The 51176-nt window shown below is 69.7% G+C and carries 51 protein-coding genes, 1 tRNA gene and 2 riboswitches; of the genes, 15 read left to right on the top strand and 37 right to left on the bottom strand.

What is annotated here, in order from left to right:
* Nucleotides 1-885, bottom strand: an 885-nt coding sequence (gene rpsB, locus Pth03_RS36585; RefSeq protein WP_203949067.1) for a 30S ribosomal protein S2, incomplete at its 3' end; no start/stop codon positions are given.
* A 175-nt stretch (nucleotides 886-1060) separates the two neighbouring features.
* Nucleotides 1061-1711 carry a winged helix-turn-helix domain-containing protein gene (locus tag Pth03_RS36580; protein ID WP_203949066.1) on the bottom strand — a complete coding sequence of 217 codons (651 nt, stop codon included), beginning with the start codon at nucleotides 1709-1711 and terminating at the stop codon, nucleotides 1061-1063.
* 70 nt (nucleotides 1712-1781) lie between these two features.
* On the opposite strand from Pth03_RS36580, the gene Pth03_RS36575 reads away from it, so the two are divergent.
* A complete protein-coding gene (locus Pth03_RS36575) occupies nucleotides 1782-3071 on the top strand; it encodes an MFS transporter (RefSeq protein ID WP_239119644.1) in 1290 nt (429 codons plus the stop codon).
* Here the strand turns inward: Pth03_RS36575 and Pth03_RS36570 are convergent.
* Complete coding sequence (locus Pth03_RS36570; protein WP_203949065.1) at nucleotides 2956-4344, bottom strand: CoA transferase; 1389 nt, start codon at nucleotides 4342-4344, stop codon at nucleotides 2956-2958. The genes Pth03_RS36575 and Pth03_RS36570 overlap by 116 nt on opposite strands.
* Before the next feature lie 65 nt (nucleotides 4345-4409).
* Nucleotides 4410-5186 carry an alpha/beta fold hydrolase gene (locus Pth03_RS36565; RefSeq protein WP_203949064.1) on the bottom strand — a complete coding sequence of 259 codons (777 nt, stop codon included), beginning with the start codon at nucleotides 5184-5186 and terminating at the stop codon, nucleotides 4410-4412.
* Between the two features lie 147 nt (nucleotides 5187-5333).
* On the opposite strand from Pth03_RS36565, the gene Pth03_RS36560 reads away from it, so the two are divergent.
* The 4 genes from Pth03_RS36560 (at nucleotide 5334) to Pth03_RS36545 (ending at nucleotide 9632) form a co-directional block, all read left to right on the top strand.
* Nucleotides 5334-5687 (top strand): YraN family protein, encoded by a 354-nt coding sequence (locus tag Pth03_RS36560; protein ID WP_203949063.1) that lies wholly within the window; start codon nucleotides 5334-5336, stop codon nucleotides 5685-5687.
* Between the two features lies 1 nt (nucleotide 5688).
* A complete protein-coding gene (locus tag Pth03_RS36555; RefSeq protein ID WP_203949062.1) occupies nucleotides 5689-7251 on the top strand; it encodes a YifB family Mg chelatase-like AAA ATPase in 1563 nt (520 codons plus the stop codon).
* A gap of 8 nt (nucleotides 7252-7259) precedes the next feature.
* A complete protein-coding gene (gene dprA, locus Pth03_RS36550; protein ID WP_239119643.1) occupies nucleotides 7260-8468 on the top strand; it encodes a DNA-processing protein DprA in 1209 nt (402 codons plus the stop codon).
* 249 nt (nucleotides 8469-8717) lie between these two features.
* Nucleotides 8718-9632 carry a tyrosine recombinase XerC gene (locus Pth03_RS36545; RefSeq protein ID WP_203949075.1) on the top strand — a complete coding sequence of 305 codons (915 nt, stop codon included), beginning with the start codon at nucleotides 8718-8720 and terminating at the stop codon, nucleotides 9630-9632.
* A gap of 3 nt (nucleotides 9633-9635) precedes the next feature.
* Here Pth03_RS36545 and Pth03_RS36540 read toward each other — a convergent pair whose 3' ends face one another.
* The 27 genes from Pth03_RS36540 to Pth03_RS36410 all read right to left on the bottom strand — a co-directional run bounded on the left by Pth03_RS36540 (nucleotide 9636) and on the right by Pth03_RS36410 (nucleotide 37653).
* Nucleotides 9636-10151, bottom strand: coding sequence for a murein hydrolase activator EnvC family protein (locus tag Pth03_RS36540; protein WP_203949061.1), 516 nt, complete (start codon nucleotides 10149-10151; stop codon nucleotides 9636-9638).
* Between the two features lie 69 nt (nucleotides 10152-10220).
* Entirely contained in the window at nucleotides 10221-10544 is a 324-nt protein-coding gene (locus tag Pth03_RS36535; protein ID WP_012888569.1) for a DUF2469 domain-containing protein, read from the bottom strand.
* Between the two features lie 39 nt (nucleotides 10545-10583).
* Nucleotides 10584-11309: a ribonuclease HII gene (locus Pth03_RS36530; RefSeq protein ID WP_203949060.1), complete on the bottom strand. Its 726-nt coding sequence runs from the start codon at nucleotides 11307-11309 to the stop codon at nucleotides 10584-10586.
* Nucleotides 11310-11382: 73 nt separating this feature from the next.
* The gene (gene lepB / locus Pth03_RS36525) at nucleotides 11383-12207 is read right to left on the bottom strand and encodes a signal peptidase I (RefSeq protein ID WP_373318659.1); all 825 of its coding nucleotides are present in this window, start codon (nucleotides 12205-12207) and stop codon (nucleotides 11383-11385) included.
* Between the two features lie 164 nt (nucleotides 12208-12371).
* Nucleotides 12372-12734 (bottom strand): 50S ribosomal protein L19, encoded by a 363-nt coding sequence (gene rplS / locus Pth03_RS36520; protein ID WP_203949059.1) that lies wholly within the window; start codon nucleotides 12732-12734, stop codon nucleotides 12372-12374.
* A 159-nt stretch (nucleotides 12735-12893) separates the two neighbouring features.
* Entirely contained in the window at nucleotides 12894-13730 is an 837-nt protein-coding gene (gene trmD, locus Pth03_RS36515; RefSeq protein WP_203949058.1) for a tRNA (guanosine(37)-N1)-methyltransferase TrmD, read from the bottom strand.
* 10 nt (nucleotides 13731-13740) lie between these two features.
* Nucleotides 13741-14259 (bottom strand): ribosome maturation factor RimM, encoded by a 519-nt coding sequence (rimM, locus tag Pth03_RS36510; RefSeq protein WP_203949057.1) that lies wholly within the window; start codon nucleotides 14257-14259, stop codon nucleotides 13741-13743.
* Between the two features lie 77 nt (nucleotides 14260-14336).
* A complete protein-coding gene (locus Pth03_RS36505) occupies nucleotides 14337-14579 on the bottom strand; it encodes an RNA-binding protein (protein WP_203949056.1) in 243 nt (80 codons plus the stop codon).
* 1 nt (nucleotide 14580) lies between these two features.
* Complete coding sequence (rpsP, locus tag Pth03_RS36500; RefSeq protein ID WP_203949055.1) at nucleotides 14581-15027, bottom strand: 30S ribosomal protein S16; 447 nt, start codon at nucleotides 15025-15027, stop codon at nucleotides 14581-14583.
* Between the two features lie 218 nt (nucleotides 15028-15245).
* Nucleotides 15246-16775 carry a signal recognition particle protein gene (gene ffh / locus Pth03_RS36495; RefSeq protein WP_203949054.1) on the bottom strand — a complete coding sequence of 510 codons (1530 nt, stop codon included), beginning with the start codon at nucleotides 16773-16775 and terminating at the stop codon, nucleotides 15246-15248.
* Between the two features lie 153 nt (nucleotides 16776-16928).
* The gene (locus Pth03_RS36490; protein WP_203949073.1) at nucleotides 16929-17492 is read right to left on the bottom strand and encodes a GTP-binding protein; all 564 of its coding nucleotides are present in this window, start codon (nucleotides 17490-17492) and stop codon (nucleotides 16929-16931) included.
* Nucleotides 17493-17499: 7 nt separating this feature from the next.
* Entirely contained in the window at nucleotides 17500-17910 is a 411-nt protein-coding gene (locus tag Pth03_RS36485; RefSeq protein WP_203949053.1) for a DUF742 domain-containing protein, read from the bottom strand.
* Between the two features lie 147 nt (nucleotides 17911-18057).
* Nucleotides 18058-18480: a roadblock/LC7 domain-containing protein gene (locus tag Pth03_RS36480; RefSeq protein ID WP_275413274.1), complete on the bottom strand. Its 423-nt coding sequence runs from the start codon at nucleotides 18478-18480 to the stop codon at nucleotides 18058-18060.
* On the bottom strand, nucleotides 18477-21518 hold the full coding sequence (locus Pth03_RS36475) for a sensor histidine kinase (RefSeq protein WP_239119641.1): 3042 nt from the start codon (nucleotides 21516-21518) through the stop codon (nucleotides 18477-18479). The genes Pth03_RS36480 and Pth03_RS36475 overlap by 4 nt, the downstream gene beginning before the upstream one ends.
* Before the next feature lie 317 nt (nucleotides 21519-21835).
* Nucleotides 21836-22417 carry a GTP-binding protein gene (locus tag Pth03_RS36470; protein ID WP_373318658.1) on the bottom strand — a complete coding sequence of 194 codons (582 nt, stop codon included), beginning with the start codon at nucleotides 22415-22417 and terminating at the stop codon, nucleotides 21836-21838.
* Nucleotides 22398-22757 carry a DUF742 domain-containing protein gene (locus tag Pth03_RS36465; protein WP_203949052.1) on the bottom strand — a complete coding sequence of 120 codons (360 nt, stop codon included), beginning with the start codon at nucleotides 22755-22757 and terminating at the stop codon, nucleotides 22398-22400. The genes Pth03_RS36470 and Pth03_RS36465 overlap by 20 nt, the downstream gene beginning before the upstream one ends.
* An 18-nt stretch (nucleotides 22758-22775) precedes the next feature.
* Nucleotides 22776-23195, bottom strand: a complete 420-nt coding sequence (locus Pth03_RS36460) for a roadblock/LC7 domain-containing protein (protein ID WP_203949051.1) — start codon at nucleotides 23193-23195, stop codon at nucleotides 22776-22778.
* Nucleotides 23192-26074, bottom strand: a complete 2883-nt coding sequence (locus Pth03_RS36455; RefSeq protein ID WP_203949050.1) for a sensor histidine kinase — start codon at nucleotides 26072-26074, stop codon at nucleotides 23192-23194. The genes Pth03_RS36460 and Pth03_RS36455 overlap by 4 nt, the downstream gene beginning before the upstream one ends.
* A 242-nt stretch (nucleotides 26075-26316) precedes the next feature.
* A complete protein-coding gene (locus tag Pth03_RS36450; RefSeq protein WP_239119640.1) occupies nucleotides 26317-28629 on the bottom strand; it encodes a [protein-PII] uridylyltransferase in 2313 nt (770 codons plus the stop codon).
* A gap of 4 nt (nucleotides 28630-28633) precedes the next feature.
* Nucleotides 28634-28972, bottom strand: coding sequence for a P-II family nitrogen regulator (locus Pth03_RS36445; RefSeq protein WP_185055126.1), 339 nt, complete (start codon nucleotides 28970-28972; stop codon nucleotides 28634-28636).
* Nucleotides 28969-30279 carry an ammonium transporter gene (locus Pth03_RS36440; RefSeq protein WP_203949049.1) on the bottom strand — a complete coding sequence of 437 codons (1311 nt, stop codon included), beginning with the start codon at nucleotides 30277-30279 and terminating at the stop codon, nucleotides 28969-28971. The genes Pth03_RS36445 and Pth03_RS36440 overlap by 4 nt, the downstream gene beginning before the upstream one ends.
* Nucleotides 30280-30626: 347 nt before the next feature.
* Nucleotides 30627-31562 (bottom strand): sigma-70 family RNA polymerase sigma factor, encoded by a 936-nt coding sequence (locus Pth03_RS36435; RefSeq protein ID WP_203949048.1) that lies wholly within the window; start codon nucleotides 31560-31562, stop codon nucleotides 30627-30629.
* Nucleotides 31563-31790: 228 nt separating this feature from the next.
* Nucleotides 31791-32999, bottom strand: coding sequence for an imidazolonepropionase (hutI, locus tag Pth03_RS36430; protein ID WP_203949068.1), 1209 nt, complete (start codon nucleotides 32997-32999; stop codon nucleotides 31791-31793).
* A gap of 56 nt (nucleotides 33000-33055) precedes the next feature.
* Nucleotides 33056-34399 (bottom strand): formimidoylglutamate deiminase, encoded by a 1344-nt coding sequence (locus tag Pth03_RS36425; protein WP_203949047.1) that lies wholly within the window; start codon nucleotides 34397-34399, stop codon nucleotides 33056-33058.
* Nucleotides 34400-34751: 352 nt separating this feature from the next.
* On the bottom strand, nucleotides 34752-36533 hold the full coding sequence (locus Pth03_RS36420) for an ABC transporter ATP-binding protein (protein ID WP_203949046.1): 1782 nt from the start codon (nucleotides 36531-36533) through the stop codon (nucleotides 34752-34754).
* A gap of 90 nt (nucleotides 36534-36623) precedes the next feature.
* Nucleotides 36624-36818, bottom strand: a complete 195-nt coding sequence (locus Pth03_RS36415; RefSeq protein ID WP_203949045.1) for a hypothetical protein — start codon at nucleotides 36816-36818, stop codon at nucleotides 36624-36626.
* A gap of 103 nt (nucleotides 36819-36921) precedes the next feature.
* Nucleotides 36922-37653 carry a FadR/GntR family transcriptional regulator gene (locus Pth03_RS36410; protein ID WP_203949044.1) on the bottom strand — a complete coding sequence of 244 codons (732 nt, stop codon included), beginning with the start codon at nucleotides 37651-37653 and terminating at the stop codon, nucleotides 36922-36924.
* Between the two features lie 141 nt (nucleotides 37654-37794).
* On the opposite strand from Pth03_RS36410, the gene Pth03_RS36405 reads away from it, so the two are divergent.
* The 4 genes from Pth03_RS36405 to Pth03_RS36390 are packed head-to-tail and all read left to right on the top strand — an operon-like array spanning nucleotide 37795 to nucleotide 42017.
* A complete protein-coding gene (locus Pth03_RS36405) occupies nucleotides 37795-39132 on the top strand; it encodes a glutamine synthetase family protein (protein WP_275413276.1) in 1338 nt (445 codons plus the stop codon).
* Between the two features lie 44 nt (nucleotides 39133-39176).
* The gene (locus tag Pth03_RS36400; protein WP_239119645.1) at nucleotides 39177-40523 is read left to right on the top strand and encodes an aldehyde dehydrogenase family protein; all 1347 of its coding nucleotides are present in this window, start codon (nucleotides 39177-39179) and stop codon (nucleotides 40521-40523) included.
* A gap of 4 nt (nucleotides 40524-40527) precedes the next feature.
* A complete protein-coding gene (locus Pth03_RS36395; protein ID WP_203949041.1) occupies nucleotides 40528-41292 on the top strand; it encodes a 3-oxoacyl-ACP reductase in 765 nt (254 codons plus the stop codon).
* A gap of 29 nt (nucleotides 41293-41321) precedes the next feature.
* Entirely contained in the window at nucleotides 41322-42017 is a 696-nt protein-coding gene (locus Pth03_RS36390) for a gamma-glutamyl-gamma-aminobutyrate hydrolase family protein (protein ID WP_203949040.1), read from the top strand.
* Between the two features lie 69 nt (nucleotides 42018-42086).
* On the opposite strand, the gene Pth03_RS36385 is transcribed toward Pth03_RS36390, so the two are convergent.
* From Pth03_RS36385 to Pth03_RS36375, 3 genes are all read right to left on the bottom strand, one after another.
* On the bottom strand, nucleotides 42087-42413 hold the full coding sequence (locus tag Pth03_RS36385) for a hypothetical protein (protein ID WP_203949039.1): 327 nt from the start codon (nucleotides 42411-42413) through the stop codon (nucleotides 42087-42089).
* A gap of 106 nt (nucleotides 42414-42519) precedes the next feature.
* Nucleotides 42520-43434, bottom strand: a complete 915-nt coding sequence (locus tag Pth03_RS36380; RefSeq protein WP_203949038.1) for a hypothetical protein — start codon at nucleotides 43432-43434, stop codon at nucleotides 42520-42522.
* Between the two features lie 105 nt (nucleotides 43435-43539).
* Nucleotides 43540-44169: a DNA topoisomerase IV subunit B family protein gene (locus Pth03_RS36375; protein WP_203949037.1), complete on the bottom strand. Its 630-nt coding sequence runs from the start codon at nucleotides 44167-44169 to the stop codon at nucleotides 43540-43542.
* A gap of 128 nt (nucleotides 44170-44297) precedes the next feature.
* Nucleotides 44298-44395: riboswitch (glycine riboswitch) on the top strand.
* Nucleotides 44396-44491, top strand: a riboswitch (glycine riboswitch).
* Between the two features lie 44 nt (nucleotides 44492-44535).
* Here Pth03_RS36375 and gcvT point away from each other — a divergent pair.
* The 3 genes from gcvT to Pth03_RS36360 are packed head-to-tail and all read left to right on the top strand — an operon-like array spanning nucleotide 44536 to nucleotide 47414.
* Entirely contained in the window at nucleotides 44536-45630 is a 1095-nt protein-coding gene (gene gcvT, locus Pth03_RS36370; protein WP_203949036.1) for a glycine cleavage system aminomethyltransferase GcvT, read from the top strand.
* Nucleotides 45627-46016: a glycine cleavage system protein GcvH gene (gene gcvH / locus Pth03_RS36365; RefSeq protein ID WP_203949035.1), complete on the top strand. Its 390-nt coding sequence runs from the start codon at nucleotides 45627-45629 to the stop codon at nucleotides 46014-46016. Before gcvT ends, gcvH begins: the two co-directional genes overlap by 4 nt.
* Nucleotides 46017-46043: 27 nt before the next feature.
* Nucleotides 46044-47414 carry an L-serine ammonia-lyase gene (locus Pth03_RS36360; protein ID WP_203949034.1) on the top strand — a complete coding sequence of 457 codons (1371 nt, stop codon included), beginning with the start codon at nucleotides 46044-46046 and terminating at the stop codon, nucleotides 47412-47414.
* 144 nt (nucleotides 47415-47558) lie between these two features.
* Here the strand turns inward: Pth03_RS36360 and Pth03_RS36355 are convergent, their stop codons facing one another.
* Both Pth03_RS36355 and Pth03_RS36350 read right to left on the bottom strand, forming a co-directional pair.
* Nucleotides 47559-48023, bottom strand: a complete 465-nt coding sequence (locus Pth03_RS36355; RefSeq protein WP_203949033.1) for a hypothetical protein — start codon at nucleotides 48021-48023, stop codon at nucleotides 47559-47561.
* 14 nt (nucleotides 48024-48037) lie between these two features.
* Entirely contained in the window at nucleotides 48038-48637 is a 600-nt protein-coding gene (locus Pth03_RS36350) for a DUF6286 domain-containing protein (RefSeq protein ID WP_203949032.1), read from the bottom strand.
* Nucleotides 48638-48838: 201 nt separating this feature from the next.
* On the opposite strand from Pth03_RS36350, the gene Pth03_RS36345 reads away from it, so the two are divergent.
* Nucleotides 48839-50014, top strand: coding sequence for an amino acid deaminase/aldolase (locus Pth03_RS36345; RefSeq protein WP_203949031.1), 1176 nt, complete (start codon nucleotides 48839-48841; stop codon nucleotides 50012-50014).
* A 15-nt stretch (nucleotides 50015-50029) separates the two neighbouring features.
* On the opposite strand, the gene Pth03_RS36340 is transcribed toward Pth03_RS36345, so the two are convergent.
* The gene (locus tag Pth03_RS36340) at nucleotides 50030-50338 is read right to left on the bottom strand and encodes a DUF3618 domain-containing protein (RefSeq protein ID WP_203949030.1); all 309 of its coding nucleotides are present in this window, start codon (nucleotides 50336-50338) and stop codon (nucleotides 50030-50032) included.
* Nucleotides 50339-50471: 133 nt separating this feature from the next.
* On the opposite strand from Pth03_RS36340, the gene bcp reads away from it, so the two are divergent.
* Together bcp and Pth03_RS36330 are read left to right on the top strand one after the other, a co-directional pair.
* Nucleotides 50472-50939, top strand: coding sequence for a thioredoxin-dependent thiol peroxidase (gene bcp / locus Pth03_RS36335; protein WP_203949029.1), 468 nt, complete (start codon nucleotides 50472-50474; stop codon nucleotides 50937-50939).
* A gap of 161 nt (nucleotides 50940-51100) precedes the next feature.
* Nucleotides 51101-51176 (top strand) — tRNA-Leu (locus Pth03_RS36330).

The raw sequence follows: 51176 nt of genomic DNA, 5'->3' as shown, positions 1-51176 counted from the left end.
GGCCGGAGCGGACTCCTCGGTCGCGGCCTCAGCGGCCGGAGCGGACTCCTCGGTCGCGGCCTCGGCGGCCGGAGCGGACTCCTCGGTCGCGGCTTCAGCGGCCGGGGCGCCCTCGAGCAGCTCGCGCTCCCACTCGGCCAGCGGCTCGACCTCGGTGGTGCCGCTGGGCTTCTCCTCCCCGCGGCCCGCACCCGCGCGGGTCATGAGGCCGTCGGCGACGGCGTCGGCGATGACGCGGGTGAGCAGGCTGACCGCGCGGATCGCGTCGTCGTTACCCGGGATCGGGTAGTCGACCTCGTCGGGGTCGCAGTTGGTGTCCAGGATCGCGACGACCGGGATGCCAAGCTTCTTGGCCTCGTTGATCGCGATGTGCTCCTTCTTGGTGTCCACGATCCAGATCGCGCTCGGGACGCGAGCCATGTCACGGATACCGCCGAGGGTGCGCTCGAGCTTCTCCTTCTCGCGGCGGCGCATGAGGAGTTCCTTCTTGGTGAGCCCCGACGCCGCGACGTTCTCGTAGTCGAGCTCCTCCAGCTCCTTCAGGCGCTGGAGCCTCTTGTGCACGGTGGAGAAGTTGGTGAGCATGCCGCCCAGCCAGCGCTGGTTCACGTACGGCATGCCGACGCGGGACGCCTGCTCGGAGATCGACTCCTGGGCCTGCTTCTTCGTGCCGATGAACATGATGGAGCCGCCGTGCGCGACGGTCTCCTTCACGAAGTCGTAGGCGCGGTCGATGAAGGACAGCGACTTCTGCAGGTCGATGATGTAGATGCCGTTGCGCTCGGTGAAGATGAAGCGCTTCATCTTCGGGTTCCACCGGCGGGTCTGGTGACCGAAGTGGACGCCGCTCTCGAGCAGCTGTCGCATGGTGACGACGGGGGCCATGATGCTGGTCCTCCATGGTTGCGTGCCGCAAGGGCACTGTCTCGGTTTGTCGCGCGGACCCCATGGCCCGCGCCCTGACGCCCCGGGCCGCCTCCGCCGGACATGATCCGGACCGAGAAGGCGACTCGTGAATGGGCGTGCGAATTCGGCCCGCTAGTGCAGGCCGTCGTAAAGTCTACCCGGATCCGTCCCGTCGGTTGACCGGCACCGCTGCCGTCGCACCAGGGCCGGAGCGGTTCCTGCGGGGGGCTCTGGGGAAGAGCCGCAGGTGCATCTCCGCGAGGCGTGCCCCCGTGGGCGCGTCGCCGGGGTCCCGCTCGGCCGACCGGTAGGGATGGATGATCTCCTCGATGCGTTCGGCGATGCCGCGCAACTCCTCAGCGTCGGCGAGGAGCACGGTATGGGTCAGCCAGGCGGACTGCCGCCACTCCCGCGACTCCCGGTCCGCCTGAGCGAGGTAGTCGGCCAGGCGCTGGGAGGCGGCCTCCAGCACCGTCTCGATCACCGCGTTCTGCGCCTCGAAGAGTTCGGGGTCGAACTCCCCTTCCGGCTCATGGGAGCCCCACCCGCGTTGCAGCGCCCGCCAGACCCGCTCCCTGCCGTCGCCCCGGGGCGGCGCCTCGGCCACGAGGCCGTGTTTGGCCAGGGTGCGCAGGTGATAACTGCAGGCGCTCGGCGACAACCCGGTGATCTCCGCGCATTCGGTGGCCGTCGCAGGACCCTCCGTCTGCAGGCGGGACAGCATGGCCAGTCGCGCGGGATGCGCGAGCGCGCGGAGGACGCCGGCATCGGTCAGCTGCCGGTATCCGGCGTCCGGGGTCGTCATGCCGCCACGCTACCGCCCAGCCAGATGTGAAGTATTGCTTTCATAGTTGTGAAGGGCTAGCTTCATAAATATGGTTCTCCCCCTCCGCCGCCAGCGTGACTACCGCCTCCTGTGGTCGGCGCGCGCGATCTCGGAATCGGGCACCGAGGTCGCCCGGCTGGCCGTCCCGCTCACGGCGGCCACCGCGCTGGGCGCCTCCCCCATCCAGATGGGCCTGCTCACCGGCGCCACGACCCTCCCCTACCTGCTGATCGGACTGCCTGCCGGCGCCATGGCCGACCGGGTCTCCCGCCGCAGGCCCGTGATGATCGCCGGCGAGGCGATCGCGGGCCTCGCCGCCCTTTCGGTGCCCGTGGCCTGGCTCACCGGGGTGCTGTCGGTGACCTGGCTGATCGTGGTCGCCTTCGTCATCGGCTCCTGCGCGGTGGCCTTCCGCTCGTTCAACATCCCCCACCTCGCCACGGTGGTCGACGAGTCCCAGCGCACCCAGGCTCTCGCCGGCTTCCAGTCCGTCTTCGCGGTCGCCCAGATCGGCGGTCCCGGCCTGGCCGGGCTGCTCGTCTCCCTGGTGACGGCCCCCATCGCGATCCTGGCCGACGCCGCATCCTTCCTGGTGTCGGCGTTGTGCCTGCGGGCCGTACGCGCGCCGGAGCACGGCACGCGCAGCGGCGGGAACGGCCTCGCCCGTGAGATCGCCGAGGGGATGCGCGTGCTGGCCGGCAACCCGGTGCTGCGGACGATCTGCATCACCGGTGTGATCATCAACGCGCTCGGGTCCGCCTATCTGGCGCTCTACGTGGTCTTCGCAGTGCGCGTGCTGGGCCTGCCCGGCCCGCTGGTCGGCGTGGCGGCGGCCGCCTCCGGCGTGGGCGGCCTGCTTGGAGCCGCCATCGTGCCCCGGCTCACCCGCCGATATGGGGAGAACAAGATCATGCTCGTTTCGGTGCTGTTCTTCCCGCTTGAGCTCGTCGGGACGGCGGCGGCGACAGGGCCCGTCTGGCTGATCGCCGGGCAGATCTCCGTCGCCGCGGTGATCACGGGCGTGGCCGTCGTCTGTTACAGCGTCTGCTCCGGCGCCGTGACCATGCGCGAGGCCCCTCCCGAGCTGCTGGGACGGGTCAACGCCACGTCGATCTTCGCCATTCAGGGGGTGATGGCCCCGGGCGGCGTGCTCGCCGGAGTGGCAGGTGAGACGCTCGGCCTGCGTCCCGCGCTCTGGGTCTTCGCGGCCGGGTCCCTGCTCGTCATCCTCTGGTTGTGGTCGTCACCCATTCGGCGGGATGCTCGCCCTGCCGGGGAGGAGGGCTCGCCCAGTACGGCTCCGCGCCCTGGATCCACCCCGGAGGCCGCACATACGTGAGAGTGCCGAACGAGCTGTCCATGGTCGCCTGCAGATCGTCCATGGGCGCCTGCGCCCGCTGCTCGCGATCACCCGGCCCGAGGGCGCACAACCACTGAGCCGTTCCGGCCAGCGACACCTCGGCGTGCCAGGATCCCCCCTCGGCCCTACGGCGCAGCAGCCCGGCTGTCGCCGCGAACGCCGCCAGGTATCCGCTCGCGTGGTCGAGCACCTGCGCCGGCAGCGGGTGGGGCCGGGAACCGTCACCGTTCTCATGGGCGAGACCGGTCGCCATCTGCACCAGGCTGTCGAACCCCCGCCTGGCCGCCCACGGCCCGCGGGAGCCGTACGCGGAGATGTCCACGCACACGATCCCCGGCCTCAGGCGGGCGAGGTCCTCAGGCCCGAATCCCCTGTCCCGCAACGTGCCGGGCCGGTACGCCTGAATCACCACATCGGCGTGGCGCACGAGCTCCCGGAGCACCTCCGACTCGGCACGCAGGTCGACGTGGCACGATCTCTTGCCGAACGCGGTCTCCACGACCAGCCCCGGAACCTCGGGAAGGCCGGCCGCCCCCACCCGCAGCACGTCCGCGCCGTAGGCGGCGAGCGCCCTGCCGGCGACCGGCCCCGCGATCACCCGTGTCAGGTCGAGCACCCGCACCCCGCTGAGCGGACGCGGCCCGCTCCCCCGGATTTCACCGGTACGGCCCCCGGCCCGCCCGGCGTCGATCCGGCGCAGGCCGACCAGCGGCGACCCCGCGACCGCGGCCGCCTGCGGATGCGTGAGCCATTCCTGCCGGCTGCGCATCGCCGCGGCGCACCCGCCTTCCCGCGTCACCGCCTCCTCGATCTCGCAAGCCGTACGGCGTGAGCAGGCCTCGGCGACATCCTCCCGCTGCGGGGCTTCTGCGGCGGGAGACAAGCCCAGCGCCCGGAGCGCGGCGTCGCGATGGTGGGCGAAGTTGCAGTGCAGCCTGACCCAGCCGTCCGAGGTCCGATAGTCACCGGACAGAGGAGCCCACGGATCGATCCCTGTGCCGCCGATCAGGAAATGCCGCTCGCTCTGGAATGCGATCTCCGCGTGCCGGGAGTCGACGCCGGCCTCCCCGGCGCCCGCGTAGGCCGCGACGGCGGCCGTCATCGCCCCGACGGACGCGGCGGCGGCCAGGTCGATGCGGAAAGCCGACGGCAGCACGGGCTCGGCGGCCGTCACCCGCACCGAAGGGAGGGCGACCCCCACCTCGTGCGCGATCTGGCCGATCAGCCTTTTGATCGTTTCCGGGCCGTACACAACGATCTCCTCAGGTCATCCACAGAAACCGCGGGTTGTGCACCGACTTATCCACAGGGTGTCGGTCACACGGGCTGAAGCTCATCCGGCAACGGCTCGCCCAGGACGCGGGAGCGGACCATCGCGGTGAACAACTCCGGCCTCTCGCCGTTCCATCCGTGCCCGGCGCCGGGCACGAGCCGGGCCTCTCCCGCCGGGAACGCGGTGGCGATCTCCGTCAGCGAGCGTCTGATCAGCTCGTGCTCGCCCGCCCCCGCCACGGCCAGGATCGGGCACGGCGAGGCCGCCGCCTGCTCCGGCAGCCGGAATTCCAGGGCCTCTTCGTTGACCTTGCGGAACGCCTGGCGCGTCATCGCACGAACCGCATCCCGATAACCGTCGAACTGATCAGGCGGAACGGCAAGAGTCCGGGCGTTCGCCCTGACCACAGGGCCCCACGCGATGACGGGTTCCATCATCCGGCCGATGATCCGCATCCTGCGCGGGTGCGGGAACGGCAGGACGTTCACGCCGCTCACGACGGCGCCGTGCAGATGCCCGGGCATGGTCGCGGCCAGATGCGCGGCGATGTAACCGCCCAGGGACAGCCCGACCACGTGCGCCTTCCCGTCCGGGGCACGCGAAGAAACGATCTCCGCCACCAGGCGGGCCGTGTCGGCGATCGACACCCACGGATGCGTGTTGCTCCGGCCATGACCAGGCAGATCCGGCGTCAGCACGCGGAAATCGGCGGCGAGGGCCGGGATCTGCTTCGACCACATCCAGCCGCTGGTGCCGGCGCCGTGGAGGAGGACCACCACGGGGGCGTCCGGGTGGCCGGCCTCCTCAACGAAGATCGCCATACGCCACATGGTCGCATGGCCGCCCTCCGGCGACGGGGGCGGGTGGACGTCGCGGGCCTGTGGACAACCGGCGCTTTCCACAGAACGCCGTTCTGACGGACGAAGGCTCGGCCGATCCTGGAGGGTCGGGGACCGGAGGTGGTCCTCTTGGCCGCAAAAGATCGATTGGGCAGGCACGGCGAACAGCTCGCCGCAGACTTCCTGCACGCCCGGGGCATGCGCATCCTGGCCCGCAACTGGCGCTGCCCCGAAGGCGAGATCGACATCATCGCCCGCGACGGCGACACGATCGTGATCGTCGAGGTGAAGACGCGTTCCGGCCGCAGCCACGGCACGGCCTTCGAGGCGGTGACCGAAGCCAAGCTCGCGCGGCTGCGATCCCTGGGACGCCGATGGCTGGAGTCGCAGCCCGAGTGGTTCGACACGCTCCGGATCGACGTCGTCGCCCTGGAACGCTTCGCCGGCGACTTCTCCGTACGGCACGAGCGGGGGGTGGTCTGACATGGCCGTGGCACGCACGCGGTGTGTGGCCCTGGTCGGCGTGGCCGGCCACATCGTCGAGGTCGAGGCCGACGTAGGGCCGGGAACCGTCAGCACTCACTTCATCGGGCTGCTCGACACCGCGATCAGCGAGGCTCGTGGACGGGTGCGGTCCGCGCTGATCAACAGCCGCTTCGAGTGGCCCGACGCACGGGTGACGGTCAGCCTGTTCCCCGCAAGCCTGCCCAAACGCGGATCGATCTTCGATCTGCCCATCGCGGTGGCCGTGCTCGCCGCGGCCGGCGCCGTGCCGGCCCACCGCGTGGCCGAGCCGGTCTTCCTGGGCGAACTGGGGCTGGACGGGCGGGTGCGGCCGGTGCGGGGGGTGCTGCCCGCCGCGCTCTCGGCGGCCGAGGCCGGCGCACACACCATCGTGGTGCCCTCGCTCAACGCGACGGAGGCGGCCCTCGTGCCCGGCTTGACGGTGGTGCCGGTCGCCACCCTCGCCGAACTCGTCGGGTGGCTGCGCGACGGCGATCTGCGCCGCCTGCCCGTCGTCGCCGAGGCCGCGTCCCTCCGCCACGACGACTCCGGCGGCTCGGGTGGTTCGGGGATCGGCGGCCCGGAGCCCGACATGCGCGACGTCGCCGGCCAGCCCATGGGGCGCAGGGCCGTCGAGGTGTGCGCCGCAGGCGGCCACAATCTGTGGATGCTCGGCCCGGCCGGCACCGGGAAGACCATGCTCGCCGAGCGGCTGCCGACCCTGCTGCCCTCACTCGACGTGGATCAGGCGCTTGAGGTCAGCGCCATCCACTCGGTCGCGGGCACCCTGCCGCCCGGCCGCCCGCTGCTCACCCGGCCCCCTTTCACCGCGCCCCATCACACGGCGACGGTCGCCTCCGTCGTGGGAGGAGGAGCAGGCGGCCTTGTGCGGCCCGGGGCCGTGTCGTTGTCCCATCGCGGAGTGCTGTTCCTCGACGAAAGCCCCGAATTCGGCAGCGGCGTGCTGGACTCTCTCCGCCAGCCGCTCGAGTCCGGCACGGTCACGATCGCCCGGGCGGCCGGCACGGTCACCTTCCCTGCCCGGTTCATGCTCGTGCTGGCCGCCAACCCCTGCCCGTGCGGTCAGTACGGCATGCCGGGCTCCCCTTGCTCGTGCACGTCGGCCATGCGGCGGCGGTACATCGGCCGGCTGTCCGGCCCGCTGCTCGACCGCGTCGACGTGAAGGTCACGATCAGCCGGGCGACGCGGGCCGAGTTGCTCGCCGACCGCCGGTTCGCCGAGCCGAGCACCGTCGTGGCCGACCGGGTACGGCAGGCCAGGGAACGGGCCGCCAAACGTCTGGCGAGCACCCCCTGGCAATGCAATGCGGACGTCTCGTCGGCCGCCTTGCACCACGAGTTCGCGCTGGCGGGTGACGCCCTGGCCCCGCTGCACCGGGGGCTCGACCTGGGCACACTCAGCTCGCGCGGCCTTGATCGAATTCTCCGGGTCTCGTGGACGCTCGCCGACCTCGCGGGCAAGGACAGGCCGGGCAGGCAGGAGACGTCGGCGGCGCTCGCCATGTGGCTGGGAACGGAGTGATGGAGCCGATGGAGCCGATGCACCCCGGCGACCCGAGCCCGTCGGGCACGCGCGTGCCGGAGGATCACCGCCTGGCCAGGGCCGCCCTCATGCGGATGGCCGAGGCGGGCGACCGCGTCATGGGACGCCTGATCGCCTGGTGCGGCCCCCTCCGGGCGCTCGAACAGGCCAGGCGGGGATCGCTCGATCCGGAGTTCGCCGCGGCCGAGGCCGAGCGGACCCGGCGGCGGATCGACCTCACGCAGCTCGCCGAGAGCTGGGCCGCGCGCCACGCCGACCCCGACGCCGACCCCGAAGCCGACCTGGCGGCCGGGCGAGAGCGGGGAGCCCGGCTGATCGTTCCCGGCGACGCCGAGTGGCCGACCCAGCTCGACGACCTCGACGACGCCGCACCCCTCGGGCTCTGGCTGAACGGCCGGGCCAACCTGCGCCTGTCCTGCCTGCGCTCCGTCGCGATCGTCGGTGCGCGGGCCGCCACGCCGTACGGCGTGCAGGTGGCGGCCCAGCTCGGCTCCGAGTTGAGCATCCGGGGATGGTCGGTGGTCAGCGGGGGCGCCTACGGCATCGACGCCGCGGCCCACCGCGGGGCCCTGGCCGGCGGGGCGCCGACGGTGGCGGCGCTCGCGTGTGGAGTGGACGTCTGCTATCCCCGCGCCCATGAGGATCTCTTCGGCGTGATCCGGTCACATGGTGTGATCATCAGCGAGTGGCCGCTCGGCTCCCATCCGACACGGACACGTTTTCTGGTGAGGAACCGCGTGATCGCCGCCTTGTCACGCGGCACGGTCGTCGTGCAGGCGGCGCTGCGGAGCGGGGCGCTCAACACCGCCACCCACGCGTCCGGCCTGAACCGCCATCTGATGGCGGTGCCTGGCCCGATCACGGCCGAGACCTCCGAGGGTTGCCACGCCCTGATCCGCCAGGGCAAGGCCGTCTGTGTGACCTCGGCGGACGAGGTGATCGAACTCGTCGGGTCGATCGGCGGCGACCTGGCCCCCGAGCGGAGGGGCCCGGTCCTGCCGCGTGACGGGCTGAACGACGAGACCAGGCGGGTGCTCGAAGCCGTGCCCGCACGTGGCGGCGCGGGCCCCGCCGTCATCGCCGTCTCAGCCGGGGTCGGCCTCACGACGGCGCTCGAGTGCCTCGGCGCGCTCGCGTCCGCCGGTTTCGTCGAGGCGGTGCCGCGCGGCTGGCGGCTGCGGCGGCAGCCCCCATGAGCCGTCCCATGACCCGGCCCACGAACTGGCCCACAAGCCGGCCCGCGAGCCGACACCGTGCCCCGCCCGTCCGGGGACGATTCCTCAGTGGCGGGAGAGACCGTGCAGCAGAAGGTCAACGAGACGCTGCCCGGCCCCTTGGACGTTGCGCCGGCGGTCGACGATCAGAGCGAAGCCGCCGAGCGCCATGGTGACATCGGCGATGTCGAGGTCCGCCCGCAGCTCGCCGCTGCGCTTAGCATGACGACCATGACCGGCGGCATCGAAAGCGGGGAGACGGCGGAAGCCGTCCTGTCCTTGTTCGAGCGGCATCTGCGGCTGGAACGGGACCTGTCGGCACACACCATCCGGGCTTATGTCGGGGACGTCACCGCGCTCCTGGAGCATCTCCAGGCAGCCGGGCACACAGGTCTGGACGCTCTCGACATCACCGTCCTGCGCGACTGGCTCGGAGACCAGCACCAGGCAGGGCGCTCCCGTGCCACGCTGGCGCGACGCACCGCGTGCGCCCGGGTCTTCACCGCCTTCTGCCACCGGCGCGGCTGGCTGGCCGCCGACCCCGGTCTGCTCCTGGGCACCGCCAAGTCGGGCCGGTCCCTGCCCGCCGTGCTCGACCAGTCCGAGGCCGAGGCCGTGTTGTCCCTCGACGGGCCCGGCGATCCCAAAGACCTCCGCGACCGGGCGATCATGGAGATCCTGTACGCCACGGGCATCCGGGTGGGCGAGTTGTGCGGGCTCGACGTGGACGACGTCGACCGTGAGCGCACGACGCTGCGCGTCCTCGGCAAGGGCCGCAAGGAGCGGACGGTGCCCTTTGGCCTGCCTGCGCTCCACGCCCTCGACGCCTGGTGCGTGCGCGGACGCCCGTTGTGGATCAGGGACGGCACCGGCCCGGCGCTGTTCCTGGGGGTCCGCGGCGGCCGGATCGACCAGGGCACGGTTCGCAGGGTGGTCCATGCCCGCCTGGCCCAAGCCGAGGCCCCGGACATGGGCCCGCACGGCCTGCGCCACACGGCCGCGACGCACATGCTGGAGGGCGGTGCCGATCTGCGGAGCGTCCAGGAGATGCTCGGCCACGCCTCGCTCGCCACCACGCAGGTCTACACGCACGTCTCCATCGACCGGCTCCGCAGCGCCTATCGGCAGGCGCATCCCCGCGCCTGACGCTCACTCGCGTTGGGCGGGCCACATGGGCAGCAGCCTGACCTGACCCGCTCCGAACAGGGCGAGCGGATCACGGTAGACATCTCCCCACAGCAGTCCCCAGTGCAGACACGCCTCGCGGCAATGGCCCTTCTCGCCGCCGAGGACGCCGATGGCCTGCCCGGCCGTCACCGCCTGGCCTTGCCGTACCACGGGCCGGACCGGCAGGTAGGTGGTCCGCAACCCGTCCGCGTGCAGAATCGTCACGACTCCCCGCCCGCCGATCGGGCCGGCGAACCCGACTGTGCCGGGCCCCGCCGCCCGGACCTCCGTTCCCGGGCGTGCCGCGAGATCGACGCCCCGGTGCCCGGCCAGCCAGCGCTGAGCGGGCGGGTCGAAACGCCTGACCACCTCTGGGGCGCCTGGGATCGGCCACCGCCACCCGCCCCCGTCAGCCCGTGCGGCACCAGGACCGGCGGCCACCATGGAGATCACGAAGACGAGCAGAACGGCATGAGCACAGATCGCGGTACGGCGCATGCCCACAAGGCTGGGGCAGGAACCGCAAGGAAAAGCCGCCGAACGCCGTTCTGTGGACGACGACGGCCGTCAGTTGGAGAAGCCCTCCTTGGGCATCTCCAGATCAGGCTTGGCCAATTCTTCGACGTTGACGTCCTTGAACGTCACGACACGAACGTTCTTGACGAACCGCGCCGGGCGATACATGTCCCAGACCCAGGCGTCCTGCATCTTCACGTCGAAGAAGACATCGCCGTTCTCCGCCGTACGCACGTCGAGATCCACCGAATTGGTCAGGTAGAAACGCCGCTCCGTCTCGACGACGTACGTGAACAACCCGACCACGTCGCGGTACTCCCGGTAGAGCTGCAGCTCCATCTCGGTCTCGTACTTTTCGAGATCCTCCGCGCTCATCCCGGTCCTCCTCTTCCGCTCCCCGTCGAAATCGTCCTTTCAGACGACACCGGCCCGTACCTCATTCTCGCGCATGTCCCCATCCTGCCTGGACCACGGGCTCGCATCCCGGATCCGCGCGCCACGAGTCACCCTCGCCACCGTCACGAACGAGAACCGATGATGCCGTGTCGGTCCGTGAACGCCCAAAGCCCGCCGATGGCCTGGCGTGACGTACCCCTTGTGCTCGTTGAAGCCGTACTCGGGGTGCACATCGTGCAAGGCGTGCATCATGCGATCCCTCGTCACTTTGGCCACGATCGACGCCGCCGCCACACACGCCGCGACCTGGTCGCCCTTCCACACCGCAAGCGACGGCACGGCCAGGCCCGGCACGGGAAACCCGTCGATCAGCACATAACCGGGGTCGATCTCCAGGCCGGCGACGGCGCGGCGCATGCCGGCGATGTTGCACTTGTGAAGCCCACGCGAGTCGATCTCACCGGGCGGGATCACCACGATGCTGACCGCCCTCGCCACCGCGACGATCCGCTCGTACATGCTTTCGCGTACGGCCTCAGTGAGGAGCTTGGAATCGGTCAGGCCGTCGATGTCACGGCCGAGGACGACCGCCGCCACGACAAGCGGGCCTGCGCACGCACCGCGCCCGGCCTCGTCCACCCCGGCGATCGGCGTGAACCCTCGCCGCGCGAGGGCCCGCTCGTAGCCGTAGAGTCCCGAATCCCGCCGAACGACACTGGGACGCGGGCGATACACAGCTGTCATGACGACAAGCAGATTACGCCCCATTCGGCCCTTGCGATACGGCTGGACGACCCCGATCGGCCCGGCCCGCAGGTCAGCGCCTCATCATCCGCCGCCGCAACGCTATGAGCGGAACTGCGCCCGCGAATCCCGCGACCAGCGGCACGGCTCCGGCGGCCGCATGGAGGGCGGGCTGGGCGAACGTCTGTGGAATCGGCAGAATCCCGGCCCGGCCGAACGGCCACACGATCACGAACGCGCGGCCGATCACCTTGTCGATGGGTATGGTCCCCCCGCCGGGATCTTCCTGGTGCGCCCGGGAGTCCAGCGAAACCGACCGGTGATCGCCCATCACCCAGAGCCGGCCGGGAGGCACGGTCACCTGGAAGGGTCCGGGCAGCGGAGAGCCCGGCCTGTCACCCGGATAGAGATACGACGACTCGTCGAGCGGCGTGCCGTTCACGGTGATCCGGCCGGACGCGTCGCAGCACTTGACCTTGTCGCCGGGAACGCCGATGACCCTCTTGATGTAGTCCTTCTCGCCGGGAACCACACCGAACGCGTTGCCGACCCAGCGGAAGAACCCGGCGATCGGGTTCGACGGCGCCCCCAACTGGATCTCGGGGTCCCAGGAGTCGACTCCGTTGAAGACCACGACGTCGCCGCGCTCGATGTCGCGCACGCGGTAGACGAGCTTGTTGACGAGCACCCTGTCGTTCTTGAGCAGGGTGTTCTCCATGGACTCCGACGGAATGTAGAAGGCCTGCACGACGAACGACTTGATGAGGAGAGCCAAAAGCAGGGCGGCCACGATCAGAACCGGCAGCTCCCGCCAGAACGAGCCCTTCTTCACTTCGTCGCCCCGCTGGGCCTGCTGGGTGTCTTCCGCGACCACGTCCACCCCGTCCTCGGCAGGAATGCGCACGTCCGGCCCTGCCCCTCGTCGGTCATCGGAGCCGAGCCTAGATGATGCGTCTGCCGATCACAGGCGGTGACACGGTCGGCGTCCGGGCATCCCCGGCAAAAGAAAAGGGCCCGTGCCACCGGGCACGGGCCGCTGTTCCTCGCCTTCGAGGCGGACGCCTACTTCGCGGGCACCGCTTCGCGCTTCTCGCGGATACGGGCGGCCTTGCCGCGCAGGTCGCGCATGTAGTACAGCTTCGCCCTGCGGACGTCACCGCGGGTGACCACGGTGATCTTCTCGATCACCGGGCTGTGGACCGGGAAGGTGCGCTCGACGCCGACGCCGTAGCTGACCTTGCGAACGGTGAACGTCTCACGGACGCCACCCCCCTGGCGGCGCAGGACGAATCCCTTGAACACCTGGATACGGGACCGGTTGCCCTCGACGACGCGGACGTGGACCTCCAGCGTGTCACCGGGGCGGAACGCCGGTATGTCGCTACGGAGAGCGGCCTTCTCGAGCTCCTGGATCTGCGTGTGCATGGCAGCGGTTCCTCTTGACATGGGCACGCGGAGGTCCACCCGGCCGATCCGGAGAAGGTTCGACACCGAGGGGGACACGCGCGCTTGGCTTGATACGTCTTGATTGCGAGACCGGGTCCGACCCGGTCGGCCGCCGGATGGAAAATCGGCAGCAGCGATTCAGTTTGCCATATCTTCCGGCCCTGCGCGAAACGTGTCGCCGGAAGGCTTCGCCTCTTTGCCGGCCTTCAGCTCCTCGATGACCTTGCGGTCGTAGGCGTCGAGGGTGGCGGGATCGAGCCTGGAGGCCAGCTCGGGCCTCTTCTCCAGCGTACGGCGCAGCGCCTCGTCGCGGCGCCAGCGGGCGATCTTGCCGTGGTGGCCGGACAGGAGAACCTCCGGCACCTCGTGGCCGCGCCAGACGGGGGGCTTGGTGTAGACGGGCCCTTCGAGCAGATTGGCCATCACACCTGGGGCGAAGGAGTCGTCGGTGACCGAGCGGGCGTTGCCGAGCACGCCCGGCAGGAGGCGGGCGACGGCCTCGATCATCACGAGCACGGCGGCCTCCCCTCCCGCCAGCACGTAGTCGCCGATGCCGACCTCGTCGACCCGGAGGCGGGAGCCGTACTCGGCCATGACCCGCGAGTCGATGCCCTCGTAGCGTGCGGGCGCGAACAGGAGCCACGGCTCCTCGGCGTATTCCAGCGCCACTTCCTGGGTGAACGGCCGACCGCTCGGCGTCGGCACGATCATCCTGGGCTCACCGGGCACGCCGCGTTCCGCCAGCGCGGCGGCCACGACGGCGTCGATCGCCTCGCCCCAGATCTCGGGCTTCATCACCATGCCGGGGCCGCCGCCGTACGGGGTGTCGTCGACGGTCTTGTGCACATCGTGGGTCCAGTCGCGGAGCTGGTGCAACCGGATGTCGAGGATGCCGCGTTCCCTCGCCTTGCCCATGAGGGAGACGTCGAGAGGCGCGAAATACTCCGGGAAGATCGAGATGATGTCGACGCGCATGGCCGGGCCCCTACTCCGCCTTGCCGAGGTCGAGCAGGCCGGGCGGCGCGTCGACGACGAGCACGCCCCGGCCGAGGTCGATCTCGGGCACCAGCGCCTTGACGAACGGCACGTAGATCTCGTCCTTGGACATGCTCCGGACGACCAGCAGGTCCTGACCGTGGTGGAGGACGTTGGTGACCTCCCCCACCGGCTCGCCCTCGGTCGTCACGACGCTGAGGCCGACGAGCTCGTGGTCGTGGAACTCGTCCGGGTCGTCCAGCGGCGGGATGTCGGCGGAGTCGACGACCAGCATGGTGCCGCGCAGTTCCTCGGCGGCGTCACGGTCGCCGATCCCGGCGAGGGCGAGCAGGAGGACGCCGGTGTGCCAGCGGGCACGCTCGACGACGAGCGGTCCCGCGTCCGCCGGATCGGTGGCCAGCGCCGTACCGGGGGCGAAACGCAGCTCTGGATCATCGGTGCGCACCTCGACCGTCACCTCGCCCCGCACCCCGTGCGGGCGGCCGATCCTGCCCACGACTAGCTGCACTTCTCGCCTTCCTCCCGAAAGCACGTCGGGGGACCCTCGAGCGAGGGCCCCCCGATCGTGCGACTTGACTCAGCGGCTCAGCGAGCCTCGTCCAGATCGACCAGGTCGACCCGTACATATTTGCCGTCGGCCAAAGCGGTGATCACCGTGCGAAGCGCCTTGGCCGTACGGCCATTGCGCCCGATCACCTTGCCGAGATCCTCAGGATGTACCCGGACCTCGAGGACGCGTCCGGTGCGGATGCGCCGGCCGCGGACCCGAACGTCTCCGGGATGCTCGACGATGCCCTTGACCAGGTGCTCGAGGGCTTCCTCGAGCACCTCAGGACTCGCTTTCCGGCTTCTCCTCGGCGGCGGGCGCCTCGGCGGTCTCTTCGGCCTTCGCCGGCTTCTTGGCCTTCTTCGGCGTGGTGGCGGCGGCGTCGGCGGCAAGCGACTCCTTCGCCGCGGCCTCGTAGGCGGCGTGACGGTCGGCCTTCGGCTCGGCGACCAGGAGCGGGGCCGGCGCGGCCTCGCCCTTAAACTTCTGCCAGTCGCCCGTCAGCTTGAAGAGCTTCAGCACCGGATCGGTCGGCTGCGCGCCGACGCCCAGCCAGTACTGCGCCCGCTCGGAGTCGACCTCGATGCGCGAGGGGTTCTCCTTCGGGTGGTACAGGCCGATCTCCTCGATCGCCCGGCCGTCACGCTTGGTGCGGCTGTCGGCGACGACGATGCGGTACTGCGGGTTGCGGATCATTCCGAGCCGCTTGAGCTTGATCTTGACTGCCACGGGTGTGGTCTCTCCTGCTTCAGAGCGTGGGTGAGCGGTGTCTCATCGAGTGGGGCACGATGGGAGCCCGCCCGAGGGACAGGCGCGACCGGCGGGGGTGAGAGGGCACCCGCCTTAGTCACGGTGTTCCAGCTTGACATTCTGCCAGACGACCGAAGGTGCTCGGCCAATCACCGCCGCCGGAACACCGACGTTTTCGTCACGTTCCCGGTTCTGGCCTAGTTCTGGCCCGGCAGCTTGAGCTTGGACGGGTCGAAACCCGGCGGCAGCTGGAGGTTTCCGAGCACTCCGCCGCGCGGCGGAGTCGCCTCGTCGCCGCCGCCCGCGCCCGCTCCGGCCTTGGGCAGGCCCGCCTTGCGGGGGTCGCCGCTCACCCGGCGACCCTTCTTGGCCTTCTGTGCCTTCTGCGCCTTGCCGCGGCCGCCCGGCATCCCGGGAATGCCCATGCCCTGGCTCATCCGCTTCATCATCTTCTGCGCTTCGAAGAAGCGGATCACGAGGTTGTTCACCTCGGTGACGCTCACCCCGGAGCCGCCCGCGATGCGGGCCCGCCGCGAGCCGTTGATGATCTTCGGGTCCTGCCGCTCGCCCGGCGTCATCGAGCGGATGATCGCGGCGACGCGGTCCAGGTCCCGGTCGTCGACCTGGTTGAGCTGGTCACGCATCTGCCCCATGCCGGGCATCATGCCGAGCAGGTTCTTGATGGGGCCCATCTTGCGGACCATCATCATCTGCTCGAGGAAGTCGTCGAGCGTGAAACCATCTCCGGCGACGAGCTTCTCCGCCATCTTGGCGGCCTGCTGCTCGTCGAACGTCTTCTGCGCCTGCTCGATCAGGGTGAGGATGTCACCCATGTCGAGGATCCGGCCCGCCATGCGGTCGGGGTGGAAGGCGTCGAAGTCCTCGAGCTTCTCACCGGTGGACGCGAACATGATCGGACGGCCGGTGACGTGCCGTACGGAAAGGGCGGCGCCGCCGCGGGCGTCGCCGTCGAGCTTGGTGAGGACGACGCCGTCGAAGCCGACCCCGTCCATGAACGCCTGCGCGGTGCTGACGGCGTCCTGGCCGATCATGGCGTCGACGACGAACAGGACCTCGTCCGGCGTGACCGCGTCCCTGATGTCGGCGGCCTGCCGCATCAACTCCTGGTCGATGCCCAGGCGGCCGGCGGTGTCCACGATGACGATGTCGTGCTGCTGCCGTCTGGCGTGGTCGATGGACTGGCGGGCGACCGCGACCGGGTCGCCGACGCCGTTGCCGGGCTCGGGCGCGTAGACCGCCACCCCGGCCCGCTCGGCCACGACCGACAACTGCTGGACCGCGTTGGGACGCTGAAGGTCGGCGGCGACGAGCAGGGGGGCGTGCCCCTGGTCGCGCAGCCACTTGGCCAGCTTTCCGGCGAGCGTCGTCTTACCGGAGCCCTGGAGACCGGCGAGCATCACGACGGTCGGCGGCGTCTTGGCATAGCGCAGCCGCCGGGTCTCACCGCCGAGGATCTCGATCAGCTCGTCATTGACGATCTTGACGACCTGCTGGGCGGGATTCAGCGCCCCGGAGACCTCCGCGCCGCGGGCTCGCTCCTTGACCCGGGCCACGAAGTCCTTGACGACCGGCAGCGCGACGTCGGCCTCGAGCAACGCGATGCGGATCTCGCGGCATGTCGCGTCGATGTCGGCGTCGGAAAGCCTGCCTTTGGACCGAAGGGAGGAAAAGACCGAAGTCAGCCGGTCGGAAAGCGTCTCGAACACGTGATTGGCCAGCCTCGAAGCAAATGGACGGTCGGTGGACTAAACGTCGCGCCCCCCAGCCTATCCGCCCGTACGGCCTGCGCGCCCGAGCCGCCGCGGCGACGGGGCGCGACACCGTACGCGGTGGCGGTCCCACCGCTCATGCGGAAGCGATTACTGAGCTCGCCGGTCGGGGACCGCGACCCGCATGGTCAGAGCGTGTTCCACAAGGGTGATCAGCGTGCTCTTGACCGAGTCGCGGTTACGGGCGTCGGTCCGCACGATCGGGATGTTGGGCGACAGGGTCAACGCCTCCCGCACCTCGTTCTCAGTGTGCGAGTGCTGCCCGTCGAAACCGTTCAGCCCGACGACGAACGGAAGCTGGGCCTCCTCGAAATAGTCGACCGCGGGGAAGCTGTCGGCCAGCCGCCGCGTGTCCACCAGCACGACGGCGCCGATCGCACCGCGCACGAGGTCGTCCCACATGAACCAGAACCGGTGCTGACCAGGGGTTCCGAACAAATAAAGGATCAAATCCTGGTCCAAAGACACACGGCCGAAGTCCATCGCGACGGTCGTCGTGGTCTTGTGCGGGACCAGCCCGACGTCGTCGATTCCCGCCGACGCGTCGGTCATCACCGCTTCCGTCGTCAACGGCACGATCTCCGACACCGCCCCGACGAAGGTCGTCTTGCCCACACCGAAACCACCGGCGACGACGATCTTCGTCGAAGTCAGCCCGCGGCTAGAGCCTGCGAAGTCCACTGAGCACCCTTTCCAGCAAGTTCAGATCCGGCTTGCCCGCCTCCAGCTGAGGCTGGTGGATGTGCACCAGCCCTTCCGCCGCCATGTCACCGATGACCACCCGCACCACACCCAGCGGCATCTGCAGGAGAGCAGAGATCTCCGCCACCGACCGGACCTGGCGGCACAACGAGCTGATCGCCTGGCGTTCGGGCGTGAGGGTGGACAGATCCTGGTGTATCGACGTCGCGGAGGAGACGAGTGCCTCCATGGCGAGTTGGACACGCGGTGCCGTACGCCCTCCGGTAACGGCATAGGGACGCACCAGAGAGCTGCGCTCGGCCGGAGCCGGAGCGGCAGCGGGGGGTTGCACCGGGTTCGTGCCGCCGTAGTACCGGTGGGCGTCGTCCACCGGCGGATATGGCTCATTGCTCCAGCCGCCGCCTGCCACAACGTCCTCCTGACCTGCTCGTGCTCGCTCGGGAACTCACTGACCCCCTGGACGTCTCGCTTCCGGGACGGCTGGACCGCCCCCAGCTCGACCGCTCCGGACCGCTTGTCACCTCGGGTGCGACGCCTGAAGTTCGGCGCGCACCGCAGGCGTCAGCACCTGACCCGCACGCTCCACCAGCAACGTCATCTGATACGCCACCAGACCCATGTCCGAGTCGGCCGCGGCGAGTACGGCCAGGCAGGACCCGTCGCTGATCGACATGATCAGGAGCAGGCCCCGCTGCATCTCGACCACGGTCTGCGTCACAGGGCCACCCTCGAAGACCCGGGACGCTCCCTGCGTGAGGCTGATCAGGCCGGCCGCGACCGCCGCCAGCTGGTCGGCCCGGTCCTTGGGGAAGCCGTCAGAGTACGCCAGCGGCAGACCGTCGGCCGACACCACCACCGTGTGCGCAACTCCGGGTACGTTGTTGACGAAATCGGTGATCAACCAGTTGATGCCGCGTGCGGCCTGGCTCATTTCCCTCATCTGTCCTCCTTAGTGTCCTGGGCACCGGTTTCGCCCAGTGGCACCGCCCCGGGGTAGCCCATTTCCTCGTTGGCATCGCCTCTGGCGACCGCCCGCCCCTGTCGTACTCCCTGCTGGAAGCTGGAGAGTCTGCTGCGCACCCGGTCGGGAGAGACCACGGGCGGCGGGGCGGTCACGGGCGCCGCGGCCGACTCGCTCGGCGCGGCTGCGGCGGTCGCCGAGCCGGGCACGAGGTTGGCCTTGGGCACCCGCTTCGGCAGGCCGGACGAGGTCACTCCACCGAGGGCCGGCTCGCTGGCCGCCTGGGCCTTCTTCCAGCCGGCGTCGATCGGGGAGGACCACGCCTTCGTCTCCGGCTCACCGTCGGAATCTGTCTTGTCCGCGGGCGTGTCGACCTTTTTGAACCAGTCGGACTCCACCGCCGCGAAGATCGGCAAGAACTCCTCCTCGGCCTCCATGGGCGAGGTCCGCACGACGGGAAGCGGACCGGTGTTGTCGACGTCCGAGTCGAACAGCCCACGGCCCGGCCGCGCCGGCCAGCCTCCGCTGTTCTCCTGGCGGGAGTTCGGCCACGACGTGCTGCCCGGCGGGGGCAGTTGCCCCGGCCACGGCGTGTCGACGGGGGCCTCCCCCGGCCTGGCCTGCCCAAAAGTGTTCGGCTCGAAGGCGCTCCTGTCGAAGGCTCCGGAGTCGAACGGGTTACGTGCGAACGGATCGAGATCCGGCCCGCGCTCGAACGGCGAGGGATCGAACGGGTCCCGCGCGAACGGGTCCGACCCGATCTCGGCGGACGTCGAGTCGAAGGGGTTGCGGAAGGTCTCGAACGGGCCCCGCTCGAACGTGCTGCCGGCGCGGGCGGCCACTCCGGGCTCGTCGGCGCCGAAGACCGGTGTGCGGGGCATCGCCTCGAAAGGCGTGGGGCTGGCCAGCGCGGGAGCGCCCACCGACTGGCTGCCGAACGAGGAGGCGCCGATCTGCCCGGTTCCCACCGTGGGCATGGGGCTGGTCATCTCAGGCTGCGGCACGCCCGGGAACGCGGCGCCCGCGTTGGCGAGCAGCGATTCGGGCAGCAGGACCATGGCCGTCAGGCCACCCGGCTCCTGCTTGCGCATCTGCACCCGGATGCCGTGGCGCAGCGCGAGCCGGCCGACCACGAACAGGCCCATGCGGCGCGACACCGACACGTCCACGACCGGCGGGTTGGCGAGGCGGTAGTTGGTCTGGGCGAGCTCCTCGGCCGACATTCCGATGCCCTGGTCGGTGACCGAGATGATCAGGCCGCCGCCGTCCATGCGGCTGCTGGAGACAGTGACCTTGGTCTCGCCCGAGGAGAACGCGATGGCGTTCTCGACCAGCTCGGCGACCAGGTGGACCACGTCGTTGACGGCCTGTCCGACGACCGACTGCCCGCCCTGCACCTGGATGTCGACTCGCTCGTAGTTCTCGACCTCGGAGAGGGAGGCGCGCACGACGTCGACGACCGGCACCGGCTGGCCCCACCGGCGTGCGGGCTCCTGCCCGGCGAGAACCAGGAGGTTCTCACTGTTGCGGCGCATGCGGGTGGCCAAGTGGTCGAGCTTGAAGAGGTTGCCGAGCCGCTGCTCGTCCTGCTCACCCTGCTCCAGGCCGTCGATCAGCGAGAGCTGCCGCTCCACGAGCGTCTGCGTGCGGCGGGAGAGGTTGACGAACATCGAGTTGACGTTGCTGCGCAGCCGGGCCTCGTCGCCGGCCAGCCGGATGGCCTCCCGGTGGACCTCGTCGAAGGCCCGGGCGACTTCACCGATCTCGTCGCGGGCGACGACGCCGATCGGGGCGATTTCGGGAACCTCGGCGGCCTCACCGGCCTCCCGCAGCCTCTGCACCGTGTCCGGCAGCCGGTGCCCGGCGATCTCCAGGGCCTCCCGGCGCAGCCGGCGCAGCGGGCGGACCAGCGAACGGGCGACGCCGGTGGTGAAGAGCAGGACCGCGATCAGCAGGACGCCGACGGCGATTCCGACGATGATCGCGCGCTGTTGCTCGTCGTCCTTCAGCGATGCGCTGCGGTTCACGATCTCAGAGGTCAGCGTGGTCTCGACCTGTCGCATCCGGTCGATCGGCTGCGACACCGCGTCGAACCATTCGCGCGTCTCGTCGCGCGTGGTGTGGTCGAGTTCCTGGAGCGGCTGGCCGGCGTTGGCCCGGTCGAGCACAAGGGTGCGCAGGAACTCGGCCTGGTCGACCTTGTTTCCTGTGACGGTCGAGTCGTAGATCGCCCGTTCCGCGGTCGTCGCGTTCTTCCGGAAGGTGGCCAGATCGCTGTTCTCCGCGGACACGGCACCGAGGAAGTCCTGGAGCTGGCTCTGGTCGAAGCGGCCGACGGGCAGGACGGTGGCGAGCAGGCCGCGCTGGACGGACAGGTTCTCCTTGGCCTTGGCGAGCGCGGAGAGGGTCACCGCCATCGAGGCGAGCTGGTCGTCCTGGGTGCCCTTGGCGAGCTCGTCCTGCAGGGTGATGAGGTCCTCGATGACGAGGGAGTACTGCGTGATGATCGCGCCCGGCAGGAGGTTCTCCTTGACGGCCTGCTGCCGGAGCGGTTCGAGGCTGTCGAGCTTGCCGATGATGTGGTCGATCTCGTCACCGGCCCGGCCGCTGATCCTCGGCCGGAGGTCCGTCGCCAGCTGCCTGACCGACGCGGCGGCCTTGTCGGCCTTCGCGATCTGAGTGGTGACGGTCGCCGTGGACCTCTCCGTACGGCCGATGCTGGCGCTCCACGCAGCGCGGTCGCGCTCGGCCTGGAGCTCCTGGGTGAGCCCGCCGACGCCGGCCACGAGGGTGGCGAGATCGTTGATCTGCTGGTAATCGGCGGCCGTGTTGACCGAGGTGAGCACCCGCAACCCGCCGAGCAGCAAAGCCGCCAGCGTCGGGACGAGGATCAGGGCGACCAGCCGGGACCGCACACGCCAGTTCCGCAACCGGAAGCGACTGCCGTCCCCGGGCTCGCGCTCAGCCGTGACACCGGTCCTGGGGCCCTGGTCACTCCGGGGGTCTTTGGTCCTCACAGGCTTTCGAACCTCTCGCCGTATGTGCGCGCGGTGGGAAGTCTCCACGAGTGTGACAGACGAGACACCAGAGACTTCCCGCGGGCGAGGGTAATTGCAGCACACCGACACCAGCGAGGCCAACCGAACACCCGTGCCGAAATAGCCTAAAGGGGGAGCTGTATGGCGTTAATTGGTCAAATATCAGGCTGTCTTTATTAGCAAATTGTGCCCCGCCGGTGAGCCCCTCACTCCTCCCAAAGCAAAAGAGGGGCGGCACCCGGAACAGGTGCCGCCCCTCTCATGCCTCCGCCGCGCGGAGTTCGCCCATAGGCCGCTCAGGCCCTCCCATATGCAGCACGAACTGTGAGAACGTACTCCACCAAACTGATGAGTGTTGTTTTCACGGCATCACGCGAACGCGCGTCGGTGCGCACAACGGGAACGTGAGGCGCCAGGGAAAGCGCCTCGCGCACTTCGTCCTCCGTGTGGAGGAAACTGCCGTCCCAGCCGTTCATCGCCACCAAGAAGGGAAGCTGTGCCTCTTCGAAGTAGTCGATCGCCGGGAAGCAGTCGGCCAGCCGGCGGCTGTCGACCAGCACCACGGCCCCGATGGCGCCTCGGACGAGGTCGTCCCACATGAACCAGAACCGGTGCTGACCCGGCGTGCCGAACAGGTAGAGGATCAGGTCCTGGTCCAACGAGAGGCGGCCGAAGTCCATGGCGACGGTCGTCGTCGTCTTGTTCGGCGTGAGGCCGAGGTCCTCGATGCCCGCGCTCGCGTCGGTCATCACGGCTTCGGTCGTCAGGGGAAGGATCTCCGAGACGGCCCCGACGAAAGTCGTCTTCCCCACGCCGAAACCGCCCGCCACGACGATCTTCGTCGAGGTCAGACCACGACTAGAGCCTGCGTAGTCCACTGAGCACCCTTTCGAGCAGGTTGAGGTCTGGCTGTCCTTGGCTGAGCTGCGGCATGTGCAGCCGGACCAGACCCTCGTCGGCCATGTCGGCGATGAGCACACGGGCCACGCCGAGCGGGACCCGCAGCAACGCCGAGATCTCCGCGACCGATCGTATGGAACGACACAACATCATGATCGACTCTTGCTCGGGAGTGAGCAGAGAGTATTCATCGCTCATCAAGGTCACCGATGATACGAGCGTTTCCATCGCCATGTGGTAACGCGGCTCAGAACGCCCACCGGTGACGGCGTAGGGACGGAACAGAGGCTCATCCTCTGTCCCGTCACCGCCGCGCATGCCTCTCTCCTGACGTGCTCATCGGCGCGACACCTGAAGCTCGGCGCGCAGCGCCGGGGTGAGCACCTGACCCGCCCGCTCCACGAGCAGGGTCATCTGGTAGGCGACCAGCCCCATGTCACAGTCAGGGGCGGCCAGCACGGTCAGGCACGAGCCGTCGCTGATCGCCATGACCAGCAGCAGCCCACGCTGCATCTCCACGACCGTCTGCGTCACCGGCCCGCCTTCGAACACCCGGGAGGCGCCCGTTGTGAGGCTGAGCAGACCGGCGGCCACCGCCGCCAGCTGGTCGGCACGGTCCGGCGGGAAGCCCTCCGATTGGGCCAGACGCAGACCGTCCGCCGACACCACCACCGCGTGCGCGACTCCCGGGGTGGAGCCCACGAACTCAGTGATCAGCCAGTCGAATCTGCGTGCTTCCACGCTGAGCTCAGTCACGAGCCCTCCTCCTCATTACGCGACCCTTCGGCGCTTCCGCCGGCCAAATCGGCACGGCCGCGCCGTACACCCTTTTGCAAACTGGAAAGACGGTTGCGTACCTCATCCGCCGACACGGGGGGTCGTGGCGCGACGGACGGGGTTTCCGCGCCCACCGAACCAGGCACCAGGTTGGCCTTGGGAGTCCGCTTCGGCAGGCCGGCCGAGGTGACCCCACCCTGCGACGGGTCCTTGGCGATGCCGGCCGCCTTCTCGAAACCGCTGTCCGCGCGCGACCACCACGTGCCCTGGGGCGGAGTCGCCTCCGTACGGCCCGCGGGAGCGGGCGTGCCGAGCGGTCCCGTGCCCGTGCCCGGAACCGCGGCCGCCGCGTCCTGCTCAGGACGGCTCGGGGGCGGCGGGGTGCCGGTCGTGGGACGGCGGAACCAGGCGGACTCCACGGAAGCGAAGATAGGCAGGTACTCGTCGCCGCGCTCCAGCGGGGCGTCCTCCACAGCCGGCAGGGGACCCGTCGCCGCGCCCGGCTCCGCGATGGGGAAGGCGCCGGAGTGCTCGGTGAAGGTCGGCCTGCCCGTCGGCGGCGCCGCGGGCGGGAGGCCGCCGGGGACGTCCCTGATCGGCGGGAAGCTCGCCGTCGTCTCCCCCGGAGAGACCGGAGATGCCGGAGCCGCCGGAGGACTCGGAGGCATCGACGGCGCGGAGGGCGCGCCGAACGGGGAGAAGACTCCCGTTCCCGCGTCGGACAGCGCTCCAGCGCTCGCGCCCACGGTCGGCGCGGTCGCACCGCCGTCCCGGCTCAGCGCCGACCGGCGGGTGGGCAGCCCGTTGGGAGGAGGCGGCGTCGTGGGCGGCTCCCAGGGAGAGAACGACCCCGGGCCCTCGTTCGCCGTCGGCGCTCCCCAGGGCTGGAAACCTCCCGTGGCCGTCGCACCGCCGCGCGACGGCTGGTCCCCGAAGGTGCCCGAGCCGATGCCGACGCCGACGGGGTCGGGGCGGGCCGTGGCGACCTGGTCCGCGTTCGAGATCATCTCGGCGGGGAAGAGCACCATCGCGATCATGCCGCTCTGGTCGCCCTTACGCAGTTGCACGCGGATGCCGTGGCGCAGCGCGAGGCGGCCGACCACGAACAGGCCCATGCGCCGCGACACCGACACGTCGACGGTCGGCGGCTCGGCCAGGCGCTGGTTGATGTCCACCAGCTCCTCGGGCGTCATGCCGATGCCGGCGTCACTGACGCCCAGCATGACCGCCCCGCCCTCGACCGGGCTGCTCGACACGATGACGCGGGTGTTGCGCGGCGAGAACGCGATGGCGTTCTCGACCAGCTCGGCGACCAGGTGGACCACGTCGTTGGCGGCGTGGCCGGCGATCGCGATGCTGCGGTGCACCTTGACGCTGACGCGCTCGTAGTCCTCGATCTCCGACAGGGACGCGCGGACGACGTCGACCAGGCGGGCCGGCTGGCTCCGCTTGCGCGCGGGCTCGTGGCCGGCGAGAACCAGGAGGTTCTCACTGTTACGGCGCATGCGGGTGGCCAGGTGGTCGAGCTTGAAGAGGTCGGACAGGCGCTGGCCGTCCTCCTCACCGCGCTCCAGACCGTCGATCAGGGCGATCTGCCGTTCCACCAGCGTCTGCGTGCGGCGAGACAGGTTGACGAACATCGAGTTGACGTTCGCCCGCAGTCGCGACTCCTCGGCGGCGAGCCTGACGGCCTGACGGTGGACCTCGTCGAAGGCCTGAGCCACTTCACCGATCTCGTCCTGCGTGCCGACGGCGATCGGCCGGACCTGCGGCTCCTTGCCGACCTCGTCCGACTCGCGCATCCTGCGGACCATGTCGGGCAGCCGCAGACCCGCGATCTCCAGTGCCTCGGCCCGGAGCCGCCGCAGGGGGCGCACCATCGACCGCGCGATCAGCACGGTGGTGGCGAGGACGAGGAGGAGAAGGGCCAGGATGAGGCCACCCGTGATCAGCACGTTGCGCTGTTCCGTCGACTGCAGCTGCCGCGCCCGGTCGAGCACGGACGCCGACACCTCGTGCTCCACGATGACCATCTGGTTGATGGCCTTCGTGCTGTGCTGGAACCAGCGCGTCAGGATCTGCCCGCGGCCGCGATAACCGTTCAGCGTCGAGTTCTGCGTCGCGAGCGTGATCGCCCATCCCTTGGTCAGCTCGGCGTCGACGACGTCCTGGTCGGCCAGCAGCGTCCCCAGCTTCTTGCCTTCTGCGGGGTCGACTTCCGTGATGAAGTCGTCGACGTCGGCCTGCTGCCTCGACTGTGAGGCGATGAAGTCCTTCACCTCGAAGGACAGGAAGGTCTGGTTGCGCTCTCGCAGCTCCTGGGTGAGCATCTCGCGCTGCTGCGACGCCTCCTCCTTGGCGTGCGCGAGCGCGCTCAGCGCCCGGGCGTCGCCGACGACCTCGGGGTCGTCGCTGTTTTGCCCGAGCTCGTCGTGCAGCCGCAGGAGGGTGGCGATCAGGTTGTCGTAGGAGTCGACCGAAGCCTGGGACCGAATGTCGGCAAGGCCCTCGAGGCTGGTCAGCGCCTGCTTCGCGTCCTGCGACGCACGTACTCCGAAACTGGAGTCGATCTCTTTGAGGTCCGCGGTGACTCCGCCGACCAGACCATCGACGGCCGCCCGCTGCTGTGCGCGGGTCAGCTGATGCTTGCCGTCGATGTTGATTTTGCTCTTGGGGGATCCCCATGCGGTGATGTCGCGCTCAAGGCCCAGCTGCTGGGTGAGGTCGCGCAGCCGTACGGAGTACTCCGCGGACTGCCTCACCTGCTGGTACCCGCTGAGGCTGTCGATCGAGCCCACAACGCGGATGCCGGCAAGTAGCACGGCCACCAGTGTGGGGGCGACGATAAGGGCCGTCACCCGCGTGGGCACCCGCCAGCTTCGCGGCGCGAAACGACTAGACCGCGCGTGTTTCTCGGTTTTGGACTGCTCCGTGCTCACCGGCCCCGCCATCTTTCGGCATGTCTTCATGCGTCTGAACAGCATGAAGTTACATAGCTATACAGGCGGGGACAATTCGACCACAAGCTCACTGGCCAAGATGGCCGTACGCAGGCTGGCTCACCCAATTGTTACCAACAGGAAAGCCGACCGACGCCGACTCATCTCAGTGCGGCCAGAACCTGCTCCCTCACCTGAGCCCGTTGGTGTTCGTCCATGATCGGGCGACCTGTCCGGTCTGCCACATAGAACACATCTACGGCCTCTGCGCCCAGAGTCTCCACACGTGCCGCCATGACGTCAAGCCCGCACTCGCCGAACGCCCGGCCGATCTTCCACAGCAGTCCCGGCCTGTCGTGCGCGCGCACCTCGACGACGGTCGCCGTATTGGACGCGTCGTCCACCAGCGTGACCCTTGGCGGCGCCACCGGCACGCGCGGCGGCCGCATCGATCTCGTCCGTCTGGCCAGCCTGGCCTCGATGTCCAGCCGCCCCGCGAGCACGAGGCGCAGATCCGCCTCAAGCGTCGCCGGATCGGGTGGCGAGCCGTATTCGGGGACCACGACGAACTCGATCACCGCGGTGGAGCCGGCTGAGGCGGCCGAGGCCGACCGCACGACCATCCGATGCGCCGCGAGCACGCCGGCCGCCCGCCACAACAGCCCCGGCCGGTCGGGTGCGACCACGGTGACGGCGCCCCTGTTGACGCGTACGGCGCCGCCGCCGTGGCGGGCGAGCGCCGCCTGCTCCGGCGACAACACGGGAGCGGGCGGAGGAGGCGTGCCGGACAGCACCGACCTGACCCTGCGGACCAGGTCGGACACGAGGGACGCCTTCCAGGAGTTCCATGCGGCGGGGCCCGTGGCGTTGCCGTCGGCGACCGCGAGCGCCGCGAGCAACTCCAGGACCTCGCGGGAGCCGACGGCCTCGGCCACCCGGGCGATCGTCACGGGATCGTCGAGGTCGCGGCGGGTCGCGGTCTCCGGAAGCAACAGGTGGTGGCGCACGACGGTCGCGACGATCTCCACGTCGGCGGGGGGAAGGCCGATCCTGGCGCCGATGTCACGTGCCACGACCTCCCCGGTCGTGGAGTGGTCGCCCGGCCAGCCCTTCCCGATGTCGTGCAGGAAGGCGGAGATCAGCAGCAGGTCGGGCCGGGCGACCTCGCGGGTGAACGAGGCGGCCCCCGCGGCGGCCTCGATCAGGTGCCTGTCGACCGTGTAGCGATGCACGGGGTTGCGCTGCGGGCGGTGCCGTACGCGCTCCCAGTCGGGGATCAGGCGCACCAGGATGCCCGCCTGGTCCAGTTCCTCCAGCACCGGCACGGCGGCGCGGCCCGCACCGAGCAGCGCGACCAGAGCCCCGCGGGCGTCGTCCGGCCAGGGCACATCGAGCGGCGGAGACTGCGAGGCCAGCACCGAGACCGTCGCCGGCGCGAGCGGCAGGCCTGCCTCCGCGGCGGCGGCCGCGGCGCGCAGCACCAGCGTGGGATCCTTGCGCGGGGTCACGCCCCGGGCCAGCACGACTTCGCCGCCGTGCTCCACGACCCCGTCGGCGAGCGGGCGCCTGCCGCGCGGCGCGGGACCCGACAGCAGCCGGTCGACGGTGCGCCACGTGGAGTCGAACGCGTGAGAGATCGTCCGGCCCGCTTCCGCGAGGCGGCGCATCAGCGCCTCGGCGTCGAGCAGGCCGAGGGTCCCGGCGACGGCGTCCTGCTCCTGCAGCACGAGCCGGTCGGCGCCGCGTGCGGTGACCAGATGCAGCCCGTGCCGGATGTCCAGCAGGAACTCGTACGCCTCCCGGACCCGTGGGCCGGGCGCGGAGGCCACCCAGGCGGCGGCGACGGCCTGCATCGCCTGCACGTCCCTGATGCCGCCTCTGGCGTCCTTGAGATCGGGTTCGAGCAGGAAGGCCAGCTCGCCGCTGGACTCGGCCCGCTTGTCGGCCGCGATCCGCAGCTCGGCCAGCCTGCGCCGGGAGTCGGCGCGCCACTCGGCGAGCACCGCCTCGCGGGCGGCCCGCGTCAGCTCCGGGTCTCCGACGACGTGACGGGCCTGGATCAGCCCGAGGACGGCCTTGAGATCCTCTCGCGCGACCTTGACGGCCTCGTCGACCGTACGGACCGAATGGTCGAGGCCGACTCCGGAATCCCAGATGGGATACCAGATGCGGTCCGCGATGCGCGCGACGTCATCGCGGCCGTTGTGCAGAAGAACCAGGTCGAGATCGCTGCCCGGGGCGAGTTCGCCCCGCCCCAGGCTGCCGACGGCGACGAGGGCGACCCCGCCGGCCCCGTTGGGACCCGCGGCGTCGCGCCCGTCGGGGGGCCCGCCCTTGTGACCTGGTCCGCTCCGTCCTTCACGCGCGTACGGCTGTGCGCCCGCGGTGCGGAACAGATCGGTCAGCCACCTGTCGATGTCCGCGACCCGATCTTTCCGGGCCGAGGCGAACGAGCGAGCTTCCCCCCTCATCATCCGGTTACAGCGCCTCTGGCCCGCGTTCACCGGTGCGGACCCGGACGACCGTGTCCACCGGGACGGACCAGACCTTGCCGTCGCCGATCTTGCCGGTCTGGGCCGCCTTCACGATCACGTCGATGACGTCCTCGGCGTCCTCTTCCTCGGCCAGGACCTCGAGGCGGACCTTGGGCACCAGGTCGACCTGGTACTCGGCGCCGCGGTACACCTCGGTGTGGCCGCGCTGCCGGCCGTAGCCGCTGGCCTCGCTCACCGTCATGCCCTTGATGCCGAACTGCTCCAGGGCCGCCTTGACGTCGTCGAGCTTGAAGGGCTTGATCACAGCCGTGATGAGTCTCATGCGTCAACCTTCTTCGCCGCAGCGGGGACGGGCCCGTTGACGGAGGCCACCCCCGAGGAGTGGACGGTGCCGAGGTCGTACCCGGTCTCGGCGTGGGTCGTGATGTCGATGCCGGTGACCTCTTCTTCCTGGGAAACCCGGAAGCCGATGGTCTTGTCGATGATCTTGCCGATGATATAGGCGAGGACGAACGAGTAGAGGCCGACCACGACCGGGCCGAGTGCCTGGCGGCCCAGCTGCGTCCAGCCGCCTCCGTAGAAGAGGCCCTTCGCCTGTGGGTCGAGGAAGGGGTAGGCCGCGAGGAAACCGAGGGAGACGGCGCCGAGGGCACCGCCCACGAGGTGGACGCCGACCACGTCGAGGGAGTCGTCGAAGCCGAGCTTGTACTTGAGGCCCACGGCGTAGGCGCAGACCGCGCCCGCGATGGCGCCGATCACGATGGACGCCCACGGGTCGACGAAACCACAGGCGGGGGTGATCGCGACCAGACCGGCGACCGCGCCGGAGGCGACGCCCAGGGTGGTGGCGTGGCCGTCGCGGATCTTCTCCACGAGGATCCAGGCGCCGGCGGCGACGGCCGTGGCGATCTGGGTGTTCATGAAGGCGAGGCCGGCGGTGCCGTCGACGGCGAGCTCGGAGCCCGCGTTGAAGCCGAACCAGCCGAACCACAGGAGACCGACGCCGAGGAGGACAAGCGTGAGGTTGTGCGGCCGCATCGGCTCCTTGCGCCAGCCGACCCGCTTGCCGATCACCAGTGCCAACGCCAGACCTGCCGCACCGGCGTTCACGTGGACGACGGTTCCACCGGCGAAGTCCTCGATGCCGAGCTGGGTGAGCCAGCCGCCGCCCCACACCCAGTGCGCGACCGGGAAGTAGACGACCGTGGCCCAGACGACCGAGAAGATCACCCATGCACCGAACTTCGCCCGGTCCGCGATCGCGCCGCTGATCAGAGCCACCGTGATGATGGCGAACGTCAGCTGGAACGCGGAGAAGACCAGGCTCGGCATGCCGGTGCCGTCGTCCTTGGTCGCCGTGTCGACCAGGGACTGCAGACCGAATTCCTTGAGACCGCCGATGAACTTGTTCAGGGTCTCGTTACCGTTGGTGCCGAACGCGAACGCGTGACCGTAGATCACCCATGCGATCGTCACCGTGATGATGCTGACGAACGACATCATCATCATGTTCAGGACGCTCTTGGCCCTGGTCATGCCCCCGTAGAAGAACGCGAGGCCGGGAGTCATCAGCAACACCAGGGCGGTGGCTGTGATCATCCAGGCGGTGGTGCCGGTATCGATCTTCATCGACGCGGCCCTCCTTACACATTGCCGTATGGCCGGTTATCACTCCCGCAGTGGCGTTGTCCGGGGGCACCACCCCACCCACGCAAACTCTTCGCGGCTCAGAGTTTCCGCGGGCCCCGGGATCGGCCGGCCGGCGCACTGACGTTGGCGACAGCGTGTTCTTCCGCCGTTTCAGGCCAGGACCCTTCGTGTTTCACATCTGTGAAACACGGTGACCGAGTGTTACGTCGGCGTTTCGGACATCCTGAACAACGCAAAACGCGCACCCCTACGAGGTGCGCGTCGCGAAAAGACACGCCGGCATGCGTCGGGAAGGTTTCCGGCCCTCCCGGACGAGGCCGTATGGCTCAGGCGGCCGCGGTGGCCATCTTCCGCAGCCGAAGCAGAGCGTCACGTTCCAGGCGCCTGGCGCGGTCACGGCCGATGCCGTAGCGCTCCCCCACTTCGGTGAGCGTGTGCTCGCGCCCGTCGACGAGTCCGTAACGCCAGCGAAGCATCTCCCGCATCTGCCCCTCGAGCCCGGTCAGCCACTCCTCCAGACGCTCCTTCTCCAGCGTCGCCAGGGCCTGCTGCTCCGGGTCGGCCCAGGTGTCGTCCGCGATCATGTCGCCGAGCTCGGTCTCGTCCTCGTCGCCGACCCCCAGCTGAAGGGACACCGGGTCGGACGCCCAGCGGCGCAGTTCCTGGACCCGCTCGATCGGCAGGTCGAGCACCGCCGCGAGGTCGGCGTCGGTCGGCTCGGAGTCGAGTTCGGCCAGCATGTCCCTGCGCACCCGCATCAGGCGGGTCATCTGCTCACCCGCGTGGGTGGGCAGGCGCACCGGGCGCGCCTGCTCGTGGATCGACCGGCCCACCGACTGCCTGATCCACCACGTGGCATACGTCGAGAACTTGTACCCCCGCCGGTAGTCGAACTTCTCGACGGCGCGCACCAGGCCGAGGTTGCCCTCCTGGACGAGGTCGATCAGGGGCATCCCCCGCCCCGAGTACTTCCTCGCCACCGCGACGACCAGGCGCAGATTGGCCTGGATGAACTCGTCCTTGGCACGCCTTCCGGAGATCGCTATCCGTTCGAGCTCCTCATCGGCCGCGTCGGAGAACTTGGGCTCGACCCTTCCCCCGTCGAGCAGGTGCTCGGCCAGCAGCCCCGCCTCGATCCGCTTGGCGAGCTCCACCTCCTGCTCAGCGCTCAGCAAGGGCACCCGGCCGATCTCCGCCAGATAGGTCCCCAGAAGATCCCGTTCGGAAGCCTGCTGGTCCTGCGTCCGATTCCCCGTCGCCATTCGATGGCACCTCGTTCCGCCGCGCCGCAGTGTGCACCGTGTCAACCGGTCACCGAGGCCGAGTTCGCCGCGGTGAACACGGATTACTCGACTTCGACGTCCTGAAACCAACAACGGTTTATCCAGGGCAAAGATTCCCTAAATTAATACGTCCGCGGAATGGTTTCGGATTCATCCCTGAGGAGGATGTGATCCGCGAAAAAAGGCCGATTACCCCACTGAGCATGATCAAACGACGCGGCGGCCCGCCCGCCAGACCTGGGAGACCAGCGGCACCCCCGGGCGGTAGGCGAGATGCACGTAGGACGGCGCGTCCAGCATCACGAGATCGGCCTTCGCGCCCACACGCAGCGTGCCGACGTCGCGCCGCCGCAGCGCCTGTGCCCCACCGCGCGTGGCGGCCCGCACCGCCTCCGCCGGCGTCATCCGCATCTCCCGTACGGCCAGGGCTACGCAGAAGGGCATGGAGGTCGTGAACGAGGAGCCGGGGTTGCAGTCGGTGGCGAGCGCGACGGTGGCGCCGGCGTCGAGCAGCCGCCGGGCGTCCGGATAGGGCGAGCGGGTGGAGAACTCGGCGCCGGGCAGCAGCGTGGCGACCACTCCGCTGGACGCGAGCGCGGTCACGTCGTCGTCGCTCAGATGGGTGCAGTGGTCGGCCGAGGCGGCCCCCAGGTCGCAGGCGATGCGCACGCCCGGGCCCTCGCCGAGCTGGTTGGCGTGGATGCGGGCGTGCAAGCCCGACTTGATGCCCGCGCCGAGGATCTCCCTGCTCTGGTCCTCATCGAAGGCGCCGCGCTCGCAGAACACGTCGACCCATTTCGCGTGGGGTGCACAGGCGTCGAGCATCGGCCCGGTCACCGTGCGGACGTAGTCGTCGGCGGACGTGCCGGGAGGCACCACGTGGGCACCCAGGTAGGTCGTCTCGGGGGTGAACTGGCTGGCGATCTCCAGGCTGCGGCGCTCGCTGTCGACCGTCAGGCCGTAACCGCTCTTGATCTCGAAGGTGGTCGTGCCCTGCGCGGTCATCTCGGTGACCAGCGCGGCGGTGGTGGCGACGAGCTCGGGGACGCTCGCCTCGCGCGTGGCGGCGACCGTGGTGGCGATGCCTCCCGCCGAATAGCGCTCCCCCGCCATCCGGGCGGCGAACTCGGCCGTGCGGTCGCCCGCGAAGACGAGGTGGGCGTGACTGTCCACGAAGCCGGGGATGACGGCGCGGCCCTCCGCGTCGATCCGGGCGTCGGCGGCGGGGGCGGTGGCCGACCTGCCGATCCAGCGCACGACGCCGTCTTCCATGACCAGGGCGGCGTCCTCGATCTCCTCGCGGAACGGGTCGGCTGTGAACAGCAGTCCGATCCCGTCGACCAGCGTCGACCTCCCCGATGACTCCACTGTTGATCCCACCGCTGATCCCACCGCTGATCCCACCGCTGACCTCATCGTCTTCGGTTCCACGCTCTCCGTATCCTCGCCAGCGCCCACTCGGCGCAAACCCGCTAATTCCTGGCCGCAGCGATCGCCTCGCGCAGCATCGCGCCGACGTCGCCGAGCACGTGCCGCCCGTCTTCGACGACCCTCCTGCCGCCGGCGACCACGGAGTGTACGTCGGCCGCCGTCGCGGCGAACACCACCGCCTCCGCGGCCGTGGCCCGCGTCGCGCCCGCCGTACGGACCGAGTCGAGCCGGACCGACACGAGGTCGGCCCAGCCTCCGGGGATCAGGGACCCGGCGTCGGGGAAGCCGAGAGAGGCGTGACCGGCCGCCGTCGCGGCGCCGAGCAGTTCGGAGGCGTGCCAGTGCCCGCGCTCCCCTGTGGCCAGGCGCTCGTCCAGCTCGACGGCCCTGGCCTCCTCGAACAGGTCGATGACCGCTTGGCTGTCGGAGCCCAGCGTGATCGGCGTCCCGGCCTCGAGCAGCCTGCGGGCGGGCCCGATGCCGTCGGCGAGGTCACGCTCGGTCGTTGGGCACATGCACACGTGGGTGGTCGAGCCGCCGAGCAGCGCCACGTCCACGTCCGACAGGTGGGTCGCGTGGACGGCGGTCGAGCGCGGGCCGAGCGCGCCGTGGTCGTGCAGCACCTGGACGGGTGTGGCGGAGTAGGCCTCGACGCACGCCTCGTTCTCCGCGGGCTGCTCGGAGACGTGCATGTGGAGCGGCGCGGCCTGCCGATGGGCGAATTCGACGACCACGGGCATCTGCTCGGGCGGAACCGCGCGCACCGAATGGATGGCCGCTCCGATCTCCACGTCGTCGGCGTCCGCGTACGCCGCGGCGAGCTCGTCGGCCCTGACCGCCCAGCGCTCGGCGTCCCCGTCGCCGAAGCGCAGCTGCGTGCCGACGAGGGCGTCGCCGATGCCGCCGGTCAGATAACACGTGTCGAGCAGGGCGATCCGCAATCCGGCCTCCCGCGCCGCACGCACGAGGACGTGGCCCATGGCGTTGGGGTCGTCGTACGGCACGCCGCCGGGGCCGTGGTGCAGGTAGTGGAACTCGGCGACGCAGGTGACGCCGGCCAGGGCCATCTCCGTGTAGGTCGCCCTGGCCAGCGCGAAATAGGTGTCGGGGTCGAGGCGGCCGGCGACGTCGTACATCTGCTCGCGCCAGGTCCAGAAGCTGCCCCTGTCGGTCTGCGTGTGGGCACGGAGCGCGCGGTGGAAGGCGTGCGAGTGGGCGTTCGCCAGGCCGGGCAGGGTCAGGCCGGCCAGCCGTACGGAGCCGGGGGGCGCGGGAACCCCCGGATGGATCTCCGCGATGCGCGGGCCGTCGGTGATGACGGCGACGCTCTCGACGACCTCACCGGGCGGCAGCCACACCATCTCGCACCAGTAGGTCACGTGCACAGATCCTCCAGGGCAGCGGCCACGGCCTGACTCTCGGTCGTTTCTGACAAATCATGCCCTGCGGCACGCGGCCGGTGAACGTCTCCGTTCACACGGAAAGGCGGTGAAGAGCGGCGAAATGGGCCGGGGCGCCCCGGCGTACACCCGCCGAGGCGCCCCGCCCTTCGGCCGTCGTCCCCGGACGCGCCCGCACGCGCGTTGAGCCCGGGAGCTCCGGCTGAGGTGAAGGAGAGGTTCCGCAATCCGGGAGTTCCCGATTTCCCCACGCGCCAAGCTGCGGACCGACGTAAAGCCTGCGTACGGCTTTGCCATCACCGCCACGGGTGTCCCATGCGCCTCACCGATACCGGCTTCACGTGGACACGAGGAACTGGGTGGCGGCCAGCTCGCGGTACAGGTCGTCGCTCGCGACGAGCTCGTCGTGGGTGCCGGCGGCGCGCACCCGTCCGCCCTCCATCACGATGATCCGGCCGGCCTCGGTGACGGTGGACAGCCGGTGCGCGATGATCAGGACGGTCGTATCTCTGGCGACCTCCGCCACGACCTCGCGCAGGCTGAGTTCGTTGACGGCGTCGAGCTGCGAGGTCGCCTCGTCGAGCAGCAACAGGCGCGGACGGCGCAGCAGGGCCCTGGCGATGGCGACCCGCTGGCGTTCCCCGCCGGACAGCAGCACCCCGCGATGCCCGACGGGCGTCTCCAGTCCGTCGGGAAGGCGTGCGACCAGGTCGTCCAGGCGGGTGCGGGCCAGCGCGCGCTCGATCTCCCCGTCGGTGGCGCCGGGCGCGCCGAACACGAGGTTCTCCCTGAGCGTCCCGGCCAGCACCGGGGCGTCCTGCTCGACGTATCCGAGCGCGGCGCGCAGCTCGCCGAGCGGCCAGTCGCGGATGTCCCGCCCGCCGACCTGGATGTTCCCGGCCTGCGGCTCGTAGAACCGCTCGATGAGGCCGAAGACCGTCGACTTACCTGCCCCCGAGGGGCCGACCAGCGCCGTCATCCCGCCCGCGGGCACCTCGAAGCTCACCTGCTCGTGGACCACGGGACGGTCCCCGCCGTACCGGAAGACCACCCCGGTGAACGTCACGCCGACGGGCTCGCGGCCCGCCTCGACGGCCGTCTCGTCGTGCCCGTCGTGCTTGGAGGGCGGCTCGACCGGGAGGGCGGCGACCTCCTGGATCCGGGTGACGGCGGCCAGTCCGACCTGCAGCTGGGTCAGGTTCTGGACGAGCTGCCCGATGGGCGAGATCAGGTAGAAGAGGTAGAGCAGGAAGGCGATCAGCGACGAGACCTCCATCGACCCGCTCGCCACCCGCGCCCCGCCCACGCCGAGCACGGCGACGAACGCGAGCTGGACCGACATCCAGGCGCCCGTGCCCGCCAGCGAGCTCCACGCGGCGGCCGTCACCCCGCGGTCGCGCGCCCGGGCGGCGGCCGCGTTGATCTCGGCGATCTCGCGGGACTCGGCCCCGCTGGCCTTGACCGTGCGGAACGCCTGCAGGGCGCGGTCGAGCACCGAGCCCATCTCCCCGAGCGCCACCTGCGCGTCGAGCGACGCCTTGCGGATCTTGGAAGCGAGCGAGAGACCGAGGAGTGCGACCAGGGCGACCACCGAGAGGGTGACCAGAAGCAGCACGCCGTCCACGTACGCCATGAGGGCGACCGCGCCCAGGAACATGAAGACCGACCCGACCGACCCGGCGAGCGCCTCGGTGCAGACCGCCCGCAACAACGTGGTGTCGGAGCTGACCCGGGAGAGCAGGTCGCCCGGCTTCAGCCGGTCGACGTCGGGCACCCTCAGCCGCAGGATGCGCTCGACCAGGCTCGTCCGCGAGCCGAACACGATGCCCTCGCCCGTGCGCTCGAGGACGTACCGCCCTGCGGCCGCGACCAGGGCGCTGACCAGGACCGCTACCGACAGGACCACCAGGGGCGCGACCAGGGCCTCGCCCTTCCCGAAGGCGTCGACGACCGATTTGGCGAGAACCGGCATGGCCAGCCCCGCGGCCGTCCCCGCCAGGCTCAGCACGGCGCCGAGCACGAGCGCCCTTTTGTGCGGGCGTACCAGGCCGAGAAGAAGCCGCCACCCCGGCGGGTTTTTCGACGGCGGACCGTCCGGTTCCGTGACGTCTGACTGCATGAACTCCCCCAGGGGCGCGGGGCCCTGCCGCATGGTCAACTCGCACTGACGCTATGCGAGGAAGGGCGATCGCGCGCACCCGGAGGCGTCTCAGCCGGCTACGCCGTACCTCTGTCGAGCCTCACGGGACATATCGGCTATTTCATGCCATATCAGGCACAATTTGGCCTCGGCCTCTTCCGTACGGGCCTCCGCGGCGAGCAACCGGTCGCCCGTCAGCCCGGCGGCTTCCCGTTTCAGTTGCGCCGCCATTTCCTGGAATTCGAAGAACTCACGCGACTCCATGCCGTCCACTCCCCACCCTGGAACGACTTCGCATGGATAAATACCCAAATAGCACTCGCAAATTCGCGAAGCTATTTGATATCGCGCAAAAGTGACTGATCGGTCAGCTGAGGAATCCGCGCAGCAACGCGGCGGTGCCTTCGAGATGCTCGGCCACCGCCCGCCTGGCCGCCTCGGGATCGCCGCCGAGGATCGCGGCGACGATGGCCGCGTGCTGCACGGCGGCGTGCTCGATGTTGGGCTGGAGCACGGGGATCGCGTTGAGCAGGTCGGTCACCCGCAGGCGTGCGTCGGCGCAGGCCGAGATGAGCAGCGGCGATCCGGTCAATTCCGCGATGGACAGGTGGAAGGCGGTGTCCATGCGCCGGTAGTCGGCGGGGGCCGCGTCGTTCACCTCCGCCAGTCGCGCGGCGAGCGACTCCCGCTGCGCGGCGGTGAGGTCGGTTCCCGCCAGAATCTGGGCCGCGCCGCATTCGACGGCCATGCGGAAGGTCAGCGCGTCCTCCAGGCCCCCGGGGCCCATCTCGTTCACGGCCTTGCGCAGATCGCCCTTGCGCGGACTCGGCGGCTGGTAGACGACGAACGCGCCGCCGTACCGGCCGCGCCGTACGTCGAGGAAGCCGGACTCCTGCAGCGCGCGGATCGCCTCCCGTAAGGTGACGCGGCTGATGCCGAGCTGGGCGGCGAGCTCACGCTCGGGCGGGAGCTTCTCCCCGTGGCCGACGACCCCGAGCTTGATCGCCTGGAGCAGCCGCTCGACGGTCTCCTCGAAGGCGTTGCCCGCCCTGACCGGTCGCAGCAGCGAGACACCGGTGGCGCCCGCCGACCTGACCATGACCTGCCGTCCCCCTTCGCCCGGGCCTCCGTCCCCGGAGGTTAAACCTTAGAAGCATTGTTGACGAAGGCCGGGCGCTGGTGCTTGCATGCCCTCCAATGGTCTGTTTCCAGACTTTTGGCAGGAGGCGCCGTGCTTGACGTGGAGCAGCTTCGCGGCGACATCGAGACGGGCCGCGTCGACACGGTCCTGCTCGCCGTCACCGACATGCAGGGCCGGCTGCAGGGCAAGCGCCTGGCGGCGCGGTACTTCCTGGAGGAGGTGCTGAACCACGCCGCCGAAGGCTGCAACTACCTGCTCGCCGTCGACGTCGACATGAACACCGTGGACGGCTATGCCATGTCGTCGTGGGAACGCGGGTACGGCGACTTCGTGATGAGGCCCGACCTCGCGACCCTGCGCCGGGTGCCCTGGCAGGAGGGCACCGCCCTGCTGCTGGCCGACCTCGTCTGGGAGGACGACACCGACGTGGTCGCCTCTCCCCGCCAGATCCTGCGCCGCCAGATCGCGCGGCTGGCCGAGCGGGGATGGACCGCCTTCGTCGGCACCGAACTGGAGTTCATCGTCTACGACGACACCTACGAGGAGGCGTGGCGGCGCGGCTACCGCGACATGCGCCCCGCCAACCTCTACAACGTCGACTACTCGCTGCTCGGCACCGCCAGGATCGAGCCGCTGCTGCGCAAGATCCGGCTCGGCATGGAGGGCGCGGGCCTGTACGTCGAGTCGGCGAAGGGCGAGTGCAACTTCGGCCAGCACGAGATCGCCTTCAGGTACGCCGACGCCCTGACGACCTGCGACAACCACGTCATCTACAAGAACGGCGCCAAGGAGATCGCCGCCCAGGAGGGCCGGTCGATCACGTTCATGGCCAAGCCCAACCAGCGCGAGGGCAACTCGTGCCATATCCACATCTCGCTGCGCGACGCCGACGGCCGGCCGGTGATGGCGGGGCCGGAGCCGCACGGGCTGTCCAAGGTGGGCGAACACTTCATCGCGGGCCAGCTCGCCGCGCTCAGGGAGCTGACCCTCTTCTACGCGCCCAACATCAACTCCTACAAGCGGTACGTCCCCGGCAGCTTCGCCCCCACCGCGGTGAAGTGGGGCGTCGACAACCGCACCTGCGCGCTGCGGCTGGTCGGCCACGGCACGGGGCTGCGGGTCGAAAACAGGGTGCCCGGCGGCGACGTCAACCCCTACCTCGCCGTCTCGGCGCTGATCGCCGCCGGCCTGCGGGGCATCGATGAGGAACTGCCGCTGGAGGAGCCGTACTCGGGTAACGCGTACGCCGCGGGCGCCGGAACGGTGCCGAGCACGCTTCGCGACGCGCTCTCGCTCTGGGAGGGGTCGCGGATCGCGGAGGCCGCGTTCGGCAAGGACGTGGTCGAGCACTACGCGAACAACGCACGGGTCGAGCTGGCCGCCTATGACGCGGCGGTCACCGACTGGGAGCTCTATCGGGGGTTCGAAAGGCTTTGAAGATACTCAATCCGGCGACCGAGGAAGTGATCGCCGAGGTCGAAATGGCGGACGCCGCGGAGGTGGACCGCGCGGTCGAGGTGGCGCGCCGCGCGTTCTCGGCCTGGCGAGCGGTCGCCCCGGGAGACCGGGCCCGGTTGCTGCGGCGCTTCGCCCAGAAGGTGGAGGACCACGCCGAGGAGCTGGCCGCGCTGGAGGTCGCGGGCGCCGGTCACACGATCGGCAATGCCCGGTGGGAGGCGGGCAACGTCCGCGACGTGCTGAACTTCTACGCGGGCGCGCCCGAGCGCGACCACGGCAAGCAGATCCCGGTGCCCGGGGGCGTGGACATCACGTTCTCCGAACCCCTGGGCGTCGTCGGCGTGATCGTGCCGTGGAACTTCCCGATGGTCATCATGACCTGGGGCATCGCACCGGCGCTCGCCGCGGGGAACACGGTGATCGTCAAGCCGGCCGAGTGGACGCCGCTGACGGCCTCGCGGCTGGCCGAGCTCGCCCTCGAGGCGGGGCTCCCCGAAGGGGTGCTCCAGGTGCTCCCGGGCGAGGGAGAGGTCGCCGGTGCGAGGCTCGTCGAGCACCCCGGCGTCAGCAAGATCGTGTTCACCGGGTCGACCGAGGTCGGCAAGCTGATCGCCGCCAAGGCCGCCGACCAGGTGAAGCGGCTGACGCTCGAGCTCGGCGGCAAAAGCGCCAACATCGTCTTCGCCGACTCCGACCTGGCCAAGGCCGCGGCCGCCGCTCCGATGGCCGTCTTCGACAACTCCGGCCAGGACTGCTGCGCCCGCTCGCGCATCCTGGTGGAGCGTTCCGTCTACGACGAGTTCCTCGACCGGCTCTCCGACGCCGTGCGCGCGGTCACGGTGGGCGACCCGCTCGACCCCGCCAACCAGATGGGACCGCTCATCAGCGCCGAGCACCGCCGGCGGGTGGCGTCGTTCGTCGACGCCTTCTCCGGCGAAGCGGAAGGCGTGCACACGACCGGGTCGTGCCCGTCCGGACCCGGATTCTGGTTCGCGCCGACGGTGCTGGCCGCTCCCGGCGGCTTCGACCCGCTGGCGGGGGGCTCCGGCGCCTTCCACCGGGCCTTCACCGAGGAGATCTTCGGCCCGGTCGTGTCCGTCGTCCCGTTCGACGACGAGGCCCATGCCGTACGGATCGCGAACAACACGGCCTACGGACTTTCCGGGTCGATCTGGACGCGCGACGTCGGGCGGGCACTGCGGGTGGCCCGCGCGGTCGAGGCGGGCAACCTGTCGGTGAACTCCCACTCCAGCGTCCGCTACTGGACGCCGTTCGGCGGTTTCAAGCAGTCCGGCCTCGGCCGGGAGCTCGGCCCCGACGCCCTGGCCGCCTTCACCGAGACGAAGAACGTCTTCATTTCCACGGAGTAGACACATGCAGCGTTTGCAAGACCGCGTCGCCGTAATCACGGGTGCGGGCAGCGGCATCGGCCTCGCGACGGCTCGGCGCTTCGCCCAGGAGGGCGCGAAGATCGTGGCCGTCGACCTCGACGAGGTCGCGGGCGCCAAGGCGGCCGGCGAGCTCGGCGGCCTGTTCGTCAAGGCCGACGTGGCGAACGAGGACGACGTCGTGCGGATGTACCAGACCGCGTTCGACACCTTCGGCAGCATCGACATCGCCTTCAACAACGCGGGGATCTCGCCGCCCGACGACGACTCCATCCTCGACACGGGCATCGACGCGTGGCGCAGGGTCCAGGAGGTCAACCTCACCAGCGTCTACCTGTGCTGCAAGCACGTCCTGCCGTACATGCGGCGGCAGGGCAAGGGGTCGATCATCAACACCGCCTCCTTCGTCGCGGTGATGGGCTCGGCCACCTCGCAGATCTCCTACACCGCCTCCAAGGGCGGCGTGCTCGCGATGAGCCGCGAGCTCGGCGTGCAGTTCGCCCGCGAGGGCATCCGGGTCAACGCCCTCTGCCCGGGACCGGTGGACACCCCGCTCCTGCAGGAGCTGTTCGCCAAGGACCCTGAGCGTGCCCAGCGGCGGCTCGTGCACGTGCCGATCGGCCGGTTCGCCCGCGCCGAGGAGATCGCGGCCGCCGTGGCGTTCCTGGCCTCCGACGACGCGAGCTTCATCACCGCGTCGGAGTTCCTGGTCGACGGCGGCATCTCCGGCGCGTACGTCACCCCCCTGTAGAACCGGCATCCGATCCGAGCGAGGTGGTCATGTCACGACCGGTCATCGGCATCACGTGTTATGTGGAGCCCGCCAAGTTCACCGTCTGGGACATGACCACCGCGCTGTTGCCGTACATGTACGTCGAGCACATCGCGCGGGCCGGCGGCCAGCCGGTCATCATTCCGCCCGCGGGTGTTCCGGCCGAGCTGGCCGGCCGGCTCGACGGCCTGATCATCGCGGGCGGAGGCGACATCGATCCGGCGCGGTACGGCTCCCGCCCGCATGAGCAGACGGGATACATCCGGAAATTTCGTGATGAGGCGGAGTTCGGGCTGATGCGTGCCGCGCTCGACCACGGCCTGCCCTTCCTCGGCATCTGCCGCGGGCTTCAGGTGCTCAACGTGGAACTGGGCGGCACACTCCAGCAGCACCTGCCTGACGTGGCCGGGCACACCGGCCACTCCCCCGCCCCGGGCACCTTCGGCCGGGTCCCCGTACGGCTCTCGCCGTCACTTGCCAAGATCTACGGCGACGACGAACTGACCCCGGCCCACTACCACCATCAGGCGATCGACCGCCTGGCGGACGGCCTGGAAATCACCGCACGCTCGGACGACGGGACGATCGAGGCCGTCGAGGTCACCGGACTACCGTTCGCCCTCGCCGTCCAGTGGCATCCCGAGGCCGACGAGGACGGCCCCCTCTTCGACGCCCTCGTCACCGCCGCCGGCCGTGTCGGCTGACGGAAAGCTCGGAAAGAGCGCGCCCGAAGTGTGCTGGAGAACGCGTGCCGGAATCGCTCCGGAGCCACTTCAGGCGAAAAGTTCGTCCGCCGAGTTCACCGTGACCGCGCGGTGGATCCAGGTCTCCAGCACATTCAGGTCGTCGCAGCTGGTGATCCGATCGCGCGTGTCAGAGGAGACCTCCAGGCCACGAGCGTCGAGCACAGCCAGGACCGCCGCGGCCTCGCCTTCCGCCCGGCCCTCCGCTCGACCTTCCGCCCAACCCTGATCGACCCAATGGGACAGGTACTGACCGGCGATCCGCTCGTAGTCGTGGCTCGTCGTGGTCACGATCTCCTCCAGGTGCTTGCGCGCCACGCTGGGCGGCACGGCGAACGCGTAATTCACCCTCGCCATCCAGTGGCACCCCGAGCAACGAGGACAGCCCTCTCCGACGCCTCCGCCAGGCGCGCCGGCTGACGGAGGGCTCAGGAAATCGAGCCGAAAGTACGGCGGAGCCGCTTCAGGCGAAAAGTTCGTCCGCCGAGTTCACCGTGACCGCGCGGCGGATCCAGGTCTCCAGCACATTCAGGTCGTCGCAGCTGGTGATCCGGTCGCGCGCGTCAGAGGAGATCTCCAGGCCACGAGCGTCGAGCACAGCCAGGACCGCCGCCGCCTCGCCTTCCGCCCGGCCCTCCGCTCTGCCCTCCGCTCGACCTTTTGCTTGGCCCTCCGCCCGGCCCTGGTCGACCCAATGAGACAGGTACTGACCGGCGATCCGCTCGTAGTCGTGGCTCGTCGTGGTCACGATCTCCTCCAGGTGCTTGCGCGCCACGCTCGGTAGCACGGCGAACACGTAGTTCAAATATAGCTTCGCCCGATCCTCGTCCAGGGTGTCCATCGCCGCGAGCATGGCCTGCAGCGCCAGCACGATCTCGGGCCGTTCGGCGTGCGCTGTGGCCGACAAGACGGCCAACTCGGGACAGGCGCGCGCCCGCTCCGGATCGGTGATCAGCGGGATGCGACCCGGGTGGACCGCCAGCGGAGTGATCGTGCCGCCGGGACCCAGCGCGATCACCTGCTCGCACCAGCGGGCCACCGCCGGATCCGGGCAGATGACCATCAGGGCGGTCGGGCACTCCAGCCGGGCCCGCAACGCCGTGACGTACACCGGCCAGCTGAACCGCTTGCGCGCGTCGTGACGGTTCTGCACCTCGACGATCAGCGCCAGCTGAGCCCCTCCTGCCGCGTCGCGCAGCACCACCACTGAATCGGCGCGGAACTCCACCGGGACCAACTGTGTGCAGTCCACCGCCTCCACCGCGGCGGTGGCAAACGGAGGCGGCTGGACACCGGCGGCGTCCCGCAGCAACTCCACCGCGGTCATCGGGTGATTGTGGATCAGCTCGATGGGCATCTCATGGTCGATTCCTGGCACAGGCGGTAAGTTACTCTTCGAATTTGCAAGATTACGGAGAGTTTCATAAATATCCCTGCCCTGGTGAAGCACCGGTGATCGGTGCAATGTCCCGCGCACTTGCGCTCAGGGCCGTCCGGCATTCGGTGCCGCCCATTCCCTGCTGGTACGGAGATCGCGGATGGTGACGTGCCCGCCATGGGGTTCCGGACAGTGGGTGCCGTGCAGATCCAGCGAATCCAGATCGGTGGTGATCGCCGAACCGGGAGCGAAGAGGGCGGGATCCAGTTCACAGGACAAGCGGGTGCCGCCGCCCGCGGATGGCTCGAACTCTTCCGGCGCCCCCAGCGGCCGTAGGCCCGCGAGCTCCTGCCGGAAGCCGCGGCCGTCCCGCCAGACCTCGACGACGGTACGCCCGCTGAGTGCGGCCGCGGCGCCGCTCAGCCATCGATCGGGGCCGAGCAGGGAGTCGTAGTAGCCCGGCCGAGGCCTGCCTTGGTCGTCCAGAGCGTCGGTCAGGTCGTCTTCCACGGAGAACGCGAGATCGGCGGAGATCTCCGCGTGTGCCCGCGCCGTGTGCGGCGGGCCGACACGGGTGGCCGGATGGAGCGCATGCCCGACGACCTCAGACAGGACTCGCGTGGCCAGTTCCGGGCTCTCCCGGGACGCACGGAAGTACATGGCCGTGCGCGTGCGGACGGAGTCGTCGAACTCCAGAATCGTGATGTCCGCCGCGCTGTAACGGTGCTCCGCCATGTCGGTGACGCTACTTCTCGCGCGCGCTCTCCACGGGATACGGCCGGATTCGCCAGCAGACGGTGCAAAAGGCGCCCGGCGGGCGTTACCGTGACCAGCGCCTACCCACTAGGCTGACGGGACACCGGTGACCCCGTGCGGGAGAGCGTCCTGGCATCCGGTCAGGGCCCCTGAAGGAGCAAGCCCTCCCCGCGAACCTCTCAAGGCAAAGGACCGTGCGGGTCAGGTGACCTCTGGAAAGAAGGCCTCACGGCCTCGCCGAAGGTGAAAGTCCGGCAAAGAACGGGCGAAGCTCTCAGGCACCGATGACAGAGGGGGAGGATGCCCAATAGTCAGACGCAGCATCCGTCCTCCTAAGGTGCGTTAATGCCCCGATCCACTCCGTTGCATGAGGTCCACGAAGCCCTCGGCGCCACCTTGACCGACTTCGCCGGATGGCTCATGCCTTTGCGCTACGGCAGCGAGTCGATCGAGCACAACGCGGTAAGGAACGCCGCCGGGCTGTTCGACCTCTCCCACATGGGAGAGATCTTCGTCACCGGCCCCCAGGCCGCCGAGGCCCTCGACTACGCCCTCGTCGGCCACATCAGCGCGCTGGCCCCCGGCCGCGCCCGCTACACCATGATCGTCGCTCCGGACGGCGGCATCCTCGACGACCTCATCGTCTACCGGCTCGCGCCGGAGGAGTTCCTCGTCGTCGCCAACGCCTCCAACTACCTTCTCGTCGCACGTGAGCTGACCGAGCGGGCCGAGCCGTACGAGGCGCGGGTCGACGACAGGTCCGACTCCTACGCCCTCGTCGCCGTACAGGGCCCGAGAAGCACCGAGATCCTCGGCAAGCTGACCGACGCCGACCTCGTCGGCCTCAAGTACTACGCGGGCCTCCCCGGCACGGTCGCCGGGCGGGAGGCCCTCATCGCGCGCACGGGCTACACCGGCGAGGACGGCTTCGAGCTGTTCGTCGCGAACGCCGACGCCGTGCACGTCTGGAACGCGCTGACCGAGGCGGGAGCGGACTTCGGGCTCGTCCCCGCAGGCCTGTCCGCCCGCGACACGCTCCGGCTTGAGGCGGGCATGCCGCTTTACGGCAACGAGCTCACCGCCGACCTCACGCCGTTCGACGCCGGCCTCGGCCGGGTGGTCCGGTTCGACAAGCAGGGCGACTTCGTCGGACGGGAGGCCCTGGCGGCGAAGGCCGAGGGCGAGACGCCGGCCCGCCGCCTCGTCGGGCTGGTGGCACGCGGCCGCAGGGTTCCCCGCCACGGTTACCCCGTCACCCAGGACGGCGTGCCGGTCGGCGAGGTCACCAGCGGCGCGCCCTCGCAGTCGCTCGGCAAGCCGATCGCCATGGCGTACGTCGCCCATGCCGCCGTCGAGTCGGGCGGCCTCACCGTGGACATCCGTGGCAGCCATGAACCGGTCGACGTCGTTGACCTGCCTTTTTACAGGAGGAGCAAGTGAGCAGCATTCCCGACGACCTGAGCTACACCAAGGATCACGAGTGGGTGTCCGGGCTCGATGACGGCCGCACCGTGACGGTGGGCATCACGGCCTATGCCGCCGAGCAGCTCGGTGACGTGGTCTTCGTCCAGGTGCCGGAGGTGGGCGCCGGGGTCACGGCCGGAGACGCCGTGGGCGAGGTCGAGTCGACCAAGTCGGTCAGCGACATCTTCGCGCCTGTCACCGGCGAGGTCGTGGAGGTGAACGCCTCCGTCGTCGACGACCCGTCGCTGGCCAACTCCGACCCGTACGGCGAGGGCTGGTTGTTCCGCGTGCAGCTCAGCGAGGACCCGGAGGACCTGCTGACCTCCGCCGAATACACCACGCTCACCACCGCCGAGTCCTGATCCACCACCGGGCAAGGACATCGATCAATGGCGATCAGCGTCTTCGACCTGTTCAAGGTGGGCATCGGGCCGTCCAGTTCACACACGGGCGGCCCGATGGCCGCGGCGCACAAGTTCGCCCGCGGCCTCCACGCCGACGGGTTGCTGGAGAAGGTCACCGAGGTCAGGGTCATCCTGTACGGCTCGCTCGGGCTGACCGGCAAGGGCCACGGCAGCGACAAGGCCGTCCTGCTCGGCCTCTCCGGTGAGAAGCCCGAGCTGGTCGACGTCGACGGCGTCGAGGCCAAGCTCGCGGCGATGCGGGCGGACGGCGCCGTCCGCCTGTACGGCACGCACGAGGTTCCCTTCGTGGTCGGTGAGCACCTGGTCTTCGAGCGGAAGTTGTCGCTGCCGCACCACCCCAACGGCATGCGGTTCACCGCGTTCGCCGATGGGACGCCGTTGCGGGAGAAGGTCTACTACTCGGTGGGCGGCGGCTTCGTCGTCGACGAGAACGCCACAGGAGCCGACCGGATCAAACCGGACGACACCGTGCTCCCCCACCCGTTCACGACCGCCGCAGAACTCCTCGACCACTGCGCCGAGACGGGCCTGTCGATCTCCGGTCTGATGATGGAGAACGAGCAGGCCTTCGGCCGTACGCCGGAGGAGATCCGCGCCGGCCTCCTGCACCTGTGGTCGGTCATGGCCGAATGCGTGCGCCGCGGCACACACAGGGAGGGCGTCCTGCCGGGCGGCCTCAAGGTGAAGCGGCGCGCCAACCAGCTCTACCGGAGACTGCAGAGCGAGGCGGACGCCGACCCGTTGCGGGCCATGGACTGGGTGACGTTGTTCGCCCTGGCCGTCAACGAGGAGAACGCGGCGGGCGGCCGCATCGTGACGGCCCCGACGAACGGCGCCGCCGGCATCATCCCGGCGGTTTTGTCGTATTACACGAAGTTCGTCCCGGGTGCCGACGACGACGGGATCGTCCGGTTCCTGCTGACCGCGGGGGCCATGGGCGTGCTCTTCAAGGAGAACGCGTCCATCTCCGGCGCGGAGGTGGGCTGCCAGGGTGAGGTCGGTTCGGCCTGCTCGATGGCGGCGGCCGGGCTGACCGAGGTGCTGGGCGGCACTCCCGAGCAGGTCGAGAACGCCGCGGAGATCGGCATCGAGCACAATCTCGGCCTGACGTGCGACCCCATCGGCGGTCTGGTGCAGATTCCCTGCATCGAGCGCAACGCGGTGGCGTCCATCAAGGCGATCGCCGCGGCCAGGATCGCGCTTCGCGGGGACGGCCGCCATTTTGTGGCCCTCGACAAGGCCATCAAGACCATGCGCGACACCGGCAGGGACATGCTCGACAAGTACAAGGAGACGTCCCGAGGCGGCCTGGCGGTCAACGTCATCGAATGCTGACCCCACCCCCTCCAACCCCTGGGTGTGATCATGCAGAAGTTCGGGGAGACGGCACCTGACCTGCACACATCCATTTCGTGATCATGCAGAAGTTCGGAGACGCGCCCGGTGACGTGCGCGTCTCCACTTCGTGATCATGCAATGTCAGCGGCGGCGCACGTGGAGTCTGACCATGGCGGGGATCCCCTCGCGATCGACAGCGCCGCGCACCCGTGAGACGGCCTGGCCGTCCAGGCAGGCGATCAACTCGTGCAGATCGCCGCGCGGCGCCATGGAGATCCCGATGCGCAGGCGTTTTTCGCCGACCAGCCTGACGTGGATCCTGGCGACGCCTTCGATTCCCTTCATCGCGACGCCGAGCATGGCCGTCCCCGTTCCGGTACGGCTCCCGCAGCGGCCCCAGCCGAGCGCGACCACCAGCCAGCGCGTCACGGTCAGCGCCACCAGTATCGCGGCGGCCGCGGCCAGAGGCCGGGACCACGCGTTCCGCTCGAAGAAGGACAGATCAACGATCTGGGTGTCGAGGTGATCGGCTCTGAGAGCCAGGACACCCATGCCCGCGATCATCATGAGCGTGCCGACGAGTCCGATGCCGACGCGATTCCCCATGTATGGGCGCATCGTCAGAGCCTCTTCCTGCGTAGCCGTACGACCACCTCATGACGGCACTGGGCGCCGAGTCCGGCGAGTTGGTCGCCGACGGCGCCGCCGACCTCGCGGAGCAGTTCGCCCGTGCGCTTGGCGTCGGTCACGACCACGACCTCGATCTGGCCGCGCAGGATGCGCACCCGGGCCCGCGCGACGCCTTCCACCGACTGGGCGGCCACGGCGAGCGTCCTGGTCAGGCCGCTCCGGGTCAGTCCCATGACGAGCAACGGATCGTCGCTCTCCAGAGGCACCAGCCTGGGCCTGCCCGGCAGTACGGCCAGGGCCACCAGACCCACCCCGCAGGCGATCATGGCGGCGGCGGTGCCGGGAACGGCGGGATCGCCGAAGGTGGTCGCCAGCAGGCGGCGCAGGGGCGGCGAGACGACTGGCGAGCCGAACATCGTCGCGATGATCTCGACGGCCACGCCCCAGGCGCAGACGGTGAGCGTCGCCGCCACCAGGACCCCCGCAGGCGTACGACCCGGCCGCAGCGCCCGGACGAGGTTGCGCCGTTCTTCCCGCCGGCCGTCGCCTTTCGCCGACGATCCCGCGAAGATCTCTTGGACGACGCTCATCAACCGCTCACTTCTCCCCAGCACGGCATCGGATCCGCTCTCTAGTCACCCGTCCAGGGGTACACGGCGAGAGCCGCCGGGGAGCCGATCACCCGCGGTCTTGCTCGATCATGACGGAGCGGGACCGAAGATTTTGCCGATGGCACAGTTAACATGAGCGTGGCTCATTTAATTTGCGCCCATTCGTACTAGGCTGCGCGCATGGACGACCGACAGCGCCTCGACCGGGCCACGGCGGGATTGGAGCCGCCTTTCGCGGTCGTCGACATGGACGCGCTGCGGGCCAACGCGCAGAGCATGGTGCGCAGGGCCCACGGCAAGCCGATCCGGGTGGCGAGCAAATCGATTCGCAGCCGGGCGGTCCTGGAACGCGTCCTGGCCATGGACGGCTACGCGGGCGTCATGGCCTTCACCCTCCCCGAGGCGCTCTGGCTCGTGTCGCACGGCCTGCGGGACGTCCTCGTGGCGTATCCGACCGTCGACGTGCCCGCTCTGCGTGCGCTCGGGTCCGACGCCCACGCCCGTGCCGGAATCACGATCATGGTGGACTGCCCCGATCATCTGAACCTGATCGAAAGCCTCCACCTTCCCCGCCCAATCCGGATATGTCTGGATCTGGATGCTGGATTTGTGGCGTTCGCCGGGAAGTTTCGCGCCGGGGCCCTGCGCTCCCCCATCCGCCACCCGGACCAGGCCGCCCGGATCGCCGCCGACATCGCCAGGCGGCCCGCCATGCGGCTCGTGGGGCTCATGTCCTACGAGGCCCAGATCGCCGGCGTCGGCGACCGGGTGCCCGGGGCGTACGGCCGGATGCTGCGCCTCGTCCAGAGCCGGTCCCAGCGGGAACTCGCCGTACGGCGCGGCCAGGTCGTGCACGCCGTACGGCAGGCCGTCGACCTGGAGTTCGTCAACGGCGGGGGCACCGGGTGCATCGAGCGCACGGCGGCCGAGGAGGCGATCACCGAAGTGGCTGCCGGCTCCGGCTTCTTCCATCCGCGGCTGTTCGACTTCTACCGGAACTTCACCGGGCGGCCCGCGGCGATGTTCGCGCTGCCCGTCGTGCGCAAGCCGGCCCCGGGGGTGGTCACCGTGCTCGGCGGGGGATATCCGGCGTCTGGCTCGTCAGGACCCAGCCGCCTGCCGTATCCCCATCTGCCGGCGGGGTTGACGTACGACGGCAACGAGGGTGCGGGCGAGGTCCAGACGCCGCTGGTCGGGCAGGCCGCGCACGATCTGCGGATCGGCGACCGCGTCTGGTTCCGGCACGCCAAGGCGGGCGAGTTGTGCGAGCGTTTCGCCAGCCTGCATCTCATCGAGGGCGACAGGATCGTCGACGAGGTCCCCACTTACCGCGGAGAAGGCCAGACCTTCCTCTGACCCTGGCGGGAAGGGTCAGCGGGAGCGGCGGCGGAGCAGGATGATGGCGGCGCCCACCACCAGGACGGCCCCGAGACCGACGAGCACCGGGGCCATCGACCGCGGCGGATACTCTTCCTCGGCGCCCTTCTGCCCGGGCGAAACCCCCACGAGTTCGCCGATGGACGACGCCAGATGCTCGGCGTTGGCCTTGACCTTGGCGACGCCTCGTTCGGCCACCCGCTTCGGGCTCACCCGCTCCGCGATGGCGTCGACCGTGCGAGCCAACTCGGCCCTCGTACGCTCGATCTCTCGCTCCAGCGCGTCGGGATCGGTGTCAGCCATGCGATCCCCTCCTGTGCTATTCGTGGGTGATCAGTCTGCCAGGTCCGGCGCGCGCCCCGCACAACGGCCGAACCGGTAGGTTGGTGAAGGCTTGTCCGCACGTTGACGCGGGTCGCTTCCGCGGGAGGTATTCATGAGCAGGCTCGAAGCCGGCGACGCCGCGCCGGATTTCACCCTCACCGACGACGAGGGCAACGAGGTGTCACTCGAGTCCTTTCGCGGCAAGCGCGTCATTCTGTATTTCTACCCAGCGGCGATGACTCCAGGCTGCACCAAGCAGGCCTGTGACTTCCGCGACAATCTGGGCGCCCTGACCGCCCAAGGCTTCGTCGTCCTCGGAGTTTCAAAGGACAAACCGGCCAAACTCCAGCAGTTCCGCGCCCGCGACGCGCTCACCTTCCCGCTCCTGTCCGACGTCGACCTCGACGTCCATAAGGCGTACGGCGCCTACGGCGAGAAGACCAACTACGGCAAGACCGTGATGGGAGTCATCCGCTCGACGTTCGTCATCGACGGTGACGGCAAGATCGAGAAGGCGCTCTACAACGTGAAGGCCACCGGCCACGTCGCCCGGCTGGTGAAAGAGCTGGGTATTTCCTGACTCGTACGGTTCCAACCGCCGAGGGCCGCCCAAAACGGGCGGCCCTCGGCGGTTGCCAGCCTGTACGATGAGGCGACGCCGGACCTGATCCTCATTTTCACGGGAAATTTCCGGTAGCGATTTCCTGCCCGTCATTCCAGGATGGGCAGGAAACACGACGAGGGGCCGTAGTCCAACGGCAGAGACAGCGGCTTTAGGTGCCGTCCAGCGTGGGTTCGAATCCCACCGGCCCCACCA

Source organism: Planotetraspora thailandica, assembly GCF_016863335.1.
Lineage (GTDB): Bacteria > Actinomycetota > Actinomycetes > Streptosporangiales > Streptosporangiaceae > Planotetraspora > Planotetraspora thailandica.
Note: the sequence above shows the minus strand (reverse complement) of the source record. Positions and strands in the feature narration are given on the sequence as shown.

Excerpts from the sequence above, each read along its gene's own strand:
- Pth03_RS36340 (WP_203949030.1), bottom strand. The coding sequence starts at position 50,338 with ATGGCTGACACCGATCCCGACGCGCTGGAGCGAGAGATCGAGCGTACG.
- dprA (WP_239119643.1), top strand. The coding sequence starts at position 7,260 with ATGGAGCCGATGCACCCCGGCGACCCGAGCCCGTCGGGCACGCGCGTG.
- Pth03_RS36410 (WP_203949044.1), bottom strand. The coding sequence starts at position 37,653 with ATGGTCAGGTCGGCGGGCGCCACCGGTGTCTCGCTGCTGCGACCGGTC.
- Pth03_RS36385 (WP_203949039.1), bottom strand. The coding sequence starts at position 42,413 with ATGGCGAGGGTGAATTACGCGTTCGCCGTGCCGCCCAGCGTGGCGCGC.
- Pth03_RS36390 (WP_203949040.1), top strand. The coding sequence starts at position 41,322 with ATGTCACGACCGGTCATCGGCATCACGTGTTATGTGGAGCCCGCCAAG.
- trmD (WP_203949058.1), bottom strand. The coding sequence starts at position 13,730 with ATGCGCGTCGACATCATCTCGATCTTCCCGGAGTATTTCGCGCCTCTC.
- gcvT (WP_203949036.1), top strand. The coding sequence starts at position 44,536 with ATGCCCCGATCCACTCCGTTGCATGAGGTCCACGAAGCCCTCGGCGCC.
- Pth03_RS36400 (WP_239119645.1), top strand. The coding sequence starts at position 39,177 with ATGGCGGACGCCGCGGAGGTGGACCGCGCGGTCGAGGTGGCGCGCCGC.
- Pth03_RS36545 (WP_203949075.1), top strand. The coding sequence starts at position 8,718 with ATGACCGGCGGCATCGAAAGCGGGGAGACGGCGGAAGCCGTCCTGTCC.
- Pth03_RS36350 (WP_203949032.1), bottom strand. The coding sequence starts at position 48,637 with ATGAGCGTCGTCCAAGAGATCTTCGCGGGATCGTCGGCGAAAGGCGAC.
- Pth03_RS36565 (WP_203949064.1), bottom strand. The coding sequence starts at position 5,186 with ATGGCGATCTTCGTTGAGGAGGCCGGCCACCCGGACGCCCCCGTGGTG.
- hutI (WP_203949068.1), bottom strand. The coding sequence starts at position 32,999 with ATGAGGTCAGCGGTGGGATCAGCGGTGGGATCAGCGGTGGGATCAACA.
- Pth03_RS36580 (WP_203949066.1), bottom strand. The coding sequence starts at position 1,711 with ATGACGACCCCGGACGCCGGATACCGGCAGCTGACCGATGCCGGCGTC.
- Pth03_RS36345 (WP_203949031.1), top strand. The coding sequence starts at position 48,839 with ATGGACGACCGACAGCGCCTCGACCGGGCCACGGCGGGATTGGAGCCG.
- Pth03_RS36535 (WP_012888569.1), bottom strand. The coding sequence starts at position 10,544 with ATGAGCGCGGAGGATCTCGAAAAGTACGAGACCGAGATGGAGCTGCAG.
- Pth03_RS36445 (WP_185055126.1), bottom strand. The coding sequence starts at position 28,972 with ATGAGACTCATCACGGCTGTGATCAAGCCCTTCAAGCTCGACGACGTC.
- bcp (WP_203949029.1), top strand. The coding sequence starts at position 50,472 with ATGAGCAGGCTCGAAGCCGGCGACGCCGCGCCGGATTTCACCCTCACC.
- Pth03_RS36480 (WP_275413274.1), bottom strand. The coding sequence starts at position 18,480 with ATGAGGGAAATGAGCCAGGCCGCACGCGGCATCAACTGGTTGATCACC.
- Pth03_RS36450 (WP_239119640.1), bottom strand. The coding sequence starts at position 28,629 with ATGATGAGGGGGGAAGCTCGCTCGTTCGCCTCGGCCCGGAAAGATCGG.
- Pth03_RS36355 (WP_203949033.1), bottom strand. The coding sequence starts at position 48,023 with ATGGGGAATCGCGTCGGCATCGGACTCGTCGGCACGCTCATGATGATC.
- Pth03_RS36375 (WP_203949037.1), bottom strand. The coding sequence starts at position 44,169 with ATGGCGGAGCACCGTTACAGCGCGGCGGACATCACGATTCTGGAGTTC.
- Pth03_RS36360 (WP_203949034.1), top strand. The coding sequence starts at position 46,044 with ATGGCGATCAGCGTCTTCGACCTGTTCAAGGTGGGCATCGGGCCGTCC.
- Pth03_RS36435 (WP_203949048.1), bottom strand. The coding sequence starts at position 31,562 with ATGGCGACGGGGAATCGGACGCAGGACCAGCAGGCTTCCGAACGGGAT.
- Pth03_RS36395 (WP_203949041.1), top strand. The coding sequence starts at position 40,528 with ATGCAGCGTTTGCAAGACCGCGTCGCCGTAATCACGGGTGCGGGCAGC.
- rplS (WP_203949059.1), bottom strand. The coding sequence starts at position 12,734 with ATGCACACGCAGATCCAGGAGCTCGAGAAGGCCGCTCTCCGTAGCGAC.
- Pth03_RS36555 (WP_203949062.1), top strand. The coding sequence starts at position 5,689 with ATGGCCGTGGCACGCACGCGGTGTGTGGCCCTGGTCGGCGTGGCCGGC.
- Pth03_RS36420 (WP_203949046.1), bottom strand. The coding sequence starts at position 36,533 with ATGCAGTCAGACGTCACGGAACCGGACGGTCCGCCGTCGAAAAACCCG.
- Pth03_RS36440 (WP_203949049.1), bottom strand. The coding sequence starts at position 30,279 with ATGAAGATCGATACCGGCACCACCGCCTGGATGATCACAGCCACCGCC.
- Pth03_RS36415 (WP_203949045.1), bottom strand. The coding sequence starts at position 36,818 with ATGGAGTCGCGTGAGTTCTTCGAATTCCAGGAAATGGCGGCGCAACTG.
- Pth03_RS36465 (WP_203949052.1), bottom strand. The coding sequence starts at position 22,757 with ATGCGCGGCGGTGACGGGACAGAGGATGAGCCTCTGTTCCGTCCCTAC.
- Pth03_RS36575 (WP_239119644.1), top strand. The coding sequence starts at position 1,782 with ATGGTTCTCCCCCTCCGCCGCCAGCGTGACTACCGCCTCCTGTGGTCG.
- Pth03_RS36530 (WP_203949060.1), bottom strand. The coding sequence starts at position 11,309 with ATGACAGCTGTGTATCGCCCGCGTCCCAGTGTCGTTCGGCGGGATTCG.
- Pth03_RS36540 (WP_203949061.1), bottom strand. The coding sequence starts at position 10,151 with ATGCGCCGTACCGCGATCTGTGCTCATGCCGTTCTGCTCGTCTTCGTG.